Genomic DNA, 57387 nt, shown 5'->3' with positions numbered 1-57387 from the left:
CGGCTGGAAGGACACCGTCTTCGGGGTCAAGGAGTCGCTGATCAAGAAGTTCGAGCGGCAGGCCGCCGGGACGCCGACGCCGGACGGGCGAGCCGTCGACGGCACCTGGTCCACGGTGCGGTTCGACATCGTGCTCGCGCCCGCCGGGGTCTGAGACGTCCCTGGCGTGCTTCGGGCACAGGGGTGTTGCCCCGCGGCACGTCAGGGGCCCTCGGGGGCGCGATGGACGACATAGGTGAAGTCCTCGTGAACCAGGACGTTGCCGGTCGAGTCGACGATGGTGAGATGGTCGGTCACGCGGGAGTCCGGCGGATAGGCGTGGTGATAGATCGTCGCCTCGGTCCAGGTCCCGCCCTCGGGGATGACCGAGCCGTTCACGTCGAGCCCGCCCGGCCCGGCCGGATGGTCCAGGGTGATCCGGAGGGTGCCCCGCACCCAGCCGTCGGTGCCCTCGGGAGTCAGCACCGGCTCGTTGACGGTGAACCGGTCCCCGGCCCGGAACGGCCGGATCTCGGGCCGCACCTGCATCACCCGGGCCGCGCTCTTCCGGCCGCGCGTCGCCCGGATCGTCACGTCGAACGCCGGCAGCGACCCGGTCGACGGAGCCTTCGTCACGGCCCGGAACGACGCCGTACGCCGCCCGGCCACGATCGTGAGCGTGCCCGGCACGCTGACCCAGGACGAGCTCGAGGTGAGGCTCACCGCCAGCGAGGTCTTGGCGACGCAGTCGAGCGTCACCATGCCGGTGGCGGTCTGGCCGGCGTGGACGTACGCGGGCAGCGCCACGGAGGTCGGCACCGGCGTGGGGTAGCACGGCGTGACCGTGCGGACCAGTGTCGCGCGACGTACGACCTGCCGGTGGACCGCCTTGACCCGGCCGCTGCTGCGGACCGTCGTCGGTGAGGTCCGGACGGTGACCGTGGTCGTGCTCCGGCCGCGAGCGACATAGACGTACGCCGGGACCCGGATGCCGGTGCTGGCCCACAGCTGCACCGGGGTGCGCCTCGGGGCCCGGCAGGTCAGCCTGACCGTGGCGGTGGTCGAGGTGCCGCCGGCCACGGTGCCTCTCGCGAGCGTCAGCGACTGCAGCGCCGGCCGGCAGGCCGCCTCGGCCGACGGCACGGTCACCGAGGCAGGCACGGTGACGACCGCGGTGGCCAGGACCATGCCGAGGACGAGTCGGGCGAGACTGCGAGGCATTCTCGGAACGTAGCGAAACCGTCGGCACGTGCTGTTCGCTCGTGCCGACGGTCCCTCAGATCAGGTAGCCCTTCTGCGCTGCTACTCCTGGGCGGCCGTCTCGGCCGCGTCGAAGTCGACCTTCAGCGAGTCGAGGATCGAGGTGATGCTCTGCTCGGTCGCCTCCTTCTCGATGCCGGCGTCGTGCAGGATCCCGGCACCGTCCTCGTGCTCGAGGAGGGCGAGCAGGATGTGCTCGGTGCCGACGTAGGAGTGCTCCAGGCGGAGGGCCTCGCGGAAGGTCAGCTCGAGCACCTTCTTGGCATCGGCGGTGAACGGGATCATCTCGCCGACCTCGCCGTAGGGCTCCGGCGTGGCCGCGGTCGCCACCTCGCGGACCGCCTCCAGCGTCACACCCTGCGCCCGGATCGCGTGCCCCGCGACGCCCTCCGGCTCGGAGAGGAGACCGAGCACGAGGTGAGGTACGCCGGTCTCGGCGTTCGCGGCCTTCCGTGCCTCCGCCTGGGCCGCGACCACCACCGTGCGGGCACGCGGGGTGAACTTCGCGAACCCGGCGTTCGGGTCGAGCGGCTGGTCGCCGGCCTTGGGGACGTACTTCTTCTGCGCCGCCTGCTTCGTGACCCCCATCCGGGTCCCGATCTCGGTCCAGGACGCGCCGGAGCGGCGAGCCTGGTCGACGAAGTGCCCGATCAGGTGATCGGCCACCTCGCCCAGGTGCTCGCCGACCACCATCGCATCGGCCAGCTGGTCCAGAGGCTCGGACCGAGCCTTCTTGATCGAGTCGATCAGGGTGTCGAGGCGTACGGACTTGAGGGCAGGGTCTGCATCGCGGGGAGTCGTCATGCGTCAACTCTAGGTTGACGATCGGTGTTCGTCAACCAAAAGTTGACGCAGGGAGGGGCGATCCGAACTTCGGCCAGGAAATCTGTCTACTCTGTCGTGAGATGGACCTGGACGAGCTGATCTGAACTACCTGCTCGACATACACGGCGGGCCGGCCATCCGTGTGGATGACCGGCCCGCTGCGTACGCGCTTTGGTCAGGCGTTGGAGATCTGGATCATCTCGTCGCGCGGGACGACCTTGATCCGCTCGCGGCCCTGGGCCTCGCCGAGGGCGCGCTCGTGGTTGTCGAGCTTCTCCCAGCCCTCGATGGTGGTGAACTCGACGCCCTTGCCGGACAGGTGCTCGAGGACCGCGGCGGGCGAGCCGTGCTCGGCGGGCTTGAGCTTGTCGAGGTCGTGGAGGAGGTTGTCGATGGTCTCCTTCGCGTCGGACTTGGTGTGGCCGATGAGGCCGACCGGTCCGCGCTTGATCCACCCGGTGACGTACGTCCCGTTGATGTGCTCGCCGTTGAGGTCGAGGACCCGGCCGCCGTCGTTGGGGATGACGCCGTTCTCGCCGTCGAAGGGCACGTCGGGGAGCGCCTCGGAGAGGTAGCCGACGGCGCGGTAGACGGCCTGGACCGGGGTGTCGGTGAACTCGCCGGTGCCGGAGACGGTGCCGTCGCCGTTGTATTCGGTCTTCTCGGTGCGCAGCGCGACCACCTGACCGTCCTCGCCGAGGATCTCGACGGGGTTCTGCATCATGTGGATGACGATCTTGTGGGGCTTGCCGGCCGACGGGGCCTCCATGTACTTCAGGAGGATGTCGGCGACGAGCTTGGTCGCCTTGTGGCTCTGGATCGCCTTCTCGCCGGCCTCGTCGATCTCGAAGCCCTCCTCCTCGACGACGACCTCGACCGACGGGGAGTGGGAGAGCTCGCGCAGCTCCATCGGGCTGAACTTGATGTGGGCCGGGCCGCGGCGGGCGAAGACGTGGATCGTCTTGGCCGGGTTCTTCCTCAGGCCCTGGTAGACGTTGTCGGAGACCTCGGTGACCAGCTGCTCGTCGGCGGGCTTGGCCAGCATCCGGGCGACGTCGAGCGCGACGTTACCGGCGCCGAGGACGGCGACCTCCTCGGCCTCGAGCGGCCAGTCGCGGGAGACGTCGGGGTGTCCGGCGTACCAGCTGACGAAGTCGGCCGCGCCGTAGGACTGCGGCAGGTCGATCCCCGGGATGTCGAGCTCGCGGTCGGCCATAGCGCCGGTGGCGAAGATGACGGCGTCGTAGAACCGGTGCAGGTCGTCGAGCTTGAGGTCGGTGCCGAAGTCGACGTTGCCGATGAAGCGGATGGCGTCCTGGTTGAGCACGCGCTTCAGGGCCTTGATGATCTCCTTGATTCGCGGGTGGTCAGGAGCCACGCCGTAGCGAACCAGGCCGTAGGGAGCAGGCAGGCGCTCGATGACGTCGACGCGCGCACCAGGGTGCTCCTTGGTGAGGATGTCGGCAGCGTAGATGCCCGCCGGGCCAGCACCGACGATCGCAACGCGGATGTCACGCATAAGGGAGTTCAACCTTCCGTGGATGTACTAAGGCAAGCCTAAAGGGGGTCGGGTAACCCTCCGAATCCGTTCCACCAGGTGGTTAGGCACGGGGACGTGATCTCCGACACGTACGGCGCGTCGCGGACCTTTGGACACATCGGTGAGCCACAGCACATAAGCCGCTCACAGCCACACCGTACGACGACCACAGGCCGACGATCGAGCGTGGTCACCATGACCCAGCTCCTGGACCCACAGACAGCACGATCGGCGCCCGAGCCGACACCGACGACACGATGGCGCCCGACCCCCGAGCGCGCGTCCCTGATGATCCTGCTCGCCCTGACAGCAGTCGCGTACCTGTGGACGCTCGCCGAGTCGGGGTATGCCAACCAGTACTACTCCGCCGCCGCCCAGGCCGGCGGCGAGAGCTGGAAGGCGTGGTTCTTCGGGGCACTCGACGCGAGCAGCTCGATCACCGTCGACAAGCCGCCGGCTTCGCTGTGGGTGACGGGCCTGTCCGTACGCATCTTCGGGCTGTCCTCCTGGAGCATCCTGGTCCCGCAGGCGCTGATGGGCGTGGCGACGGTCGGGCTGGTCCACGGCCTCGTCAAGAAGGTCGCGCCGTGGCAGGCCGGGATCGCGGCAGGCGCGTTCACCGCGCTGACGCCGGCGGCGGCGCTGATGTTCCGGTTCAACAACCCCGACGCGCTGCTGCTCCTGCTGCTGGTCGGCGCCGGGTTCTCGACGTTGAAGGCGATCGAGACGGGGAAGGGCCGGTGGATGGTGCTGGCCGGTGTGCTGCTCGGCTTCGCGTTCCTGGCCAAGATGCTGCAGGCGTTCCTGATCATCCCGGCGATCGCGGTCGTCTACCTGATCGCGGGCAAGGGCTCGCTCGGGCGGAGGATGGCGCACGGCGTCGCCTGCTTCGTGGCGATGGTCGTCAGCGCCGGCTGGTACATCGCGATCGTCGAGCTCGTCCCCGAGTCCTGGCGGCCCTACATCGACGGCTCGACCGGCAACTCGCTCCTCGAGCTGACGCTCGGCTACAACGGCGTGGGCCGGCTCAACGGCGGTGACTACGGCGGGCTCGGCAACGCCGGCTTCTCCAGCGCGGCCGGTGCACTGCGTCTCTTCCAGGGCGTCTCCGGTGGCATGGTCTCCTGGCTGCTGCCCGCTGCCCTGCTCCTCCTCGTCACCGGACTGGTCGCGCTGCGCAAGACGCCGCGGACGGATCTGACGCGTGCCGCGCTGATGCTCAGCGGCACGACGATGCTCGTCACCGGCCTGGTCTTCTCCTTCATGGAGGGCATCTACCACGACTACTACGTGGTCGCGCTGGCTCCATGGATCGCGATCACCGTCGTCGTCGGCACCGTCATCCTGTTGCGCGACCGGGACAGCCTCCTCGCCCGGATCACCCTGACGGTCGCCATGGCCGGCAGCTCGGTGTGGGGCTGGATGCTGCTCGGGCAGTCGGGACAGCAGCCGTACGACGCGCTGCGCTGGCACGTCCTGATCATCGGTCTCGGGGTCGCCGCCGCGTTCGTCTTCGCGGACCGGTTCACCCGGCGGGCGTCGGCGGCGGTTCTCGCGGCGGCGGCAGTGGCCCTGGGCATCGGGCCTGCTGCGTACGCCCTCCAGACGATCGGCTCTCCTCACACCGGCTCGATCGTGACCGCCGGGCCGTACCAGAGCGGGATGGGCGGCCCGGGTGGTGGAGGCCGGGCCATGCCGGGCGGTGGGCCCGGCGGCCAGTTCAACGGGACTCCGCCGACCGGCACCCCGCCGAACGGCCAGCCGCAGCAGATGCCCGGCGGAGACGGCGGCATACGCGGCGGCGGCATGATGGGCGGCGGCCAGGTCGACGAGGAGCTGGCCGACGCCGTCAGCACCAACGCCGGCAACTACACCTGGGTGGCGGCGTCCATCGGCTCCCAGACCGCGGCCGGACTCCAGCTCGAGACCGGCGAGGCCGTGATGGCGATCGGCGGCTTCAACGGCACGTCGAACAGCATCGCGCTCGAGCAGTTCCAGGAGTACGTCGCCGAGGGCGAGATCCACTACTTCATCGCCGGCGGCGGGATGGGCGGCATGGGCGGCATGCGTGGCGGCGACGAGACCTCCAGTGCCTCCGAGATCACCGCCTGGGTGACGGAGAACTTCACCGAGACCACCATCGGCGACACCACCGTCTACGACCTGACGGAGGGCGCCTCGTGACGGCGGGAACGGCATTCTCCAACGGGTTGTGGGTGGTCGACGAGAAGAGGCTGCTGACCGCGATCGACCTGGTGATCCCGGTCCACAACGAAGAGAAGAGCCTGGAGGCGTCGGTCCGCCACCTCGACGGCTACCTGCGCACCCTGCCCTACTCGACGACGATCACGATCGCCGACAACGCGAGCACCGACGGCACCTGGGAGATCGCGGAGCGGCTCGCGACCGAGCTCACCCGGGTCCGGGCGATCCATCTGGACGAGAAGGGCCGGGGAAGAGCGCTCAAGGCTGCTTGGTCCACGTCGCGGGCAGAGGTGGTCGGCTACATGGACGTCGACCTCTCCACCGACCTGCGCGCCCTGGCCCCGCTGCTGGCGCCGCTGCTGTCGGGCCACTCCGACCTGGCGATCGGCACCCGTCTCGCCCACGGCAGCCGGATCCAGCGCGGCCCGAAGCGGGACATCCTGTCCAAGGGTTACAACCTGCTCCTGCACACGGTGCTGTCGGCGCAGTTCACCGACGCCCAGTGCGGCTTCAAGGCGATCCGCCGCGACGTCGCCGAGCAGCTGCTCCCGCTCGTCGAGGACGACAGCTGGTTCTTCGACACCGAGCTCCTCGTGCTCGCTTCCGAGGCCGGTCTGCGCATCCACGAGGTGCCGGTGGACTGGGTCGACGACCCGGACTCCAGGGTCGACATCGCGAAGACCGTCAAGGAGGACGTACGCGGCGTCGCTCGGCTCCTCGGGGGACTCGTCTCCGGGCGGATCGACCTGCGCGAGGTGGTCTCGACCGGCTCGCCGACGGCAGTGCCGGCGGCCCGGAAGAAGGGTCTGCCGGAGCAGCTGGTGACGTTCGCGGCGATCGGCGTGATGAGCACGCTCGCCTATCTGGTGCTCTATCTCCTGCTCCGCGTCTCGGTCGGCGCCCAGGTCGCCAACCTGGTCGCGCTGCTGGTCACCGCGGTCGCCAACACCGCCGCCAACCGCCGGCTCACCTTCGGGATCTCCAGACGCCAGGGCATGGTCAAGCACCACGCCGCCGGCCTGATCGCCTTCGGGCTCGGCCTCGGGCTGACCTCCGGTTCGCTCGCCGTCCTGCACGCGGCGGCGCCGGGCGCTGCTCACACGACCGAGCTGGTCGCCCTCTTCGTGGCCAACGCGACCGCCACGTTGCTGAGGTTCGTCATCCTGAGGTGGGTGATGCACATCCGCGGATAGGCACGATCAGCTGAACGCCTGGGTCCCGATGACGCCGAGCAGCTCGAGCTTCTCCGCGGCATCGGTGCCCTCAGCGGGGAAGTAGGCGAGCAGCTGGACCTCGTGACCCTCGGTCACGAGCACCTCGCAGCGGACCGTCACCGCGCCGACCCGAGGATGCAGGAACGTCTTCCGGTCGGCGCGGCGTACGCCCACCTCGTGCTGCTCCCAGAGCCCCCGGAACTCCTCGCTGGCGGCCAGCAGATCCTCGACGAGGGAGGTGACGTCGGAGTCGCCGGAGCGACGGGCGTACGTCGCGCGCAGGTCGCTCACGTGGGCCGCGGAGATGCGTGGCCAGTCCTCCTCCGGCATGGCGCGGAACGCCGGGTCGGTGAACCAGCGCCAGACCATGTTGCTCCCGCGCTCGCCCTCCCCGACCAGATGAGCCAGGAGCAGCTCGGCGAGCGGGTTGAAGAAGACGACCTCGCCGAGGTCGGTGCAGATCACGACAGGCAGGTCGGTCAGCCGGTTGGCGAGCGCGATCAGCCCGGGACGTACGTGGCCTCGACGCGGGGGCGGAGTCATCCCGGCCAGGTAGTAGAGGTGGTCGCGCTGGTCCTCGTCGCACTGCAGCGCGCGGGCGATCGCCTTCACCACCTGCGCCGACGGCGCCGAGCCCCGGGCCTGCTCGAGCCGGGTGTAGTGGTCGGTGGAGACGCCGGCGAGAAGGGCGACCTCCTCCCGCCGGAGGCCGGGCGTACGCCGCCGCACTCCGTCGGGCAGGCCGACATCGGCCGGGCGGACGAGCGCCCGGCGCCGGCGGAGGAAGTCGGCGAGGCCGTCGCGGTCGATCACATCTCCCAGTATCCGGGGGCGGTCGAGCCGCAACCAGGGAGAGTGCGTCCCTGGATGTGCCCGGCCTGCCGCCCGCCCCGATCCGCCCGCACGCTGGAGACATGACGACCTCCAACCTCATGTTCAGCAACAGACGGCTCGGCGCGACCGGGCCCATGGTGACCTCGCCCGCGCTCGGCGGGATGAGCCTGTCCGGTGCGTACGGTGCTGTGGACGACGCCGACGGCGTCGCCGTGATCCACGCCTATCTCGACGCCGGCGGCACCCTCATCGACACCGGCGACTTCTACGGTGCCGGTCACAACGAGATGCTCATCGGCCAGGCCCTGCGCGACCGGAACCGCGACGACGTCGTGCTCTCGGTCAAGTTCGGCGCGCTGCTCGATCCCGTCGGCGGGATGCCGGTGGGGTTCGACGGGCGGCCGGAGGCGGCCAAGTCGTTCGTGGCGTACTCGCTGCAGCGGCTGGGCACCGACCACATCGACATCTACCGCCCCGCGCGCGTGGACCCGCAGGTGCCGATCGAGGAGACCGTGGGTGCGGTCCAGGAGATGGTCGACGCCGGCTACGTACGCCACATCGGGCTCAGCGAGGTCAGCGCCGAGACCATCCGTCGGGCTGCCGCTGTGGCTCAGATCGCCGATCTGCAGATCGAGTACTCCCTGCTCAGCAGGGGGATCGAGACCAACGGAATCCTCGACACGTGTCGCGAGCTGGGGATCGGGATCACGGCGTACAGCGTCCTCGGGCGCGGGTTGATCGGTGGCAGCGGACGCATCGGCGGAGCGCAGGCGATCATGCCGCGTTTCCAGGGCGACAACCTCGACCACAACCGGGCGCTGGTCACGGCGCTGGAGCAGATCGCCGAGGACAAGGGCGTCACCCTGGCGCAGCTGGCGATCGCCTGGGTCGCGGCCCAGGGCGAGCACATCGTGCCGGTCATCGGCTCCCGTCGGGTGAGCCAGGTGGAGTCCATGGCCGGGGCGAACGCGGTCGAGCTCGACGAGGCCGACCTCGCCCGCATCGACGCGGCCGTCCCCGTCGGTGCCGCCCGTGGTGACCGCTATCCCACCCAGTTCATGGACCAGCTCGACAGCGAGCGGTCCGCGGGTTGATGCGCGGGTCAGGTGGTGGGATCCGTCGCGCGCCAGCGCAGCGGATCCTCCTCCGACTCCTCGACGACGTGGGCCGCGAGGCCGACCGTACGCCCCACCTGGAAGAAGACCTCGGCGGCGGTCTCGGGCAGCTCGCAGGTGAGGACGAGCGCCGCGAGCGCCCCGTCGACGTTGGGCCGGCGATCGGTCCGGGAGGCGATCTCGTCCAGGCGTGCCAGGGCCGGTGCGGAGCCGTTGACGAGGGCGAGCCGGGCGAGGATCGCGTCGGCCCGCGGGTCACCCTCGGGGTGGCGCCAGTGCCCGAACCCGGGCACCGGCCGGCTCGGGTCGGCCGGCGGGCCGTCCCGGAGCACGGCGAGCGCCGACGGCCCGATGGCACCGTGCAGCCGCCCGGAGAGCGCGGCGTATCCCGCGACCAGGCAGTCGTACGCCGAAGCCCGAGCCGAGGCCGCGACCCGGGCCGCGACCACCGAGGCGGCCAGGCCGTGGTCGAGGAGCGCGACCAGCGCGGTGTTGAGCGTGGCCACCTCCCGCGGGCTGCCCCGACGTCCGGCGACGGCGGCGAAGATCGTGTCGACGACAGGCTGGTCTGGTGCGGGTGCGGCGCCGCCGAGCGCGCGGGGCGCGGCGCCGAGCAGCCCCTTGGCGGCGCCGGCGGCGGCGCCGGGCTCGACCCAGTCACCGCGAGACCCCGCCCACAGCGCCAGCGCGGGAAGCCGGCGGACGAGCGGCAGCTCGGCCAGGTGGTCCGGCACCTCGACCGCCACCGCGGGAGCCGGTCCCAGGACCAGATCGACCACCTCGTCCAGCGGCTCGTCGGCCAGGTCGGCGAGGGGCACGCCGCGCAGGAACAGCTCTCCCTCGCGTACCTCGCTGACGTTCGAGCGGACCGAACGCATCGGCAGCACGCCGAGCGGGGAGCCGGGATGGTGGCGGGTGCTGGCCAGCGCGTCGATCTCGGCGCGGTCGAACAGGCTCTCGCCACCGCTGCGGCGCCGGGTGAGCAGGCTCCGGCTGACATAGGTGTAGAGCGTCGTGCGCTTCACCCCGAGGCGCTGCGCCGCCTCCCGGGTCGTGATCCACTCCGTCACGACGACACTCTCGCCCACCGACCGGCTCCGGCGCCATGTCGACTCGATCGACGTCGCGCGGCACGGTCCTGCGGCGGCACGGTGAGCTCCCGACCCGTCCGAGGAGGAGACGCCATGCTGCCGCTGAACGACCTGACCGACATCCGAGCGAGCTATCGGCTCCACGCCGTCGAGATGTCCACCTCGCCCTGCTACCACGCCTGGGCGAGCGCCGTCGCCGACGACGCGGAGGTGCTCCGGGTGCTGAGCGACCTGCCCACGCTGAAGCAGCAGGCCAACCTGGTCTTCGCCGCCGCCCGCTGGCACGGTCTGGAGCCCGGTCCCTACGACGGCCTGCGGGCCATGCTCCTCGGCCCCGAGTGGCCGGCGGTGCGCGCGACGATCCTGGCCCGGCGTACGCAGACCAACGAGGTCGCCCGGCTGACCGCGCTGGTCGCGGCCCTCGGGATGCTCGATGACAGGCCGCTCGCGCTCGTCGAGCTCGGTGCCAGCGCCGGGCTGTGCCTCTACCCGGACCGCTACGACTACCTCTGGGACGGCGCGGGCGAGCTCCGCGGCTCCGGCGGGCCTTCCCTGCGGATCCCGGCGCTCGGGCCGGTCCCTGTCCCCGCTGCGCGACCGCAGATCACCGCTCGCGTCGGGATCGACCTCAACCCGCTCGACGTCACCGACGAGGACGACATGGGCTGGCTGCTCACCTTGATCTGGCCCGGCCACGACGAGCGCCGTGACCGTCTGGCCGCGGCGATCGAGGTGACCCGGGCCGACCCGCCGCACCTCCTCGCCGGCGACATGCTCGATCGGCTGGACGAGGCGCTCGAGATCGCCGCCGCCTCGGGCGGGACGCCGGTGGTCCACCACAGCGCGTCCGCGGCCTACCTCGACGAGCATGATCGCGTCGAGCTCGAGCACCGCATGCGTACGCTCGTTACGGCCGGCCGCTGCCACTGGATCAGTCTCGAGGGCCCGCGGGTGATCCCGTCCCTCGCGACCGGGGCGTCGAACCCGCCCGACCCGGACCACCACTTCCGTCTCGCGGTCGACGGTCGAGGAGTCGGCTGGTTCCAGGGTCACGGCGCGGCACTCCGCTGGAGGTAGCCGTGAGACCGTGAGGCTGAGTCGTGAGGAAGGCCACAGGTCTTGGACCGATACAAACGGCCAACCCTGGTGTCCACCTGCTGATCTGCCCTACCGTTACCGGCCGGTAACCAGCACGGTGGGGTTCCGGTCCGGTGCCGGTCATCCCTTCGGTCACACGCAGATCGGCTGACCGGGATCCCGCCATGCTGGAGACTGAAGACACTGCGCAGCTAGACCCAAGGAGTCGAGGATGCTCATCGGAGTGACCCGAGAGACGAAGCCCGGGGAGACCCGGGTCGCGGCCACCCCCGCGACCGTCAAACAGCTGACCGGTCTGGGCTATGACGTCGTCATCGAGGGTGGCGCCGGGGAGGCGTCCAGCTTCAAGGACGAGGCGTACGCCGAGGCCGGCGCCCGCATCGGCACGGCCGCCGACGCGTGGGGCGCCGACCTGGTCTTCCGCGTCAACGCCCCCGCCATCGGCGAGGTCGAGCTGCTGAAGAGCGGCGCCACGCTGGTCGCCCCGCTGGCGCCCGCGCAGAACGGCGAGCTCCTCGACGCCTTGGCCGCCCGCAAGGTCGACGCGTTCGCGATGGACGCGGTGCCGCGTATCTCGCGGGCCCAGTCGATGGACATCCTCTCCAGCCAGGCCAACATCGCCGGCTACCGCGCCGTCGTCGAGGCCGCCCACCACTTCGGCCGCTTCTTCACCGGCCAGGTGACCGCGGCGGGCAAGGTGCCGCCGGCGAAGGTGCTCGTCGCCGGTGCCGGTGTGGCCGGCCTGGCCGCGATCGGCGCGGCGAGCTCGCTGGGCGCGATCGTGCGCGCCACTGACCCCCGACCGGAGGTCGCCGACCAGGTGAAGTCGCTCGGCGGTGAATACCTGAAGGTCGAGGTCGAGGTCGAGAAGTCGACCGACGGCTACGCCAAGGCGACCTCGGAGGCCTACGACCAGCGCGCCGCGGAGATCTACTCCGAGCAGGCGAAGGACGTCGACATCATCGTCACCACCGCGCTGATCCCGGGCCGCCCGGCGCCGAAGCTGATCACCGCCGCCGACGTGGCGAGCATGAAGCCCGGCTCGGTCATCGTCGACATGGCCGCCGCGATGGGCGGCAACGTCGAAGGCACCGTCAAGGACGAGGTCGTCACCACGCCCAACGGCGTCACGATCATCGGCTACACCGACCTGCCCGCGCGCCTGCCCGCGCAGTCCAGCCAGCTCTACGGCACCAACCTGGTGAACCTGATGAAGCTGGTGACGCCCGAGAAGGACGGCGTGCTCGCCCTCGATCTCGAGGACCAGGTCCAGCGCGGCCTGACCGTCGTGCACGACGGTGGTGTGCTCTGGCCGCCTCCGCCGGTGCAGGTCTCGGCGGCCCCTGCGACCGCCGCCCCGGCTGAGGTCGCCGTCAAGGAGGAGAAGAAGCCGCTCTCCGCGGGGGCGAAGCTCGCGCTCGTCGGCACCGGTGCGCTCGCGCTCTTCCTGCTCAACGCGGTCGCCCCGGCCGAGATCACCCGGCACTTCACGGTGCTGACGCTCTCGGTGGTGATCGGGTTCTACGTGATCGGCCACGTGCACCACGCGCTCCACACCCCGCTGATGTCGGTGACCAACGCGATCTCCGGCATCGTCGTGGTCGGTGCGCTGCTGCAGCTGACCGTCTCCGACAACGTGGTGCTGGTGCTCGCAGGTGTCGCCACGCTGCTGGCGAGCATCAACATCTTCGGTGGCTTCGCCGTGACCCGTCGCATGCTCTCGATGTTCCGGAAGGCCTGAGGGACGAAACCATGGATATCTTCTCGATCGCCGGTGCGGCGTACCTCGTCGCCGCCCTCCTCTTCATCCTGTCGCTGGCAGGTCTGTCCAAGCACGAGACCGCCTCGCAGGGCTGGCTCTACGGCGTCGCCGGCATGGCGCTGGCGCTCATCGCGACCGTCATCCAGGTCGCCGACTCCGGCACCACGACCGCGATCCTCGTCCTGGTCGGCGCGGTCGCCGTCGGCGCGGTCATCGGCCTGTGGCGCGCCAAGGTCGTCGAGATGACCGGCATGCCCGAGCTGATCGCGCTGCTCCACTCCTTCGTGGGTCTGGCCGCCGTCCTGATCGGCTGGAACGGCCACCTCGAGGCCGCTGCGGGTCACATCCACGGTGGCGCCATCCACTCCGCCGAGGTCTTCATCGGCGTCTTCATCGGTGCGGTGACCTTCACCGGATCGATCGTCGCGTTCCTCAAGCTCTCGGCGCGGATGAAGTCAGCGCCGCTGATGCTGCCCGGCAAGAACGTCATCAACATCGGCGCGCTGATCGTCTTCGTGATCCTCACGGTCGTGTACGTCATCAACCCGACGCTCCCCCTGCTGATCGCCGTCACGGTCGTGGCGCTGGCGCTCGGCTGGCACCTGGTCGCCTCCATCGGCGGCGGTGACATGCCGGTCGTGGTCTCGATGCTCAACAGCTACTCCGGCTGGGCCGCGGCCGCCTCGGGCTTCCTGCTCGGCAACGACCTGCTGATCGTCACCGGTGCCCTCGTCGGGTCGAGCGGTGCGTACCTCTCCTACATCATGTGCAAGGCGATGAACCGCTCGTTCATCTCGGTCATCGCCGGCGGGTTCGGCATCGAGGCCGGTCCGTCCGGTGACGTCGACTACGGCGAGCACCGCGAGATCAACGCCGAGGACACCGCCGAGCTGCTCGCCGGCGCCTCCTCCGTCGTGATCACCCCGGGCTACGGCATGGCCGTCGCCCAGGCGCAGTACCCGGTCGCCGAGCTCACCCGCATCCTGCGGGACAAGGGCGTCGACGTACGGTTCGGCATCCACCCGGTCGCCGGCCGCCTGCCCGGCCACATGAACGTCCTGCTGGCCGAGGCCAAGGTGCCCTACGACATCGTCCTGGAGATGGACGAGATCAACGACGACCTCGCCGAGACCGACGTCGTCCTGGTCATCGGTGCCAACGACACCGTGAACCCGGCCGCCGCCGAGGACCCCGGCTCGCCGATCGCCGGCATGCCCGTCCTGCGGGTCTGGGAGGCCAAGAACGTGATCGTCTTCAAGCGGTCGATGGCAGCGGGCTATGCCGGTGTGCAGAACCCGCTCTTCTTCCGCGAGAACTCGCAGATGCTCTTCGGCGACGCCAAGACCAAGGTCGACGAGATCGTCGGCGCCCTCGCCCGGGTGCCTGCCTGAGGAACCCGCGGCGAGACGTCGCTCAGGACGGCCGAGTGGTCACGATCGTGACTCCTCGGCCGTTCTGCGTGTGGCGGCGAGCGTGCCGAGCAGCCTGAGGGCGTCGGCGCTCTGCGTGGCCGGCTCGGCGTGGTAGACGATGAGCTCCTGGCCGGGCGACGACTTCACGTCGAAGGCGTTCATCCACAGAGTCATCTCGCCGACCTCGGGGTGGCGGAACCGCTTGGACTCCATCCGCTTGCGGCGGGCCTCGTGACGCTCCCACAGGCGGGCGAAGTCGGGGCTCCGGGCGAGCATCATGTCGACGACCTCGTTGATCCGCGGCTCGGTGGGATCCTCGCCGTGCGCCATCCGCAGCCCGGCCACCGTCCGACAGGCCAGCGGTGAGGCTGCCGGGAGTGGTGCAGATCTCGTCCTTCTGAATTCCCGGGGGCTCGGGCACGGCACTCAGAATGAATGTCGTGTCCGAGCCGTATGCAGACTCCCTCGAGTCGATTCGCGTCCCCCACACCGTGCTGGAGGACGCGCTCGGCTACGTGACCAGCATCGTGGTGACCTCCCTGGGCCTCTACCTGATCCAGTCGGTCGGCTCGGTGACCGGCGGCACCGCCGGCCTGAGCCTGCTGGTGAGCTACTGGACGGGCCTGCCGTTCGAGGTGCTCTTCGTGCTGGTCAACCTGCCGTTCTTCGGCCTCGCGCTCTCCAAGAAGGGCGTCTGGTTCACAGTCCGGTCGCTGGGCTGCGTCATCGCGGTCTCGGTGATGACCCGGGTCCACGCCGACCTGCTCCCGCTCGACGGCCTCGACACGATCTACGGCGTCATCGCCGGCAACCTGCTCGTCGGTCTCGGCCTCCTGGTGATCTTCCGGCACGGCGCCTCGCTGGGCGGGTTCAACGTGCTCGCCCTGGTCCTCCAGGAGCGGCTCGACCTGCGCGCCGGGTACGTCCAGATGGGCCTCGACCTCAGCGTCATCCTGCTCGCGCTCGCTGTCGTCTCTCCCGCGACCGTCCTGCTCTCGGCGCTCGGTGCCGTCATCCTCAACATCATCCTGGCCTTCAACCACCGCCCCGGCCGCTACCTCGCCTGACGCCCGCTGAGACAGTTTGTCGTCCAAGTCAGTAGACATTGCAGAATGGACGCATGACTGCCGCCAAGCGAGCCCCCCAGCCCGGCGCCGAGGATCTGACTGAGCACCTGCGTGACCGCTGGTCGGTGAGCGTCTTCGACCCCTCGCACGAACTCGCCGACGAGGAGATCAGGCTCCTCCTGGAGGCGGCCCGGTGGGCGCCGAGCGCGGGCAACAGCCAGCCGTGGTCGTTCCTGGTCGTGCCCCGCGGGTCGGCCGGGCACCAGACCTTCGTGTCCCACCTGTCCCGCGGCAACTCCGGCTGGGTGCCGCGAGCCTCGGCCGTCTTCGTCGCGATCGCGCAGGTCGGCGTCGGGCCCGACGGCAACGGCCCGAAGTGGTCGGACTACTCCCACTACGACCTCGGCCAGGCGGCCGCACACCTGACCGTCCAGGCCGCTTCCCTCGGCCTCTCCTCCCACCAGTTCGCCGGGTTCGACCACGACGCCGTGGCGGCGGCGTTCGGCGTACCGGACTGGTGGAAGGTCATGACCGGGATCGCGGTCGGGCGCCACGGCGACCCCTCCCAGGTCGACCCGCGCGACGCCGAGCGCGAGGAGCGCGAGCGCGTCCGGCGGCCGCTCGAGGAGATCGCGTACGCCGACAAGTGGGGCACGCCCTGGTCGTGACCGGCGCGCGTGGCCCGTCCGGTGAGCGGTCCAAAAAGGTCGTACCCAGCAGGGCATCGGTCTAAGGTTCCCGGGTGAAGAACGGTCAGGGAGCAGGTCGGCTCCGGCGTATGGCAGCAGGTCTGCTCGCGCTGGGGGTGCTGGGCGCTGGGCTGGCGACCACCGCCCCGGCAGCCGTCGCGGCGCCCAATGACGGCGTCGGCGAGTCCTCCCGCACGCGCTACGTGCTCGACGAGAAGGCCCGGACCGTCAAGGTGAAGGCCGAGGTCACGGTCACCAACCAGCAGCCGAGCACGGCCACGACCTACTACTTCCTGACCGGTCACGCGATCCCGATCCCGGCCGGCGCGACGAAGGTCAGGGCGACCAGCAACGGGGCGAAGCTGCCGGTGAGCACCGAGAAGGTCAAGGGCACCGGCCTCCAGGTGGTGACGGTGTCCTTCCCGAACCTCTACTACGGAAAGTCGCGCACGATCACCTGGACGTACGAGCTGAAGGGCGCTCCGATCCGGGCGAAGAAGAACCGCATCCGGATCGGTGACGGCTACGCCGTCTTCCCGGTGATCGGCCTCGGTGACGACGGGCAGGTGACCGTCGACGTCGTGCTGCCGAAGTCGATGACGTTCACGGCCTCCTCGGGCGACTTCACCAAGCGGACCAAGGGCACGACGACGACCTGGCACTCCGAAGGTGACTTCATCGACGCCGGCGTCTCCGCCCGCGACCCGAAGGCCTTCGACGAGAAGAAGATCAAGATCGGCGACACGAAGCTGTCGCTGCAGAGCTTCCCCGAGGACGAGAAGTGGCTCGACTTCGTCGAGAAGCGGGTCACCGAGGGCATGCCGGTGCTCGAGGAGCTGACCGGCAACGAGTGGCCCGGGGGCCTGGAGACGATCCGCGAGGACGGCTCCGCGGAGGCGGTCGGCTACGCGTGGTTCGACTCCGACGCCGACGAGATCGTCGTCTCCGAGGACCTGGACACCGCGATCCTCTACCACGAGATGACCCACGCCTGGATCAACCCCGACATCGTCGACGGCCGCTGGCTGAGCGAGGGCCTGACCGAGTTCGTCGCCCAGCATGCGACCGAGAAGGTCGGCGCCAAGGGGCAGAAGTACGACAAGGTCAAGCGTGGCGGCAAGGACGCGTTCCCCCTCCTCGCCTGGGACGCCGACGGGTGGAGTCAGGAGAAGGACGCGTACGGCTATCCGGCCGCCTACACCGCTGTCTCGGCCATGCTCGCCGACCTCTCGGACGAGCAGCTGACCCACGTGATCGACGACGTCTACGGCGGCCGCAGCGGCTACGACGCCGCCGGCGACGAGATCACCCGGGGCCCGGTCGACTGGCGCCTCTTCCTCGACATCGTGCAGAGGTACGACACCGACGCCTCCGCGGAGAAGCCGCTGAAGAACTGGGTGCTCACCCGCGCCGAGGCCAAGCAGCTGAAGCCCAGGGCCGACGCCCGCAAGACGTACGCCGAGATCGACCGCGTCAACGGCGAGTGGATGCCCCCGCAGGGGCTGCGTGAGGTCATGGCCGAGTGGACCTTCGCAGACGTGGACGACGTCGTGGGCCAGATCGGCGAGGCGAACGCCGACGCCGCCGCGGTCCAGGAAGCAGCGGAGAAGGCCGACCTGCCGGTGCCGGACGCGGCGCGGGAGGCCTACGAGGGGGCCAACGAGGAGGCCCTCTACCGTGACCTCGCCACCACGCTTCCCCGCACCGCCGAGGTGATCACCGAGGTCGGTGAGGCGTCGGCCGACGTCGAGGGGATGCAGAACCCGCTCACCGAGATCGGCGAGCTGGTCCTGTTCCTCGACGTGGGGGCGGCCAGCGCACGAGCCGACCTGGACAACGGCTATCTGGAGGACGCCTCGTCCACCGCGGCCGGCGTCCGCGCCCGGGCCGACTGGGCACTGGTCACCGGACTGCTCGCGCTGCTCGTGCTCGCGGGTGTGGCGTACGTGGTGTTCCGGGTGTTCTGGAACCCGCGGGCGCGGCGTCGGCGGGCAGAGCGCCGGGCCTTCCTCGCCCAGGCGAAGCAGACCAGGAAGGCCGGGGCTCCCTGGGAGAACCGCCAGGCCCTGCCCCCTCCGATGCCTCCGCAGATGCCTCCGCAGGCGCCGCCGCCGTCAGTCGGTGGCGAGCTCTTCGGCGTACAGCGCGGCCCCGACGGCCCCGGCGGTGTTGAGCAGTTTCGCCGGGATGATCTCGGTGTCCAGGTCGAGCAGCGGGAGGAACTCCGCCGCTTCCTTCGAGACCCCTCCGCCGACAAGGAATAGGTCGGGGGAGAAGAGCATCTCCAGGTGGCGGTAGTACTTCTGCAGCCGCTTGGCCCAGTGCTTCCAGGAGAGGTCCTCGCGCTTGCGGGCGACGTTGGAGGCGCGGGTCTCGGCGTCGTGGCCGTCGAGCTCGAGGTGGCCGAGCTCGGAGTTGGGCACGAGCACGCCGTCGTAGAGCAGCGCCGTGCCGATCCCGGTGCCGAGGGTGGTCATGATGACCAGCCCGCGGCGACCCTTGGCGGCTCCGAAGCGGACCTCGGCCAGCCCGGCCGCGTCCGCGTCGTTGACCACGTGCACGTCGCGGCCGGTGGCCTCGGTGAAGATCGCGTCCGCGTCGGCGCCGATCCACGACTTGTCGATGTTTGCCGCCGAGTGGACGACCCCGTGGCGTACGACGCCGGGGACGGTCACGCCGACCTTGCCGTCGTAGTCAGGGAAATGTGAGAGCAGCTCGACGAAGATCTCGGCGATGGCCGCCGGGGTGGAGCGCTCGGGGGTCGGGATGCGTACGCGTTCCTCGGCGAACTCGCCGGTCGCGAGGTCGATCGGGGCACCCTTGATGCCCGTGCCGCCGAAGTCGATGCCGAAGGGCAGGCTCGTCGTCATGCGACCCATCCTATTTACAAGCACCGACGTGACGTACGACACTTGACAGATCATCCTGATTTGTCAAGGGGGACGACGATGGAGATCGCCAACAGCACCGTGCCCGACGGCTCGACCGAGCAGTGGCGCGACAGGAAGCGCTACCTGTGGCTGCTGGGTCTGGTGGTCCCGATCCTCGGCTTCGTCGCGATCGGTGGCTGGCATCTCACCGACGTCGGCGCGTTCCTGTGGACCGGGCCGATCATCATCCTGATCGTCGTGCCGGCGATCGACCTGTTCGCCGGGCTCGACCAGTCGAACCCGCCCGACGACATGATCGAGGCGCTGGAGAACGACCGCTACTACCGCTGGATCGTCTACTCCTACCTCCCGCTGCAGTACGCCGTCTTCATCGGCGGCATGGCCATCGCCGCCCATGGCGCCCTCGACGGCCACACCCTGAGCATGCTCGACCGGATCGGGCTGGCCATCTCGGTCGGCTGCGTCGGCGGCATCGGCATCAACACCGCCCACGAGCTCGGCCACAAGCGTGAGGACGTGGAGCGCTGGCTGTCCAAGGTCGCCCTCGCGCAGAGCTTCTACGGCCACTTCTACATCGAGCACAACCGTGGCCACCACGTCCGCGTCGCGACCCCCGAGGACCCGGCCTCCGCGAAGGTCGGCGAGTCCTTCTACGCCTTCTGGCCACGCACGGTCTCGGGGTCGCTGAAGAGCGCGTGGCGGCTGGAGAAGAAGAGGTACGCCCGTCGCGACCAGCACCCGTTCCGGATCGGCAACGACGTGCTCAACGCCTGGCTGATGTCCGCGGTGCTCTGGGGCGGGCTGATCGTGTGGCTCGGGCCGGCGGTGATCCCGTTCCTGCTGATCCAGGCGTTGGTCGGGTTCTCCCTGCTCGAGGTGATCAACTACATGGAGCACTACGGGATGCTCCGGCAACGCGTCGGCCGCCGCTACGAGCGCGTCGACCCCAGCCACTCGTGGAACTCCAACAACATCGCCACCAACGTGCTGCTCTACCACCTGCAGCGCCACAGCGACCACCACGCCAACCCTGTACGCCGCTACCAGACCCTCCGCGACTACAAGGAGTCGCCGGTGCTGCCGACCGGCTACGCAGGGATGATCCTGCTCGCCATCCTGCCGCCGGTCTGGCGCCGGGTGATGGACCCCAAGGTGCTGGCGCACTTCGACGGTGACATGTCCCGGGCCAACATCCTGCCGCGCAAGCGGGAGAAGATCCTGGCGAAGTATCCGCCGCCCGCCGTCGACCGCGCCGAGGCCGGCGACGACACCGTCGCCCAGGTGATCGCCGCCGAGGTGCTGGCCGCGCGCTGCCCCGGCTGCGGCTACACCTACCGTGTCGAGGAGGGCAACGAGGCCGAGGGCTTCGCCGCCGGCACCGCCTGGGCGGACGTCCCCGACGACTGGTGCTGTCCGGACTGCGGCGTCCGGGAGAAGGTCGACTTCGTGCCGCTGGCCTCGGACTCGGTCGAGTCGTAGGCCGTGGGCGCACTAGACTCTCGCCCATGGCGGCCGGCGTACCTGAAACCACCCGTCAGCGGATCCTCGACGCAGCCGTCGAGATGACGACCGAGACCGGGTGGGCGAGCGTGACGATGTCGCGTATCGCGGAGCGGTGCGGCATCAGCCGGCAGACCGTCTACAACGACATCGGCGCCAAGCCGGCGCTGGCCAAGTCGCTGATCCTGCGCGAGCTGGAGCAGTTCCTCGCCGTGGTGAGCGCGGCCTTCGACCAGGAGGACGACTTCCTGCTGGCGATCCGCCAGGCGACGTACGCGGTCCTCGACCGTGCCCAGGACAACAAGCTGCTCCACGCGGTGGTGTCGGCGACCCACGGGGCCGACACCGAGCTGCTGCCCTATCTGACCAGCCACAGCGAGGGTCTGCTCGGCTACGCCACCGCGATCATCCACGAGCACATCGACCGCTTCGACCACGGGCTCAACGACCACCAGGCGGATGTCGCCATCGAGACGATCGTGCGCGTCGTGCTCAGCCACGTCATGCAGCCCACCAAGTCACCCGACGAGACCGCCGACGACATCTCCTGGCTGGTGTCCCGGGTCCTTGCCTGAGTTACCCGTGAGTTGGGTGCTCACCAACCCTCGCCTAACCTTCCTGCGGGGAGGTAGACGGATGCGACAGGTCTCGTTGAGAGCGACCGCGGCGATCGGGGCGGTGCTCGTGGTGACCCTGGCGGCCTGTGCCGGTGAGCCGTCGAAGCCGGCCTCCGCCCCGAGCGGCAGCCCGAGCGGCAGCCCGAGCGGCAGCCCGAGCGCCGGTGAGGCAGCGAAGGACGAGAGCCCCGTCGCAGACCCCTCCCACGCCGTGGAGATGCCCGGCAAGCGCGAGGGCACGCTGCACTCCACCGACCTGCTGATCCTCTCCGAGGACACTCTCTCCTCCGGCGACGTCAAGAAGATCCGTGGCCTCGACGGCGTCTCCGGCGTCGAGCAGATCTCGATGGCCGAGGTCAGCGTCGAGGGACGGCTGGTGAAGGTGGTGGCCGTCGACCCGTCGACCTACCGCAACTTCGCCCCCTTCCAGAGCGCCGACTCCGACGAGGTATGGCAGCGCGTCGCCGGCGGCGAGATGGCGATCGACCCCGAGCGTCAGGACGATCTCCCGGCCGACAAGGACGGTTTCGTGAGGCTGGGGTCCAAGAAGGACGCGGCGGCGGTCCACGTCGGTGCGTACGCTCCCCAGCCGCCGGGCCTCGCCGCCGCCGTCGTCAACCACAAGTGGGGCGAGGAGATGGGCATGGAGAAGGGCAACGCGCTCATCGTCTCCACCGCCGCCATCGCCCCCAACCGGGTCGTCCAGCCGATCCAGAAGGTCGTCGGCTCCGACGCCTCCGTCCAGCGCCTCGACGTCGTCGCCCGCGCCGGCCTCGACCCCAACGCTCCCCAGAAGGCGTACGTCGTCGGCACCGTCGCCGAGGCCGTCGGCAACTACACCTACCGAGCCAACGGCGACGGCACCATCACCCCCGCCGCGAGCTGGGTGAGCTCCCACATCGTGACCGCCCAGGTGCCGATCCTCGGCTCGGTGACCTGCAACAAGGTGATGATCCCGCAGCTGCGCGCCGCGCTGCAGGAGGTCGTCGACCGCGGCCTGGCCCGGAAGATCGACCCGTCGCAGTACGCCGGCTGCTACTACCCCCGCTTCATCGCCAACACCACCCAGCTCTCCAACCACGCCTTCGGCACCGCCGTCGACCTCAACACCGCCGGCAACCAGCGCGGCACCGTCGGCGAGATGGACCGCACCGTCGTCTCCATCTTCGAGCGCTGGGGCTTCACCTGGGGCGGCAACTGGAAGTGGACCGACCCGATGCACTTCGAGATGAACCGGATCGTCAAACCTGGCTGATCCCGGGGTTGTTGCTCGGCCGCTTGGGGGGTCCGCTCTACGCTGGGGGCTGTGACGATCCTTGATGACGCCCGCCCGGGCATGGACGACAGCATCCGGCCGCAGGACGACCTGTTCGGGTTCGTCAACGGCACCTGGCTCCGGGAGGTCGAGATCCCGGCCGACCGGTCGAGCTGGGGGCCGTTCGTGATGCTGGCGGACCAGGCCGAGAAGGACGTACGCGCGATCATCGAGGAGCTCGCGGCGTCCGGTGGCGAGCCGGGCAGCGACGCCCAGAAGATCGGCGACCTCTTCGCGAGCTTCATGGACGAGGAGGCGGTGGCTGCCCGCGGCGTACGGCCTCTGGACGGTCTGCGGGCCGCCGTGGACGGGCTGCGCGACGCGGACGACCTGGCGGCGTTCCTGGGCGAGGTCGAGCGGATCGGCGGCCACGGGCTGTTCGGGTCCTACGTCGACAACGACGACAAGCAGTCCGATCGCTACATCTTCAACCTGCTCCAGGGCGGCCTCGGCCTGCCCGACAAGGACTACTACTTCGACGAGAAGTTCGCCGAGGTCCTGGGGAAGTACCAGGGCTACCTCGAGCGGCTCTACGCGCTCGCCGAGCACCCCGACCCGCGTGCGGCCGCGGAGACGATCATCCGGATCGACACGCGCCTGGCCGAGGGCCACTGGGCGCGCGAGGAGACCCGCGACAAGCAGAAGACCTACAACCTGCTCACCCTCGCCGAGCTGCGCGAGCTGGCCCCCAACTTCAACTGGGACGCCTACATCCGCAACCTCTCCGGCTCGAAGCTGACCACCGAGGCGGTGCTCGGTGAGGTGGTCGTGCGGCAGCCGTCCTATTTCGCCCACCTCTCCACCGTGCTCGGCGAGGTCGACATCGACGACTGGAAGCTGTGGCTCTACTTCCACGTGCTCCGCTGGGCCGCGCCCTACCTCACCGACGACTTCGTCCAGACCAACTTCGACTTCTACGGGCGCACCCTCAACGGCACGCCTGAGCTGCGGGAACGCTGGAAGCGCGGGGTCGCGCTGGTCGAGGGCGCGATCGGCGAGGCGGTCGGCAAGGAGTACGCCGCGCGCCACTTCCCGCCGGAGGCGAAGGCCCAGATGGACGAGCTCGTCCACAACCTCCTCGAGGCCTACCGCAAGTCGATCTCCGAGCTCGACTGGATGGGTGAGGAGACCAAGGAGAAGGCGTACGAGAAGCTCGACAAGTTCACGCCGAAGATCGGCTACCCGAACAAGTGGCGTGACTACTCGGCGCTGCAGATCAGCAAGGACGATCTGATCGGCAACGTCTCCGCGGCGTCGATCTTCGAGACCGATCGGCAGCTCGGCAAGCTCGGTGGGCCGGTGGACCGCGACGAGTGGTTCATGCTCCCGCAGACGGTCAACGCCTACTACAACCCCGGCACCAACGAGATCTGCTTCCCCGCCGGCATCCTGCAGCGCCCCTTCTTCGACAAGGACGCCCACCCGGCGGAGAACTACGGCGGCATCGGCGCGGTGATCGGCCACGAGGTCGGCCACGGGTTCGACGACCAGGGCGCGCAGTTCGACGGCGACGGCAACATGCAGGACTGGTGGTCGCCGGAGGACAAGGCGGCCTTCGAGGTGAAGACCAAGGCGCTGATCGAGCAGTACTCCAAGCTCTCACCGCGCGACCTGCCGGGCGAGTTCGTCAACGGTGCGCTGACCGTCGGCGAGAACATCGGCGACCTCGGCGGCCTGACCATCGCGCACACCGCCTACATGCTCGCGACCGACGGCACGGCGAGCATCGGCGACCGGCAGCGGCTCTTCCTCAACTGGGCCTACGTGTGGCGTACGGTGCGGCGCAAGGAGCAGGCGCAGCAGTACCTCACGATCGACCCGCACAGTCCGCCGGAGTTCCGTGCCAACATCGCCCGCAACCTCGACGAGTTCCACGAGGTCTTCGGCACCGCTCCGGGTGACGGTCTCTGGCTCGACCCGGAGGAGCGCGTACGGATCTGGTGATCCGTGCGGGTAGGGGTATTGGTTAATATTCGATAACAACGTAAAGGAGTTACGCGGGGAAGGTTCTTCATAAAGCCGCATTGCAAGAACTTGTTTCAACGCGGCCTCGATTCTGGTGCAAGGATTCCGTCAATCCTGGTCCCCACAATCGAGGAGAACCCCACGATGCGTATCGCCCGAGTAGCGGGAGCGGCAACCGCAGCCGCTGTTGCAGGAACTGCCTTCATCGCCTCCTTCGGAAGCCCGGCCGGCGCCACGCCCGCCACCGGCTCTGCCTCCAGCATCACGCCAGTCACTCTCGCTGCCCAGAAGATCGTCGACGACGAGTCGATCGCGGACGACGCCATCAAGGCGCTGACGAGCAGGCCGTCGACCTGGAAGGTCGGCGCGGGCCAGGAGCTCGAGCCGGTGGTGACGCTGAAGGACGCCAACGGGGCCACCCACGTACGGATGAACCGGACCTACCAGGGCCTCGAGGTCGTCGGCGGCGACCTGGTCGCCCACCGGAGCAAGGCCGGTGCCCTGACCTCCGTCTCGCAGGGGCTGACCGAGGTGCTCGACCTCTCGGTGAAGCCGACCGTCACCGAGGCGGCGGCGACCAAGGCCGCGCTGACCCTCGACGCTGTCACCAAGAAGATCAGCGGTCTCGAGACCGACAAGAAGTACGCCCCCGAGCTCGTCGTCGACGCGGTCGACGGCTCCCCGACGCTGGCGTGGCGGGTGACCACCAAGGGCAAGCAGGCCGACGGCACGCCGTCCCGCCTCGCGACCTATGTCGACGCGGCCACCGGCAAGGTGCTGCGCCGGGTCGAGGGCATCCACACCATCGACGGCGAGGGCAACACCCTCTACTCCGGGACCGTCCCGCTGCAGGTGAAGCAGAACGGCTCGACGTACGAGCTGCGTGACGAGACCCGTGGCGGCACCTACACGACGGACATGAACAACGCCGAGGACAGCCTGCTGTGCCAGCTGTTCGGGTTCGGCTGTTCGGCTGGCACCGTGGTCACCAGCCCGACCACGACCTTCGGCAACGGCTCCAACACCGACCGGGACACCGCAGCCGCCGACGCCCAGTACGGCACCAACGTCACCTGGGACTACTTCAAGAACGTCCACGGCCGCGACGGCATCTTCGGCGACGGCTCGGGCTCGTTCAACCGCGTCCACTACGGCAAGAACTACGTCAACGCCTTCTGGGACGGCCAGAAGATGACGTACGGCGACGGCGACGGTGTCGGCTACGGACCGCTCGTCTCGCTCGACGTCGCGGGCCACGAGATGACCCACGGCGTCACCGAGAACACCTCGGGCCTGGAGTACTCCGGTGAGTCCGGCGGCCTCAACGAGTCGACCTCGGACATCTTCGGGACGGCGGTCGAGTTCTACGCGAACAACGCCGAGGACAAGGGCGACTACCTGATCGGCGAGTCCTTCATCCTCGACGGCGGCGACCCGCTGCGCCGGATGGACAACCCCTCCGCTGACGGCAACTCGGTCAACTGCTGGTCGTCCTCGACCGGTGGCCTCGACGTCCACTACTCCAGCGGCGTCGGCAACCACTTCTTCTACCTGCTCTCCGAGGGCTCGGGCACGAAGACGATCGGTGGCGTCACGCACTCGAGCACGACCTGCGACGGCTCGACGATCACCGGCATCGGTCGCGACAAGGCCGAGAAGATCTGGTTCCGCGCGAACTCGACCTACTTCACCTCGACCACCGACTACGCCGGCGCGCGCGACGCGACGGTGAAGGCGGCCTCCGACCTCTACGGCGCCGCCAGCGCCGAGGTCAAGGCCGTCGAGGCGGCATGGACCGCGGTGTCCGTGAACTGACCTGACGCAATGCCGGAATCGGCGGCGCCGTCCTTCCAAAGGCGGCGCCGTCGACCGCATTTGGTAACTAAAGTACGAATTCGGGCGTGTGGTTATGCCGGTGCGGCGATTGGACGCATACTGGAGACGCCGGGCCGGTTCTGCGGGTCCCCGTGGGGGAGGACCAACAGCGCCGGCTCGGCGTCGTTTTCGCGCTAGGTGAATAACGGTTCGCGTGGGCGGTTCCGCTCCGCTTATCCTGGAGTCATGCACCTCGGAATCGCTTCCATGCGCCTGCGCTCCGTCGCCTGACGGCGGCGCTTCGAGGCATACTCCCGCCGCTGTCCGGCCATAGCCGGGTAGCTGCTCTCGCTCTCCCGGCTCCCGTACGCGAGCTGGAAGTTCATTTTCGTGTCTGTACAGACCCACCACACCTCTGCCCACCTGCGCGCCGAGGACATCTCGGTCACCCGTAGCGGCCGTCCCGTCCTGCGCAACGTCTCCGTGACCGTCTCCGCCGTCAACCGGTCCCGCGTGGCCATCGTCGGCGAGAACGGCCGCGGCAAGACCACACTCCTCCATGTCCTGGCCGGCCTCCTCGTCCCCGACTCCGGCCGTGTTCAGCGGCACGGCAGCCTCGGGATCGCGCAGCAGGCCCTGGACGTACGTCCAGGGGACACCGTCGGCACCCTCACCTCCGCCGCCCTGGCCGAGTCGCACGACGCCCTCCGCGCGCTCGACGAGGCGGCCCAGGCGCTGTCGGAGGACCCGAACGACTCCGCCGGGACGTACGCCGCGGCGCTGGAGCAGGCGACCACGCTGGATGCCTGGGACGCCGACCGCAGGGTGCAGATCGCCCTCGAGGCGCTCGGCGCGTGCACCGATCACACCCGGGAGCTGGCGACGCTGTCGGTCGGCCAGCGCTACCGGGTTCGGCTGGCCTGTCTGCTCGGGGCGCACCACGACCTCCTCGTGCTCGACGAGCCGACCAACCACCTCGATGCCACGGGGCTGGCGTTCCTGACCGAGCGGATCCGCTCGCACGCCGGCGGGGTCGTCGTGGTGTCCCACGACCGCCGGCTGCTCCGCGACGTCGGCGTCGAGTTCCTCGACCTGGATCCGAGCGAGGACGGCCGGGCCCGGACGTACGCGGGCGGCTATCAGGGCTGGCAGGAGGGCAAGCGTCGCGACCGCGAGCGCTGGGAGCAGGACTTCGCGGCGCAGCAGGAGGAGCACCGCCGGCTCCAGGACTCGGTCTCGGCGGCCCAGGACCGGCTCAGCACCGGCTGGCGGCCGCCCAAGGGGACCGGGAAGCACCAGCGGCAGACCCGGGCGCCCGGCCTGGTGCGCTCCTTCAACCGTGACCTCGCGGCGCTCGAGGCGCACCGCATCACCGTGCCCGAGCCGCCGATGACGCTGCGGTTCCCGGCGCTGCCGGCCGATGTCGGAGGCACGCTGCTGCGGTGTCAGGACGTCGGTGTTCCCGGCCGCCTGCCGGGGCCGGTGTCGTTGGGGATCGATGCCGGTGACCGGCTGCTGGTCACCGGTCCCAACGGGGCGGGCAAGTCGACCCTGCTGCAGGTGCTCGGCGGCGGGCTCGCTCCGTCGACGGGATCGGTGTGGGTCTCGCCCGGGGCGCGGGTCGCGCTCGTCGGGCAGGAGGAGCCGGCCTGGGAGCCGGGGCTGACCGCGGCCGAGATCTATGCGCAGCACTGTGGCCGGCTGGTCGCCGACGGGGTGGTGCCGGAACGGGCGGCCTCGTCGCTTCGATCGACCGGGCTGATGGACGCCGAGGCGCGGCGTACGCCCGCGGAGCGGTTGTCCCAGGGACAGCAGCGGCGGCTCGAGCTGGCGCTGCGGCTGGCTTCGCGGCCGCACCTGCTGATCCTGGACGAGCCGACCAACCATCTGTCCGCCGGGTTGGTCGACGAGCTGACCGTCGCGTTGCGTACGACATCTGCGGCTGTGGTGGTGGCGACTCACGATCGGCAGATGCTGGCCGACCTCTCGGACTGGCCGCGGTTGGCGCTGGGCCACTCTGTCGGAGGTGCCTGATAGACAGGTGGTCATGACTGATCCCGCTGGCGTCGTACGCTCTCGTGCCGAGGCGCATCTGCGCGCCCTGGTGGGGCGCCCGGATGCGGCTCTGCGCGAGGACCAGTGGTCGGCGATCTCGGCCCTGGCGGTCGAGCGCCGCCGGGCGCTGGTGGTGCAGAAGACCGGGTGGGGGAAGTCGGCGGTCTACTTCGTCGCGACGCTGCTGCTCCGCGAGGCCGGGCTCGGGCCGACGGTGATCGTCTCGCCGCTGCTCGCGCTGATGCGCAACCAGATCGCTGCCGCGCAGCGCGCCGGGATCCGGGCGGTGACGATCAACTCGACCAACCCCGAGGACTGGGTCTCGATCGAGGAGGCCATCCATGCGGGTGAGGTCGACGTCCTGCTGGTCTCCCCCGAGCGGCTCAACAACCCGAAGTTCCGTGACGCGGTGCTGCCGCGGCTGGCCGCCGAGTGCGGCCTGCTGGTGGTCGACGAGGCCCACTGCATCTCCGACTGGGGGCATGACTTCCGACCCGACTACCGCCGGATCCGTACGCTCCTGGCCGACCTCCCCGACGGGATCCCGGTGCTCGCGACGACCGCCACCGCCAACTCCCGGGTGACCGCGGACGTCGCCGAGCAGATGGGGTCGGGGGTTCTGGTGCTGCGGGGATCGCTGGACCGGGAGTCGCTGCGGCTCGCGGTGGTCTCGCTGAAGACCCCCGAGCAGCGGCTGGCGTGGCTCTCCGACCACCTCTCCGAGCAGCCCGGGTCGGGCATCGTCTACTGCCTGACCGTCGCCGCGACCGAGGAGATCGCCGACTACCTCCGCTCCCGAGGCCACGACGTCGCTGCCTACTCCGGACGCACCGAGGCGGCCGAGCGGGCCGAGCTCGAGGAGTCGCTGGCCGCCGGGAAGATCAAGGCGCTGGTGGCCACCTCGGCGCTCGGGATGGGCTTCGACGCGACGCTCGGGTTCGTGGTCAACATGGGTGCCCCCTCCTCGCCGGTCTCCTACTACCAGCAGGTCGGCCGCGCCGGCCGTGGCACCTCAGACGCCTCCGTCGTGCTGCTCCCCGGTGTCGAGGACCGCGACATCTGGGCCTACTTCGCGTCGCTGGCGTTCCCGCGCGAGGAGCAGGTGCGCCAGACCCTGGGCGTCCTGTCCGAGGCGGGGCGTGCGCTGTCGACGCAGGCGCTGGAGACGTACGTCGACCTGTCCCGCTCACGCCTGGAGCAGATGCTCAAGGTCCTCGATGTCGACGGCGCCGCCCGCCGGGTCGGCGGCGGCTGGGAGGCGACCGGAGTCCCGTGGGACTACGACGCGGAGCGCTATGCCCGGGTCGCCGAGGCGCGCCGTCGCGAGCAGGACGCGATGCTCGCCTACATCTCGACCGACCAGTGCCGGATGCGGTTCCTGCGCGAGCAGCTCGACGACCCCGGCGCCGTCGACTGCGGGCGGTGCGACAACTGCGGCGGCTTCGCGGTGACCTCGACGGTGTCCGAGGGGGCGGTCGAGGAGGCGTCAGCCCGGCTGGCTCGACCCGGGGTGGTCGTGGAGCCGAAGAAGATGTGGCCCACCGGTCTCGACCGGCTCGGCATCTCACTCAAGGGCAAGATCAAGGAGGGGCCGCTCGAAGGCCGCGCGGTCGCCAGGCTGACCGACCTCGGTTACGGCCAGGCGCTGCGCGAGCTCTTCCGCGAGCCCGCCCAGGACGGTCCGGTCCCGGTGCCGCTGGTGAAGGCGGTCGTCGAGGTCCTCGGCGACTGGAAGCCCCGGGTGGCCGGCATCGTCTACGTCGAGTCGGCGACCCGCCCGACCCTGACCCGCGACTTCGCCGACGGTCTCTCGCGCTACCTCCGCGTCCCCGTGCTCGGCTCGTGGGCCATCGTCGACCCCGACGTCGGCCCGGGCCAGGGCGCCTCCAACTCGGCCCAGCGCGTCGCCGCCGTCGGTCGCCGCTTCTCGCTCCACGCCGAGGTGCCACCGGGTGCCGACGTACTGCTCGTCGATGATCGCGTCGCGACCGGCTGGACCGTCACCCTCGCCGCCCGCGCCCTGCTCGACGCCGGCGCCGGGTCGGTGAGCCCGCTGGTGCTGGCGACGACGACGTAGAACACGCCCTCAGGTCGCCGGCCGGACGATCCCGTGGTCGTACGCGAAGACGATGGCGGCCGCGCGGTCGCGGAGGTCGAGCTTGGCGAAGATGCGGCCGATGTGGGACTTCACGGTCAGCTCGGAGATGACGAGCCGCTCGGCGATCTCGGAGTTGGTCCAGCCGGAGGCGAGGCCACGGAGCACCTCGAGCTCGCGGTCGGTCAGCTCGGAGACCTCGACCGCCCTCGACGCCGGTGGCACGACGGCGGAGCGGTAGGTGGCCAGGACCCGGCCGGTGATCGCCGGGTCGAGCCAGGCGTCGCCGAGGGCGACGGAGCGTACGGCCATGACCAGCTCCTCGGCGGGCGAGTCCTTGAGTATGAAGCCGGCGGCCCCGGCGCGCAGAGCCCCGGAGACGAGCTCGTCCTCGTCGAAGGTGGTCAGCACGAGCACCGGCGGAGCCTCCGGCAGCGCCCGCAGCAGCCGGGTGGCGGCGATCCCGTCGACCTGCCGCATCCGAAGGTCCATGACGACGACGTCGGCCGGGTTGGCCTCGAGAGCTGCGACCACCTCCGACCCGTCGGCGCACTCGGCGACGATCTCCATCCCGTCGCGCCGTCGCAGGATGCGGCGGAGGCCGCTGCGTACGAGCTCCTGGTCGTCCACGACGATGACCCGGATCGGCGAGGAGCCGTTGACCGGCGTCATGCGAGGGCCTTGCGTACGAGACAGTGTGGCGGGATCACCAGGTCAACCTTCCACATCGACTCCTCGGCCCCCGCCGACAACCGGCCGCGGAGCTGTTCGGCGCGGGCGGCCATGCCGGCCAGCCCGGTTCCCTCGCCGACCCCGCGCCGGGTGCCGACGAGCGGGTTCTGCACGGAGAGACGTACGCCGTCCGCGACCGCCAACGAGACCGAGACGGGTGCGCCGGGGGCATGCCGGATGGCGTTGGCGAGGGACTCCTGCAGGATCCGGTAGATGCCCAGGCCGACGCCGGCGTCGATGCGGGAGAGGTCGCCGGAGGACGAGAACGTGATCGTCTGCCCGGCACTGCGGCCCTCCTCGACGAGCCGGACCACGTCCGAGGCCCCGGGCAGCGGTGCCGTCCCGGCGCCGGAGCTCGACAGTCCCCCGATCGTACGGCGGATCTCGGCCATCGCCCGGCGCCCGACGGCCTCGGCCTCGGTGAGTGCGGAGACCGCCTCGTCGGGGTCGTCCCCCTCGGCGACGGCGCGCCGCGCCGCGGTCAGGTGGAGCAGGGTGATCGAGAGCGAGTGCCCGACGAGGTCGTGGATCTCGCGGGCGATCCGGGTGCGCTCGGCCTCGGTCGCGCGGGCGTGCTCCTGCGCGCGGGCGAGCCGTTCGGCGCGGAGCGCCCGCATCTGGGCGAGCATCATCAGCCCGCACACCCAGCCGACGAAGAGCAGCAGGAAGTGGACACCGATGCCGCTGGGCGTGTCCGTGGCGAAGACCCACATCACCACCCCCGAGGCGATCCCGTAGAGGGTTTCCTGTGCGGAGGCCCTCGCGGATGACCATCTCGAGGGTGAGCGGGACCAGCACCGCCGGGGCGAAGTCGTGCTGCGGCCAGAACGCGGTCGCCGGCTCCGACATCAGCCACGAGGACCCGGCGAGCGTCGGCACCAGGTCGACGACCCACATGTTGTGCTTGAGCCAGTCGCGGGACGTCGGGACGAAGAAGATGCTCAGCGAGGGCACGACGATCACCAGCCCCGCCAGGACCATCTGTCCCGTGGCCTCCCGCTGGAGCACCGCGACGGTGACCACCCCGAGGAGCGCGGCGGCCGACAGCAGCGGCGCCCACCAGGGGATGTCGAGGTCCTTGCTGCGTACGCGCCTGTCCAGGTAATCACGCACGTCGCGAGCGAGACTCCGGACACTCATGCCGTCCAGTCTAGGAACGCGTGACCCGGGTCGCATCCGACCGTGGCAGGCGGCCGATCTCCTACCAGGGTAGGAACGCAGGTGCCTGCCAGCGTGCGATGTGCCCGGGTGCCACCGATCACTAGCGTCGAACCATCATCCCAACGACAACGAAGACGGTGAGGACGATGACGTGGAACCAGACCCATGAGCGCTACCGGCTGCTGAACGAGGCAGAGGCGGAGCTGCGCGCCGGCGGCGCGCGCAGGCTGCCGTGGTCGCCGGCCTATGCGGACGCGTTCGGCACCCCGGAGCGCCTGGCGCAGGCCCTTCGTCATCGGTGGCGGATCCGGTTCCAGGCGCAGCTCGACCCGGCCCTGTCGCAGGAGGACTACGAGGCGGCCTTCGCCGAGCTGCTCGCCGACCTGGCGCCGCTGATGGGCCGGATCGGCACCCACGAGTTCCGCGAGGAGCTGGCCGATGCCTCGGCCTGAGCTGTCGCCGATCGAGGGGGCGAGGTCGTACGCGCGATGGGCCCTCTCCCAAGGCATCAACCGCGCGGTCCTCAGCTTCGCGTCGAGGCGCGGCGACCCGCTCGCCGAGCTGATGTGGTCGCGTGAGGTCCCGGACTATGGCCGGCTGCGGGCGCGCGGGCCGATCCACACCAATCCGTTCATGGCCGGCACCGTCTCGTACGCCGCCGCCGATGAGATCCTGCGCAGCAGCGACTTCGGCGTCGGCGACGGCCAGGGTGAGCTGCCGGTACCGCTGCGCTGGCTGCTCGGCAAGGTGAGCGCCCCCGACGCCCTGGGTCCGGTCGACCCGCCGTCGATGCTCGCGGTCGACCCGCCGCTGCACACCCGCTACCGCAAGCACGTCTCGAAGGCGTTCACCGCCCGCCGGATCGGCTCGATGGCCGAGATGGTCACCGCGGTCGCCGGCGACCTCCTCGACCAGATCGACCCGCGCGAGGGGCCGGTCGACATCATCGAGGAGTACGCCGCGAAGCTCCCGATCACCGTCATCGCCGAACTGCTCGGAGTGCCGGCCGCGGACCGCGCCGACATCCTGCGCTGGGGCGACCAGGCCGCCGCGATCCTCGACCCGGGGCTGTCCTGGCGGGACTACTCCCAGGTCGAGACCGCGATGAGGTCCCTGCACCACTGGTTCGAGGACCACGTACGCCGCCTCCGCTCCGACCCCGGCGACGACCTCCTCAGCGCCCTGGTGATCGCCGGCGACCTCGACGACATCGAGCTCCACGCCCTCGGGCTGTTGGTGCTGGCGGCCGGCTTCGAGACCACCGTCAACCTGCTCGGCAACGCCGTCGCGGCTCTCGACGCCCACCCGTCCCAGCGGTCTCTGCTTCTCGCCGATCCCTCCCTGGTCGACGGTGTCGTCGAGGAGACCCTGCGCTGGGACCCGCCCGTGATGGCCACCGTCCGCGAGGCCTACGCCGCCACGAACGTGGCGGGCGTGGACGTCTCCCGAGGCACCGCTGTCGCCGTGGTCATCGGCGGAGCCAACCGCGACCCGTCGGTGTTCGAGGACCCCGACACGTACGACATCAGCCGGGCCAACGCCGACCAGCACCTCTCCTTCTCCGCCGGCGCCCACTTCTGCCTAGGCGCCAGCCTCGCCCGCCTCGAGGCCCGCGTAGGCCTCCGCATGCTCTTCGAGCGCTTCCCGTCTCTGCGGGTCTCCGGCGAAGCCGTACGCCGCCCCACCCGCATCCTCCGCGGCTACGCATCCCTGCCCGTCGCCCTGTGACCCGTGGTGTACTACTCCTACTGAGGCACCCGCCGGGGGTGCGTACGGAAGCCTCGGGAGGCGGACCATGGGTAACGGCGACGAGCTCACCGTTGACTACGACAATCTGAACAAGGTCCATAGAGACCTCGAGGAGCAGAAGGGGCTGGTCCAGAGCCTCAACCTCGGGCACGCCCCCGCGGTAAGTGCGTTCGGGGGCTCCGCCAAGGGGGAGTGGCTCGCCAACGCGGTGATCAAAGGTCACGAGAACATCGGCAAGGCGAAGAAAGAGACCGTAGAGGGCCTGGAGAAGTACGCCAGCGCCGTCAACGATGCCATCCACGACATTGCTGCGACCGACGAGGGCGCAGCCATCGTTGCGAAGAAGATGGCCGAGGCTCTCGCCGTGATGAGCAACCCGCTCGTGATCTTCAGGAAGGAACTCGGCGGAAAGATCCCGATGATCTGATTGGTCTCAGTCTGCTCAAAGAACCTGGTACGTCGGCATGATCTGACCGATCAGTGCCTCGGCGCCTTTGCGGTCAATGTCCGCCTTGGTGAATCGCCATGTGACTGCGACTCGATGCTCGCCAGCAGGTACAACCGTCCCGTAGTGGTCCTCCCACTCGCGTCCGTTGTCGCCCTGAAAGTGGTAGAAGATGGACCCGTTGATCGTCTCATTCGGAAGACGCTTCAGATCTTGAACATCGTTGGCCAACGTCTTCTCTTCAAGAGTCGCCAGTGCGTCAACTGCTGCTTCGTCGTCCCCGTTGCCGGAATGGACGCCCCCTTGGAACGTTGCAGCGCCAGGTGAGATGCCGATGGCGTCCTCGGGCGCGCGTGCCGTCAACGAAAGGTCACCACTGGAGCTAAGCCTCCATGTAGGCGGAACCTGCAGTTGCGCGACTTCAACCGATGCGACTTGCCAGTTGGCCGGAACGTCGGGTGCGCTCGATTCCGATGACTCAGTTCCATTCGGCCCCGAGGCGGAGGCGCTGGCAGTCGGGTCTGCGGTGGGTGCGTCGTCACCGCACCCAGCGAGCGCAGTTACGGTGATCAGGGCCAGTGCGGCGATCGCGATCGTCCGAGACATAAGACGGACTATCTGCTTTCCTCTGAGTCCGGACAATTCTGAAGCACCTTCCGGTGATCAGAGGACCTTGTACGTTGGCATGATCTGAGCGATCAACGTCTCGGCACCCTTGCGGTCGATGTCAGTTTGATTAAAGTGCCACGTAATGGTGACCCGATCGTCGCCGTTAGGTGTGACAGTCCCGTAGTGGTCCTGCCAAAAGCCCTCGCCCTCGCCCTGGAAGTGGTAGAAGACGGAACCGTTGATCGTCTCATTGGGTAGGCGCTTGAGGTTTTGAACGTCGTCGGCCAGCGTCTTCTCGCTGAGCTTGGCCCACTCTTCGACAGCGCTCTCGCCCTCGCCACCACCGGCATTTGGGCCTGCCTGAATGTTGCCGGACCCAGGAGATAGACCGATGGAGTCCTTTGGTGCGCGCATCGTCTGCTGCTGATCGGCCATCGAGTCCAGCGTCCAGTCCGGCGGAACCTGCAACTGGACAGGTCCTGCGGACGCCACCTGCCAATCGGAGGGAACTTCCGAACCGCCCGCGCTGGGGTCCGCTGACGACGGTGTACTAGAGGCCGCAGGTTTCGTCGGGTCAGCCTCCGGTTCGTCCGAACCGCAACCTGACATGGTCAATGCCAGGCTTGTTGCTAGGGCGCCGAGTTTGATCGTCCGATCCGTCCACATGGTTCGGAACTCTAGAGGAGTTCTGCCACAGGGTGACCTGAGCAGTCGTCGTGTTGTCTAATCTTTGGGTAGCGGGGGCATCCGGTCCCCCAGGAACAGTACTTTCGGGGAGGATCGGGATGACCGTACGCGGACCGTGGATGCAAAGACTCGGTGACTATGTCAAAACCGCAGATCCAGGTGCGATTGACCTTCTCATCACCAAGTGGCAGACGAGCGAGCGTCTGTTCCGAGACGCCGGCGAGGCATTGCAGCGCAGCGGGAAAGCCGCGGAAGATGGGTTCTCCGCGGCGTCGATGTCAGGTCCGGCGGCCCGTCGCAGTATGGAGTCGTCGGGTACCAAGACGGCCGACAAGAGCGACGTGATCAAAGCCGCTGTCGCAGCACTACAAGACGTACGAGGCAGGATCACCACCGCGATGCGTGAGCATGCCAGGCTCGAAGCGACCCTGCCCGCGTCCCACGGTGCCGCACCGAATCCCTCCGACCCGAAGTACGCCCAGTCCGGAACAGGCGTTGACGGAGCGCAGGCAGCAGAGAACCAGAAGGCGCTCCAGGCCGACCGAGCCGCCCACGCAGCCCGAGAGGCCGCGATTGCTGAGGCCGAGCGAATCGCCGCCCAGCACGTGCAGGACGTCGACACGTCCGTCGACGAGGCCGAGCCGAAGGTTCGCGCCCTCTATGACGACGGCAGCAGTTCGGACCCAGTCCCTGCCGGCAGCTCGGGCTCGCCGGGTTCCGCGAGCCAGGTCGCGGCCGCGCAGGCGCGCATGGCGAAGTACAACTCCGGCACGCTCTACCCCGAGGGCTGGGGCCACGAGCTGATCGCCCAGGAGAAGGCGAACATCGAGGCGGCGAAGGCTGAGAACACGCCCGAATGGGACGGCACCCAGTGGATCAACGCCGACGGCACCCCTGCACCGGCGACGTCGTACGCGATGGTCGAGACGGCTGACGGGCTCGCGCCGCTCGCGGGCGGCACGGGTGGCATGTCGGCCCTCGCACTCGCCGGCGGTGGCGCCCTTCTGGGCGCTGGTGTCGCCAAGGCGGTGGCCAGCAAGTTCGCCGCAGGTGCCTCCGCGAAGGCAGGGTCCGCGGGAGCGACCTCCAGGTCGGCCGCGGCCAGGTCTGCAGCTGCCAGAGCCGGCGCCGCAAGCGCTCGCGCGGGAGCCGGCGCTGCTGGCGCTGGAGCCCGCGGGGCGGGTGCTCGTGCTGCCGGAGCGGGCGCACGGGCCACCGGAGCTGGTGCCCGTGCCACCGGTGCGGGCGCACGAGGCGCCGGAGCCGGTGCGGGACGTGGCGCCGCCGCGCGGGGTGCCGCAGCCGGACGCGGTGGGATGGGTGCCGCCGCCGGCCGTGGAGGTAAGAAGCGGGACCAGAACGGCAGCCAGAGCCAAGAGTGGGAAGCCGACTACACCGAAGACTGGACCGAGACCGCCAGCGACGTCCTGGACCCCAACGCCTCCCGCGGCTGGGTCCCTGATGCCACGGAGGCCAACGACAAGAGCGAGGACAAGAACCGTCGCGGATAACACGCATCGTTCAGCGCCGATCGTGATCAAGTCGATGCTCGTCCGCCGCGCTAACTGTCGAAACGCAGAGGTCATATGTGGCGCCCCTGGAACGTTTCCTAGCTCTGCGCCTCACTATCACGAACCGAGGACCTCCGCAGCTAACCCGTAGCGCCTGTCCACAGTTCGGAGACGAGACAAAATAAGTGAAGTCAATGGAAGTTCTTGACATGCTGTGCGGCCTCGCTTACGTTAAATTTTGCCCTAGACCAATGCAACTGATTCCCGGGTGGAGTTGGGGCGAGGAGTAATGCATGTCCATGCGCGACGCGGTACGCCGAACGATTAGTGCCGACTTTGTTGGTGAGGTTACGGCGAGTGCAACAGATCGTTTCGATGAAGTGAGCTTATCCCTTGGCGTCAGGGGCGAAGTGACGAATATCAGTGTCTTGCAGTTGACGCCGCGAATCAAGTCGCTGGATGGCTTTGTTGACGCAATATTTGACGCCGCTAATCGGGCTGAAACGGCGCGAGTGATTAGCGAGATAGCGCTATCCGGGGATCTTCCGTCTGGAGATTCGCCAACGACTCGACCGGAACTCCCTGGTCCAACGGCTCCTGGGCTAGCAATTCTCTCTCCCGGTGAGCAGGCCAACCAGTTGCAGCGATATATCGACCAGGGCGGTCTGGACTATGTGGACGGTCCGAGGAGTCGCAGGGGGGGCTCTCGAAACGGCTACCTAACGCTAACTCTGAATGACCGAGGTCAGTTGGTTTCTGTGGATGCGGACCAGCAATGGCTGTGGAGTGCAACTCTAGAACGGATCAATGCCGCGTTGAAGGAGGCCTTGGAGTCGTGAGTGGTCCTACCAATAGCATTTATGTTGAAGCTCAGGCACTTTACAACTGTGCATATGCCTGGCGCGAGGATGCTTGCGGGAAAATAAAGGAAGCGCGCAACAAGGCATCTCAAGGCGAGGGCCAGGGTCACCTATTTGGCGTCCTTCTCGCGTCGCTGCAAGAGCCCCACGACCACTTTGTTGCCTCGGCAGCGGATGTTCTCACGACCGCGGCGTCTACCGTAGAGGGGGTCGGCGACGCCGTGGAACGGGCGGCGAAAGATTTTGAAGAGACTGACGCAAATACTGCTGAGATGCTCAAGAAGGCGGAGGCTGGAATCTGATGAGCGACCGGATGCCAGGGCTCCCGGCCTACAAAGTTCCCCCGTTAAAGGGACAGCTTTCTGACCTTATCCTTTTCGGTACCCCGGACATGTGGTTCAACCGAATCGCGGAACTCAACGCCCAGTTGGTGAAAGCGATTGAGGACTGGGGAAAGGACATTCGGGCCAAGATTGATGGCCTGAGCACTTCTCAGGCGGCCATTATCGGGGGGTCAATTGGGGTGGTCGGCGGAGGTCCGCTCGGAAGCATAGTAGGTGGCCTTGCTGGCGCGGCTCTGGTGGATGTTATCAAAGACTGGCTCGACGGAAAACTTGGCGACCTACTTGAGCAATTGTGGGCAGCTCACAAGAAGCTCGTGGAAGCCATGCAGGCATGCATCGATGGAATCTTTGGAAACCCTGAAAAGCTAATGAGCCTGGGTGCCGGTTATCAGGCCGGTCAAAGCGCACTGGGTGACGCCGGGTTTGACGTTGCGCAGAAGACCGACTCCTTGGAGATCTATTGGGAGGGCCGAGCCTTCACTGCTTACAAAGGGGTCGCGCGTCAACAGGGTGACGCAATGAAGGTGATGGCATCAAAGATGGGGTCAGCGGCGCACTTGATGGCTGACGCAGCAGAGATGATTCAGCAGTGCTGGTCTGACGTGATTCAGGCACTGGTTGCCTTGGTTGCTGATGTTGCGGACACGCTTGTTGGTGATATTGAAATTACAAAGCTTCCGACCGCCGCGGTGACGGCCCCCGTTGGTGTGATTGTTGATGGGGTCAATTTCCTCAACGCCGTCGTCACTGCGATGCGTGAGGTGAGTATCCAGGGCCGTAATTCCGGATTCATGGCGTGGACCGAGCTCACGGGCGGAGACGTTGCGCTCGACCAATCCAAGTGGCCGGAACCCGACGGTCTTGCTTCCAGTGTCTATAAGAATGACGATAACTGGAGGATCACTGATCGATGAGATCGATGACGACTCGATGGATCGCGACGTGGTCGATTGCTGCCTCTGTGCTGGCCGGGCTAGTGCTCACCTCGTGCTCCTCAAGCCCGGATGATTCTGGTCAAGGAGTGGGTGAAGGTCAGGTCGAAGAGGTGTCGCCGGAGCAGATCAGCGGTGGCCGTGAAGCTCAGGTGGGTCTCCCGACCGGGGTATTGACGTTGAAGGTGAGCCCTGCGATAGGCAGCGTGGTCACCGACTCGGGTGACCTGAGGCCCCGGGCCGGGACGAAGATGGTTGGCATAGCTTGGAAACTTCAGCCCCATTCGAGTTCAGAGGGCCGGGACGTACTCCTAGAAGATCAGACCCTGGAGTCACTCCCTGAGCCTTCCTTCTCGCTCCTTGATGGTGAAGAGGAAATTGCGCTTCCGTCAGAGGTGCCGTCGCAGTGGTATCAGGGATTGGTCGTGGGTGCGAAGGATCCGTCGGTCCTGCAGGTGGAGTATGACGGTGTGACGCAACGTGTCGAGCTCGACACCGGTGTGGTCGAGGGCAACCAGGGTGAGCAGTTGAAAGACCTTGCGGCAGCGTCGACGACATTCGACAGGCGATGCCCTGCCAAAGCGTTCGAGCCGAAGGAAGCAGCCCTTACGCACGAGTGCGGCGTGCGGGCCGTGCATGTTCTGCCGTACATCACTTCGTTGGGCTGGGCGCCGGATGGTCAGACGTGGGTCGTGGTCGACGCTGATATCGATGGCGGGGCGACCGTACGTATCGGACAGAAGGTCGGACGTGAGCTGGCGAGTCCGTCAGGCGGAGTGCGCAGGCTCGTGTTTGTTGCTCCGAACATGCCAAGCGAGGTGACCTTCGACTTCGGGTCAGGGATATCACCGATCGCGGTTAGTTTGTCATCGAATTAGCTACGTCGTTGAGGTCTGCTTCAGCCCCGAGGATCATGGCCGCGCGGGCGGGAGGGCACTAACTGGCTAGGAAGACCGTTCCGAGGATGACCAGCGTGGACACGGCCCGAGGCCACCGATGATGGCGAAGACCGGGCCGATCACCATGGTAGCCGGCATTTTCTCCTTGAGCCCCAGCGAGTTGGCGGCTCTCCGGATGAGTCTGCGTCCTTCTGCGGAGTTGAACGTGTAGTCCGTGATCTGGCTGAACTCGCCGCTCTCTCTGATCCCCCAAGACTTCTTGAACCCGACCTCGGTCAGTCGCCCCTGGACGCGTTCGTAGCGGAACCCCGTGGGAACGCCAGCACGACACTGGAAGGTGATCTCGTCGTTGAGGATTCGATAGGTCTCGGCGCGACAGCGACGTGGTGGACGTACGACGATCTCAGGCCGGCCTTGTTGAAGGTGGCAAACCACTTGGCGTTCACGAGGTCGAGCGCCAGATCGAACCCTGCTGTGTCGGGGTGAGGACGTGCGGAGTCCCGGTCAGCTCCTGGCGTACGGCTTCGTAGAACTTCGCCGTCTGTGGAAGTGCGGTCACGTTGCCACCTTAGGAGGAGGTGTTGCCCTGGCTGGGTGCGGAGGCTTGCGAGTTCAGTTCCGGGTCTCGAGGTTGGGGCAACTAGCCGATGTGACGCGTGATGCGTCAGCAGGCCTCATAGACGTACGCCGCATCGTCCTGCCCCACGAGATCACGGTCGCGGAGGATGGTGAGCGGGGCGTGGTGGGGGTCGGCGCAGACGTCGGCGAAGGAGTGGCCGGCTTCGGCGAGGGAGTCGGGGTACTCGATCTGGAGCACGTGCGGGCCGTAGACGTCGGTGTAGGCGGCGCACTCGGAGTAGGCGCCGCACTCCTCAACGACGGCGAAGTCGAAGCCGAGGTCGTCGTGGGCGGTGCGGGCGGCCTCGGCTGCGTTCTTCTGGGCGATCGCCAGGCCGAGGTCGTGAGCGGCGGTCACATAGGCGGAGGCCAGGGCGAAGGCGCCGTCGCGCGAGATCGAGTCGAAGCGGGTCCAGGTGTCGAGGTTGTCGATCTCGACGGCGTCGAAGCCCGACTGGGCGCAGCTCTCGATGGCCGGACCGACCATCTCGAGGATCGACGAACGGGCAGTGGCGGTGGAGGGGTCGAGGACGATCTCGTCGGGCCAGTCGGGGTCGCGTACGGGATTGCCGGAGGCGTCGCGGAGCAGCGCCGCCGGATGGTCGGACCAGTCGGCGCCGGGCTGGGTCTGGAAGCCGTTGACGTAGCAGACGTTGTAGGCGCCCTCGAGGGGTTGGGCGGTGGCGTCGCGGACGACCACGTCGATCGGGGTGCCGTCGGTCAGCCGGTCGGCAAGCCCACCCAGCTGGTAGTCGAAGACGCCGTCGGTCGGGGGCAGGGCGACCGACGGCGAGCCGCAACCCGCCAAGGCGAACAATCCGACAAGTGCGACGAGGGCCGGGCTGCCAACGGCAGCCCGGCCCTGCGTACGTGCGCGTGCGCGGATCAGTGGAGGACCGTCGGAGCGGCGGCTCCGTGCTCGGCCTTGCTCTTGGGCAGGAACCACGCAGGGATGAGCGTGGCGAGCACCAGGATCGCAGCGATCACGAAGGTGGTGGAGAAGGCCTCGGCCATCTCGACCGGGATCGCCTTGAAGACCTCCGGCAGCTTGGCCGGGTCGAGACCCAGAGAAGCAGCGGCCTCACCGACCTTCTGCTGGTTGGCCGGGTCGGACATGAACTTCTCCAGACCGGCCGCCGGGACCCCGAGCTTGTCGGCGAGGTCGTCCGCAGCGGAGATCGACTCCTTGCCGGACAGGGCGTTGGTGAGCAGCACCGAGAAGAGCGCGGTGCCGGCGGAGGCGGCGACCTGCTGGACGATGTTCACCAGGGTCGTACCGCGGGCGATGGTGTGCTCGCGCAGCGTCGCCTGGGCGGCGGCGAAGGTCGGCATCATCGTCGCGCCCATGCCGAGTCCCATGATGAACAGGGACACGAGGAGGTACCAGTAGGGCGTGGTGTCGTCGAGCCGCGAGAACATGAACATGCCCACCGCGATCGTGGTGAGACCGCCGAGGACGATCTTGCCGGGGCCGGTGCGGTCGGCGAGCATGCCGGCGAGCGGCATCGTGACCATCGCGCCCAGACCCTGCGGAGCCAGCAGCAGGCCGGCGTGGAGGGCGTCCTCGCCGCGTACCTGCTGGTAGTAGAGCGGGAAGAGCAGCGAGGCGCCGAAGAACGCCATCGCGAAGATCGACAGGGTGATCACCGCAACGGTGAGCTCCTTGTTGCCGAAGAGGCGTACGTCGATCAGCGGGTGGTCGTTGCGCGGCGACAGCGCCCACGGGACGAACGCGGCGATCAGCACCAGGCCGGCGACCATGAAGGCGAGCACCTTGGTGTCGAGGATCGTGCCGGCCTCGGGGATCGAGGAGACGCCGTAGAGGAACAGCGCCAGACCCGGCGACAGCAGCACCATGCCGAGGAAGTCGAAGGACTGCGACGGCTCGACGTGGTCCTTGGGCAGCGCGCGCCAGGCGTACACGAGGGCGACGACGCCGATCGGGATGTTGATCAGGAAGATCCAGTGCCAGGAGGCGGAGTCGATCAGCGCGCCACCGATGATGGGCCCGAGGATGGGGCCGAGAAGCATCGGTACGCCGAGGATCGCCATCACGCGGCCGACCCGCTCGGGTCCGGCGGCGCGGGTCAGGATCGTCATGCCGAGCGGCATCAGCATGCCGCCGCCGAGGCCCTGGATCACCCGGAAGGCGACCAGCATCGGCAGCGAGGTGGCCAGCGCACACAGCGCCGACCCGAGCGCGAACAGCACGATCGCGGTCATGTAGAGGCGTTTGGTGCCGAACCGGTCGGCTGCCCATCCGGTCAGCGGGATCACCGTCGCCAGGGCGAGGGTGTAGCCGGTCATCGTCCAGGCGACCTCGGCAGAGGTGGCGTCGAACTCGCGCTGGAACGTCTCCAGTGCGACGGAGACAACGGTGATGTCGAGGATCGACATGATCGATCCGAGCACGACGACGCCTGCGACGATGAGCACGCTCTTGTCGAGGTGATCGTCCGGCGCCTTCTCAGGCTTGGCAGAAATGTCTGTCACGGGTTGACAGCCTACGTGTGGGTTGATAGGCGCCCTAGCCATTATTTGCATTTGAATGGTGACCTGCCTCACCACGGCGCACGGCCGCGGAGAGCAGGAACGACTTGATCACCCGGTAGATCGGCCGGATCAGCCGGCCGGGCACCGTGCCGTGGCGCTCCTCCTCCCAGACCCGCGCCCGCGGGTGGGACTCGAGCAGCCGGTCGAGCAGCGCCTGTGGTCCGGCCGCCGGCGGGCCGGCGTGCACGTCGATGCGGCAGACGTGCTTGATGTTGGCGTACCCGTACTGTGCCGGGTTGACCAGCCGCAGCGGTGCGCCGTGAGCGCCGTCCAGCGGCCGGCCGCCGAGCCGGTCGGCGAGCAGGACGTCGTCGGCCAGGAGATCGTCCAGCTGGGCGACGAAGTGCTCGCCGTCGAGGCCGCGGACCGTCACGTGAGTGACGGTCGTGCCCGCGGGTACGGCCGGTGCGACGTACCGCCGGTAGACGTCGGCGAAGGCGGCGCCCTCCCAGTGCAGGCCGGTCACCGACCAGCCGGCGACGCAGTGGAAGTCGGCGTCGAGATCGCGACGACCGGTGTCGACGAGCTCGTCGACGGCGATCTCGATCGGCGTCGGGAGCACTCCGCCGAAGATCACCGTCGGCTGGGCGGGCACGGTCGGTGGCGGCTGGTCGAGGCGGCGGCCGAAGCGCGGGAAGAAGTCGATGAGCTGCTGTCCCGGCGGGAGGGTTGTGCCTGCGTGGGTCTTGGTCATGTCAGCCACGGTGGCAGGGCTCGGGCGGGGTGCGCGTCAACCTTCAGGGGCGGGCGTCTCATCCTCGAGGATGAGAAACCCTGTCGGTGGTGGCGGCTACGGTCGTGTCCATGTCCTTCGTACCCGTGACCGGCCGCGCCGTCTTCCGGCCCGCGCAGCCGCCGCGGGACTCGGCCGTCGAGTTCGTGGACTCCCGCCGCTCGGTGTCGTTGCCGATGCGGGCCGCGCTGCCGGTCCTCAAGAAGGCGTACGCCGCCTCCGACCTGCATCCCTCGGTCGCTCTGGTCGCATCGGCTGCTCATCTCGGGCTCCGGTTCGTGGCCGCGGGACAGCTGGAGCCCGCGGGTGGTTCGTGGGCGGTCCGCTACACGCCCGAGGACGACGAGCGAGTGCGCCTGCTGGCCGAGTCACGGGCCTACGAGGACCTGGACGGCGATGCGGCCGAGGTGCTGGTGCGGGAGGTCGTGGCTGCGGTGGCCGACGCGGTGCCCACCTCGGCACCGAAGGCGGCCGGGTCGGGTGCGTTCCGGGAGTCGCTGCAGGCCCGGCTGGCGCGCTATCGGACCGACGAGGGCCCGGTGACGGCCGCGCTGCCGTCGTTGGTGCGGCTCTCGTTCCGCGTCGAGGCGCCGGAGGAGGACCTGCTCGCGGGGTCGCTGACGCTGGTGCCGCAGGTGCACGACGAGGCCGACCCGCTGCACGTCGCGGACGCCGCGAGGCTGTGGGACGAGGGCGACGATCACGGGTTCGGCCCGCGGGCGCGTACGCATGCGCAGGTCGCCCTCCGCGGGGCGGCGGAGGCCTGGCCGGTGCTCGACCGGCTGCTCGACCTGCCGGTCCCGGAGTCGCTGACCCTGGAGAGCGACGAGGTCGTCGGGCTGCTCGAGGACGGGGCGGAATGGCTCAAGGAGCGGGGTGTCGACGTGCTCTGGCCGCGCTCGCTGTCCCGTGACCTGACCACGTCGGTCGCGGTCGATCGGACGCCGTCGACGTCCACCCGCGCCCGCGAGGACCTGATGCGCGAGTCGCCGCTCGGCGAGAAAGGCCTGTTCGCCTTCCAGTGGCAGGTGGCGCTCGGCGGCGAGCCGCTCGATGCCGCCGAGATGGACGCCCTGGCGGCCGCCGCCGGCCCGATCCTGCGGCTCCGAGGTGCGTGGGCGGTCGTGCATCCCTCGGTGCTCCGTCGTGCGCGCAAGCGGCTGCTCAAACGGATCAGCGGGGGCGAGGCGCTGGCGGTGGCCCTCACCGGTCAGGTGCCCGCGGAGGTCGCCGAGGCCGCTCCCGGCGAGAAGGTGATCATCGGGGCGTCGATCGCGAGACTCCGCGACGAGGTGATCGAGGCGACCTCGGGGCCTGCTGTCGAGGTGCCCGTGGAACTGCAGGCCACCTTGCGCGGCTATCAGGTCGAGGGGCTGACCTGGCTGGCCGGGATCACCTCGCTCGGCCTGGGCGGCTGCCTGGCCGATGACATGGGCCTCGGCAAGACCCTGATGACGATCGCGCTCCATCTCCACCGCCAGAAGGAGCACGCCGGGCCGACCCTGGTCGTGTGCCCGGCCAGCCTGCTGGGCAACTGGGAGGCCGAGCTCGCCCGGTTCGCGCCCGAGGTGGAGGTGCGGCGCCATCACGGCGCCGAGCGCGACCCTTCGACAGGCTCAGGACACCGCGTCGAGGGTGCGAGCGGCGTGGTGCTGACGACGTACGGGACGATGCGGCGCGACGTCGAGCTGCTCTCCGCGGTGTCGTGGGGGCTGGTCGTCGCCGACGAGGCTCAGCACGTGAAGAACGCCGCCTCCGCGACCGCGAAGGCGCTGCGCGAGATCCCGTCGCACGCCCGGGTGGCGCTGACCGGCACCCCGGTGGAGAACAACCTGACCGAGCTGTGGGCCCTGCTCGACTGGTGCGTCCCGGGGCTGCTGGGCAGCCGATTGGCCTTCCGGCGCGCCTGGGCGAGCCAGATCGAGGCCGGTGCGGACGTCGGGAAGGCGAAGGAGTTCGCCTCGCTGGTCGGCCCGTTCCTGCTGCGGCGCCGCAAGTCGGACCCCGGGGTCGCGCCCGAACTGCCGCCCAAGACCGAGACCGACCACCTGCTGTCCCTCACCCGGGAGCAGGCGGTGCTCTACGAGGCCTACGTGCGCGACGCGATGGCGCGGATCGAACGGCTCGACGCCGACGACCCGCAGCGACGTGGGCTCGTCCTCAGCCTGCTCACCGGCCTCAAGCAGATCTGCAACCACCCGGCGCAGTTCCTCAAGCAGGAGGGCGGTCGGATCACGGGGCGGTCGCAGAAGATCGAGCTCCTCGACGAGCTGGTCTCGACGGTTCTCGCGGAGTCGGGGGCGGTGCTCGTCTTCACCCAGTACGTCGCGATGGCCCGTCTCCTCGAGGGCCACTGGGCCGCGTCCGGTGTGGCGCACCAGTTCCTCCACGGCGGCACCCCGGTGGCGGAGCGCTCGCGCATGGTCGAGCGCTTCCAGGACGGCGAGGTGCCCGTTTTCCTGCTCTCGCTCAAGGCAGGTGGGGTCGGCCTCAACCTGACCCGGGCCGACCACGTGATCCATGTCGACCGGTGGTGGAACCCGGCGGTCGAGGATCAGGCGACCGACCGAGCTCACCGCATCGGCCAGACGCGTACGGTCCAGGTGCACCGGCTCATCACCCAGGGCACCGTCGAGGAGCGCGTCGCGGAGCTGCTGCAGCGCAAGCGGGTGCTCGCAGATGCGGTGCTCGGCGCCGGCGAGGCCGCCGCCTTCACCGAGCTGTCCAACGCCGAGCTCCGCGAGCTGGTCAAGCTCGGTCCCCAGAAGCGCCGGAAACGTCGCCGGATCGCGTCATGAGCTCGGTGCTGACCTTCGCCCGCGAGCCGCACCGGCGCGGGATGGTGAAGGTCGAGTCCTGGTGGGGACGGGCGTTCCTGCGGGCGATCGAGGAGCTGGCCTACGACGACAACCAGCTCTCCGGCGCCCGGACTCTTGCCCGCTCGGGACGGATCGGCGGCCTGGTCGTCGAGGCGGGCCGGTTCGCCGCCGGGGTCGAGGACGAGCGCGGGCTGTGGACGGTGATCGGCACGGTTCCGGTGCTCGACGGAGATTCCGTCGCCGCGCTCGAGGAGGTCCTCGGTGCCTCGGCCGCGCGGGTCGAGGCGCTTCTCGTCGGCGAGCTGCCGCTGGACGTGGCCGAGCATGCCGAGGAGGCGGGGGTCGAGCTGGTCCCCTACGGCGAGGAGCTCGGGGTGACCTGCACGTGCGGTCACTGGCACCCGGTCTGCGGCCATGCGCTCGCCGTGCTGCACCAGCTCTGCTGGACGGTCGACCGCGATGCCTCCGTGCTGCTCCACCTGCGTGGGGCCGAGCGTCATGCGCTGCTGAGGAACAAGGGGCCGGAGACCGGCCGGGCCGCCCCAGCCGGCGAGGCGACGCGCGATCAGGTCGACGACGTCGAGATCGCGCTCGACGCCGTGCTCCGGGCGCGTCACATGCTGGAGGAGTGACTCGAAGGAGTGAACAGGGGCTAACCTGACGGAATGACATCGGCTCCGACGAAGACCCGGCGCGAGCAGATCCTGGACACCGCGGCCGAGCTCTTCGCGGCCCGCGGCTTCCACGGCGTCTCCGTCTCCGAGCTCGGCGCTGCCTGCGGAATCTCCGGTCCGGCGCTCTACAAGCACTTCCCGAGCAAGGACGCGATGCTCGCCGAGATGCTCGTCTCGATCTCCCAGGAGCTGCTCCGGGAGGGGCGTGCCCGGGTGAAGGCCGCCTCCGGCACCGCGGCGGCGATCGAGGCGCTGATCGACTGGCACGTCGACTTCGCGCTGCGCGACCGGGCACTGATCGTCGTCCAGGAGCGCGACTGGCAGTCGCTCCCGCACGAGGCGCGCGAGCAGGTGCGCACGCTGCAGCGGAAGTACGTCGACCTCTGGGCCGCCCAGCTCCGCGACCGCAACCCGGCCCTGGCCCTCGACACCGCCCGTGCGATGGCCCACGGAGTCTTCGGTCTGATCAACTCGACGCCTCACAACCGGGTCCTCCCCGAGGAGTCCACCCGCGCGGTGCTCACCAAGATGGCCCGAGCCGCCCTCGCCGAATAGTCACCGTCCCCGTCGACACCGGACGTGGGACTTGTCACACGAGGTTAATGAACGTTAACCTCGTGCCATGGCGTCCAATCTGCGCGAGTTGACCCTCGAGCTGCGAGAGCGGCTCGAGCGCGTCCGGCAAGGAGGGAGCGAACGCTCCCGGCAACGGCACACCGACCGCGGGAAGCTGCTCCCGCGAGACCGGGTGGACGGTCTCCTCGACCCCGGGTCACCGTTCCTGGAGGTGGCTCCGCTGGCGGCGTACGGGATGTACGACGATGGCGACGAGTGGGCGGTCCCGTCGGCGGGGGTGATCGCCGGCATCGGGCTGGTCGCGGGCCGCAAGTGCATGGTCGTCGCGAACGACGCGACCGTGAAGGGCGGCACCTACTACCCGATGACGGTCAAGAAGCACCTGCGGGCGCAGACGATCGCGGCGGAGAACAACCTGCCGTGCATCTACCTCGTCGACTCGGGCGGCGCGTTCCTGCCGAAGCAGGACGAGGTCTTCCCCGACCGTGAGCACTTCGGCCGGATCTTCTTCAACCAGGCCAACATGTCCGCGAAGGGCATCCCGCAGATCGCCTCGGTGATGGGCTCGTGCACCGCCGGTGGTGCGTACGTGCCGGCGATGAGCGACGAGACGGTGATCGTGCGCGACCAGGGCACGATCTTCCTCGGCGGCCCGCCGCTGGTGAAAGCGGCCACGGGCGAGGAGGTCACCGCCGAGGAGCTCGGTGGCGGGCTCGTCCACGCCACCAAGTCGGGCGTCGTCGACCACCTCGCCGACGACGACAAGCACGCCCTCGAGATCGTCCGCGGCATCGTCTCGACGCTCCCGGAGCAGGAGACGCGGACGACGACGTACGACGAGCCCGTCGACTCCCCCGAGACGCTCGCCGACGTGGTGCCCGCCGACACCAGGACCCCCTATGACGTACGCGAGGTGATCCGCCGCATCGTCGACGGGTCCCGGCTGCAGGAGTTCAAGCAGCTCTACGGGGAGACGCTGGTCTGCGGGTTCGCGCAGATCGAGGGGCAGCAGGTCGGCATCGTCGCCAACAACGGCATCCTCTTCTCCGAGTCGGCGCTCAAGGGCGCCCACTTCGTGGAGCTGTGCAACCAGCGCGGCATCCCGCTGGTGTTCCTGCAGAACATCACCGGGTTCATGGTCGGCAAGGAGTACGAGAACAAGGGCATCGCCCGCGACGGCGCCAAGCTCGTCACCGCCGTCGCCTGCTCGGTGGTCCCGAAGTTCACCGTCGTCATCGGCGGCTCCTACGGCGCCGGCAACTACGGCATGTGCGGCCGCGCCTACGACCCGCGGTTCCTGTGGATGTGGCCCAACGCGCGGATCTCGGTCATGGGCGGCGAGCAGGCCGCCTCGGTGCTCGCGACGGTCGCCGGCAAGCCGGACGACGAGGAGTTCAAGGCGCCGATCCGGGACCAGTACGAGACCCAGGGCTCGCCCTACTACGCCACCGCCCGGCTGTGGGACGACGGCATCATCGACCCCGCCGACACCCGGCGGGTGCTGGCCATGGGGCTCGCGGTGGCGGCGAACGCGCCCACGCCCGAGCCCAACTACGGAATCTTCAGGATGTGATGGCCGTGTTCGAGAGTGTTCTGGTCGCCAACCGGGGCGAGATCGCGCGCCGCGTCTTCCGGACGTGCCGCGAGCTCGGCATCCGGACGATCGCGATCTACACCGCGCTCGACGCGGACGCACCCCACGTCCGCGACGCCGACGAGGCCGTCGAGGTGGCGTCCTACCTGGACGCCGACGCCGTGGTCGCAGCGGCTGTCGACGCCGGTGCCGAGGCCGTCCACCCGGGTTACGGCTTCCTCTCCGAGCGGGCCGAGTTCGCCCGGGCGGTCGCGAAGGCCGGGCTGACCTGGGTCGGCCCGACCCCGGAGGTCATCGAGCAGATGGGTCGCAAGGACGCGGCCCGGGAGATCGCGGTCGCCGCCGGCGTACCCGTGGTCCCGCGGGGCGAGGACAGCCCCTACCCGCTGCTGGTCAAGGCCGCGGCCGGCGGTGGCGGCAAGGGCATGCGCATCGTCCGTTCGCCGGAGGAGCTCGACGAGGCCCGTGGCGCCGCCGCTCGCGAGGCGCTGAACGCCTTCGGCGACGAGACCCTCCTGATCGAGAAGTACGTCGAGCGTGGCCGTCACATCGAGGTGCAAGTCTTCGGTGACACCCACGGCAACGTCATCCACCTCTTCGAGCGCGACTGCTCGACCCAGCGTCGTCACCAGAAGGTGATCGAGGAGGCCCCGGCCCCGACGCTCACCGATCAGCAGCGCAACCTGGTCCTGACCAGCGCCGTTGCTCTCGCGAAGCAGGTCGGCTACACCGGCGCCGGGACGGTCGAGTTCCTGCTCGACGACGCCACCGGTGACGCCTACTTCCTGGAGATGAACACCCGCCTCCAGGTGGAGCACCCCGTGACCGAGGAGATCACCGGGGTCGACCTCGTCGCCCTCCAGCTCCGGGTCGCCGCCGGCGAGCCGCTGGGCATGACCCAGGACGACGTACGCGTCGACGGCCACGCGATCGAGGTACGGGTCTACGCGGAGGACGCCTTCGAGGGCTTCCTGCCGCAGGCCGGCCGGACGAGCATCGTTCGCTGGCCCGAAGGCGCGCGCGTCGAGCACGCCCTGGAGAGCGAGCAGGTCGTCAGCACCGCCTACGACCCGATGCTCGCCAAGATCATCGTCCACGGTGCCGACCGCGAAGAGGCTCGCGCGGCGATGGTCAAGGCACTGGACGCGACCGCCGTCCTCGGCCTGACCACCAACACCGGCTTCCTCCGCGTGCTGGCCGCCTCCGACGCCTTCCGCGACGCCGAGATCGACACCGCCTGGCTCGACCGCAACGAGGTCCCCGCGCCCGACCCCGACGTCGCGCGGACGCTCGTCGCGTGGGTGAGCGCCATGCTCTCCGCGGTCTCGGACACCACCACCCCGTTCCGTGCCGACGGCTGGCGCCTCGCCGGCTCCCCGGCACCGACCATCGTCGACCTCGACCGCAGCGTCACCGTCGACCGCCCCGCCAGCCGCGTCGAGGACCACGTGGTCAGGCAGATCAGCGCGGCCGACCACGTCCTCGTGGCCGTCGTCGACGGCGTACGCCACCGGGCTGTCGCCAACGTCCAGCCTGGTCTCGCCGAGATCGTCCACCAGGGACACCGCTTCGACTTCTCCCCGCCCGACCGCGTCGCCGGCGCCGCCTCCCACCACAGCGACGGCGCCGTCGAGGCCAAGATGCCCGGCACCGTCATCGAGGTACGTGTCGCCGTCGGTGACACCGTCGAGGATGGCCAGGTCCTCGGTGTCATGGAGGCGATGAAGATGGAGGTCTCTCTCAAGGCCCCGTTCGCCGGCACGGTGACCGTCGTCGGTGCCGGCGCCGGATCCCAGGTGCCGCTCGGTGCTGAGCTCTTCGTCGTGGAGGCGACCGATGACTGACCTCCCCGCCGTCGTACGCCACGACGACCTGCCCAGCAGGATCACGATCTACGAGGTCGGTGCGCGTGACGGCCTCCAGAACGAGAAGACGGCGATCGACACCGGCGTCAAGGCAGAGCTGATCACCCGCCTGCTCGACGCCGGGCTGAGCCCGGTGGAGGCGACGAGTTTCGTGCACCCGAAGTGGGTGCCGCAGCTGGCCGACGCGAAACAGCTCATGGAAGAGCTGGTCGACCGGCTCGGCGACCGGGCGCGGGAGCTCCCGGTGCTGGTCCCGAACGAGAAGGGGCTCGACCGGGCGCTGGAGCTCGGGCTCAGCCACATCGCGATCTTCGGCAGCGCGACGGAGACGTTCGCCAACAAGAACCTCAACCAGACCTTCGACGGCCAGTGGGCGATGTTCGAGCCGACGATGAACCGGGCCAAGGACGCGAACATGACGGTCCGCGGCTACCTCAGCATGTGCTTCGGCGACCCTTGGGAGGGGCAGGTCGAGATCGCGAAGGTGGTCGAGGCGGGCAAGCGGCTGCTCGACCTCGGCGCGGACCAGCTCAGCCTCGGGGACACCATCGGGGTCGCCACCGCCGGCCACGTGAAGGCGCTGATCCGTGCGTTCGAGGAAGCAGGTGTCACGACCGACCGGCTCGCGCTGCACTTCCACGACACGTACGGCCAGGCGCTGGCCAACACGCTCGCCGGGCTCCAGTGCGGGGTGACCACCTATGACGCCAGCGCCGGCGGTCTGGGCGGCTGCCCGTACGCCAAGAGTGCGACCGGCAACCTGGCCACCGAGGACCTGATCTGGATGCTCGACGGCCTGGGGATCGAGCACGGCGTCGACCTCGACAAGGTCGCCGACACGAGCCAGTGGCTCGCCGGTCACCTCGGCCGGCCGAGTCCCTCGGCCGTCGTACGTGCCCTGCGCTCCTAGATTGATGGTGCGCCCTAGACTGCACCCAAGAGTGACGGCCGGGTGACAAAAGACGGACCGCCGCGACAATCTCTACTAACTTGGTGCAGAATAGCGGGACCATGGCGCGCAAAGTCTTTCTCCACGTCGGCGCTCCGAAGACGGGCACGACGTACCTCCAGGACAGGTTGTTCCACAACCGGGTGTCCCTGGAGAAGCATGGCGTCTTCTACCCGGTCGGAGGGCAGCCCGACTTCTTCCGGCCGGCGCTCGACCTGATCGACCGCCCGTGGGGCGGGATGCGGAAGACCGTCCATGGTGAGTGGGACGCGCTGGTGAAACGCGTACGCCGCGACGAGTCCGAGACGATCCTGATCAGCCACCACCTCCTCGCCGGGGCGCGCCCCGACCGGGTCGAGAAGGCGATGACAGACCTCGGTGAGGGCGGCCGCACCGAGGTGCACATCGTCTACACCGCCCGTGACATCGCCCGGGTCGTGGCGGCGGAGTGGCAGGACCAGGTGCAGCGCGAGCGCAAGGTCACCTTCGCGCGCTACCTCGAGCGGATGCAGACCGCGAAGCAGTCCCGCTCGGCCGCCTGGTTCTGGCGTACGCACGGCCTGCCCGACGTGCTCAGCCGGTGGGGTCGCAACCTGCCGCCGGAGCGGGTGCACCTGGTCACCGTCCCTCACGACGGGGCGCCGAGCGAGGTGCTCTGGCGCCGGTTCTGCGATGTCATCGGGATCGAGGAGGCCTGGTCCCCGGTCGACAGCGACCGCCACAACCAGTCCCTCGGCCGCGCCGAGGCGACGCTGCTGCGCCGGCTCAACGCGCGGCTCGAGTCGCAGGAGCTCCCCCGCGAGGACTATCGCCACCTGGTCACCGAGGTGATCGCCAAGCGCACCCTCGCCCACCGCGACGGACGCGAGCGGGTCACCATGCCGCCGCACGCGTTCGACTGGGCCGACCAGGTCGCCGAGCTGTGGATCGAGTGGGCCGAGCTGGCCAAGGTCGACATCGCCGGTGATCTCGACGACCTGCGCCCGCAGCGGCCGGAGGCCGACGTGGAGTGGGTCGACCCGGATGCGCCACGCACCAAGGACGTCGCCGACGCCGCGATCGATGCCCTGGTCGCGGTCGTCGTCGAGGCCGCCCGCACCGACCCGCCCCAACGTCCGGTCGTCTCCCGTGCCGCCCGGGTCATGCGCCGGGTCCGGGGGCGACGCTCCTGATGCCAACCACGCCGACACCCACGAGGGGTTGGGGTTGGGCCGCGCACCTGCGCGAGGGTGGAACCACGCCGTGGGCCTCCTGGTCCGAGCCCGCGGTGCCCTTCACGACCGACCACCTGCCGGGTGCCGAGATGCTCGAGCTGCTGCGCCGGCTCAACGAGACCGGCCCGTCGGAGCACTCGCGGGTCGATGCTCTGCTGCGTACGAGCCCACCCGGCCGTGGCCGCCGGGACCTGCCGCTGCTCGGTGACACCGAGACCAGGACGTACGGTCCGCCGCCGGTGGATCCGGAGACGCTGTCGCCGCGTGAGCTGCTGCGAGCGGCGAGCGTACGCCTGGCCGAGGACCTGCTCGACACCGTGGAGCCCACACCCGCGCCGCGCCGGCGCCGGTGGCCGCGTCGGCGCAGGAAAGCGGAGCCTGGCCAGCAGCGTTACCCCTACCGGCTGGTGGGCTCCCCGTGGCTCACCCTGCCCATCCGCGAGGAGCTGGAGCGGCAGGGGAGGCTGCCCGGTGGCGATGGCTTCACCGTCTACGTCCTCGGCGGCCCGCTCGACGAGATCGCCGCCGCCGCGTGGCGGTTCCGCACCTTCACCAACCGGGTGAACCCGTGGCACATCTGGATGCGCGACGCCCAGTGGAGAGGCTGGTTCGGCCCGCGCGCCGACCTGCCCCGCATCGCCCGCTGGTGGGCCGCGCGGGTCGGCAAGGACCGCGTCGAGATCGTCACCGACCCCGCCCTGCTGCCCGGCCTGCTCGGCGTCGACAGCGTGCCCGGCCCCTGGTCGATCTCGGCCGAGGGCCACGAGGTCGCCCGCGTGATCGGGCAGGTTCTCAGCGTACGCACCGATCTGGAGACCCAGCGCACGCTGCTGGTCGACCGCCTGCGACCGCGGCTGGAGAAGCTCGAACCCCTCCATCCGGGCGCCCGGGAGGTCGGCGTCCCCGCGGAAAGTTTGGATTGGGTCGAAACACAGGCGCGGGCCCAACGTGATGCTTTGGTGGAAGCCGGATACGCTCTCCACGGAGACCCTGACCTGCTGCTCCCCTCGGGGAAGGCGACACAGGGTCCCGATGAGCGCCGGGCGCTGGCGCTCGCGTTGTCATTGCTGGCGGGGCGTTCCTAGAGGAGTAGAACGTTGGAGACTGGGCGGCGCGTGCTGCTTCATGTCGGCACCCCGAAGACGGGCACTTCCTATCTTCAAGACGTCCTCTTCCACAATCGGGAGTCCCTCGCCGAGCAGGGGGTTCACTACTTCGCCGACCGCTTCGACGCCCACTTCCTGGCGGCCCTCGACCTGATGGACCTGCCCTGGGGCGGCATCGAGGAGGAGGCCACCGGCGCCTGGGACGCGCTCGCCGCGAAGGTGCGCGAGGTCGAGAACGGCACCGTGATCATCTCCCACGAGATCCTGGCCAGCGCCTCCTGGCAGCAGGCCAAGCACGCGCTGGACTCGCTCGGTGACTCCGAGATCCACATCATGCTCTCCGCGCGCGACCTGGCCCGGCAGATCCCGGCCGAGTGGCAGGAGAATGTCAAGCACCGCTCGGTCGTGACCTACGCCGAGTTCCTCGACGAGATCCGTGACCCGGCCCGGGAAGGGCGCATCGGGTCGTGGTTCTGGGGTGTCCAGGAGCTGCCCGACATCCTCGATCGCTGGACCCAGGGCATCCCGCCCGAGCGTGTCCACCTGATCACCGTCCCGCCGCCGGGATCGCCGTCGACGCTGCTGTGGGAGCGGTTCTCCACCGCCTTCGGCCTCGACGACCTGACCATCGACTTCGAGGGCATCGACCGTGGCAACCCGTCCCTCGGCGTGCCCGAGGCGGCCCTGCTCCGTGAGATCAACCTGGCGGTCGTGCCGGTGCTCGAGCCGGCCGACTACCGGCCTTTCGTACGCGAGTTCCTGGCCCACCGCACGCTGGCCAAGCGCCGCGACTCCGCGCGTCTGGCGCTCGCCCCCTCGATCCTGCCGTGGGTCGAGTCGCTCTCCGAGGAGTGGGTCAAGGCGCTGTCGGGACGCGGCTACGACGTGGTCGGCGGGCTGGACGAGCTGCTGGTGCCGGCCGGCTTGGCGGACAAGCCGTTCGTCGATCCTGACACCGTCCCCGCGCGCGAGGTCCTCGACGCCGGCGTCGCCACCATCGACGCGCTGCTCCAAGAGGCCATCCGGCTGCGGAAGTCGGAGGCCCGGCTGGAGGCGGAGGTCGCCGAGCTCCGTGCCGACCTGGAGCACACCCGGTCGCTGGTGCCGAAGCAGCGGGCGCGCGAGGGTCTCGAGCGGCGCTGGTGGGGCCGGGCGGTGCTGAAGGTCTACCGCCTCGTCCGGCGCTGAGTCCTCAGAGGAGCGTCGCGAGCCGCTCCCCGGCGCGGGCGCGGTCGACGACGTGCACCCGATCCCAGGACCCGTCGGCGTCGCCGAACGTCGCCGCGGTCAGGAGCCGCGGCTGGTCGTCGAGCCACCGGTGCCAGTGACGGTCGAAGGACCCGGAGCTGACCAGCCGCCCGCGCTCGTGCTGGCCGTCGATCGCCGCGACGCGCGGCACGTCGATCATGACCAGCGACGTACGCCACCCACGGGCGTGGGCGATCCGGCCGAGCAGCTCCCGCCGACCGGGCCGGGTGGCCGGGTCGTGGACGAGGAGCGTGCGGTGCCCCACCGTCGGGCCGACCAGGACGAGCACCAGGGTCGCGATCGTGTGCCACAGGTGCACCAGCGGCCGGTAGAGGCGGTAGGGCACCTCCGGCAGCCGCGTCGCGAGCCAGCGGGTCACGGTCTCCGGGTCGAGGGTGCGTACGTCGGGGTGCCGGTCGGCCACCTGACGGATCAGGGTGCTCTTGCCGGCGCCGGGGACGCCGCCGAGGAGGAGCAGGTGAGGCCGGGTGTCGACTCCTGCAGCGTGGGCGGGGCTGACCGCGGCGAGTGTGGGGTCGAGGGTCATCTGCGGCTCCTCCCAGGCGGACACCAACAGTGTGGAGTCCTGTGCTCGGAGGAACGTCTGACGGACCTGTGAAGTTCCTGTGAGAGCGGGCGTCAGCGGTTGTCGCCGTGACGCGGCAGCAGCTCGCGCGAGGCGTAGCGACCGATCTGGTAGGTCATCCAGCCGTCCGTCCCGGCGCCGACCACACCGCCGACCAGCGGGACGCGCTTGGCCACCATCGAGACGACGCGCTTGCCGGCGACGCGGCCGATGAGCTCCTGGGCGACCTCGGCGGCGACCAGGTCGTCGACCGCGCGATCGTAGGCCGGAGCCGTCGCGACCGCCATCGGCGGAGCAGGGATCTTGCGCTCCTTGATCTGCTTGCTCACCTTCTCCTCGCTGAGCAGGGTGAGCAGGATGGCGTTGCGTACGCGAGGATCGGTCAGGTCGTAGCCGCGCAGGTGCGCGATCGAGGCCACCATCCGGCACTGGATGATCGCCATCCCGGTGATGTTGGCCGGGAGGGTGAGCGCCTGGGTGACCAGGCCGCCGATGTTGGTCGCGAAGCCGCCCACGCCGGCCAGCCGCACGTGGTTGTCGATGACGTGCTTCACCGCGAGCTCGACGTCGCCGTCGTGG

The 57387-nt window shown here is 69.3% G+C and carries 50 protein-coding genes (2 of these 50 running past the window's edge); 34 read left to right on the top strand and 16 right to left on the bottom strand.

Annotation, left to right across the window (positions count from 1 at the left end):
* Positions 1-154: the 3' end of a dioxygenase family protein gene (locus G5C66_RS06490; protein WP_165110145.1), read on the top strand. It extends 740 nt beyond the left edge of the window; 154 of the gene's 894 nt are visible here — the last part of the coding sequence; the start codon falls outside the window, past its left edge; it ends in the stop codon at positions 152-154.
* Positions 155-201: 47 nt separating this feature from the next.
* On the opposite strand, the gene G5C66_RS06485 is transcribed toward G5C66_RS06490, so the two are convergent.
* The 3 genes from G5C66_RS06485 to G5C66_RS06475 form a co-directional block, all read right to left on the bottom strand.
* Complete coding sequence (locus G5C66_RS06485) at positions 202-1200, bottom strand: hypothetical protein (protein WP_165110144.1); 999 nt, start codon at positions 1198-1200, stop codon at positions 202-204.
* Positions 1201-1281: 81 nt separating this feature from the next.
* Positions 1282-2043 (bottom strand): Clp protease N-terminal domain-containing protein, encoded by a 762-nt coding sequence (locus G5C66_RS06480; protein WP_165110143.1) that lies wholly within the window; start codon positions 2041-2043, stop codon positions 1282-1284.
* A 196-nt stretch (positions 2044-2239) separates the two neighbouring features.
* On the bottom strand, positions 2240-3583 hold the full coding sequence (locus G5C66_RS06475) for an FAD-dependent oxidoreductase (protein WP_165110142.1): 1344 nt from the start codon (positions 3581-3583) through the stop codon (positions 2240-2242).
* A 216-nt stretch (positions 3584-3799) separates the two neighbouring features.
* Between G5C66_RS06475 and G5C66_RS26400 the strand changes: the two genes are divergently transcribed.
* Positions 3800-5788 (top strand): ArnT family glycosyltransferase, encoded by a 1989-nt coding sequence (locus G5C66_RS26400; protein WP_165110141.1) that lies wholly within the window; start codon positions 3800-3802, stop codon positions 5786-5788.
* On the top strand, positions 5785-7002 hold the full coding sequence (locus G5C66_RS06465) for a glycosyltransferase (RefSeq protein WP_338144087.1): 1218 nt from the start codon (positions 5785-5787) through the stop codon (positions 7000-7002). Before G5C66_RS26400 ends, G5C66_RS06465 begins: the two co-directional genes overlap by 4 nt.
* Before the next feature lie 6 nt (positions 7003-7008).
* Here the strand turns inward: G5C66_RS06465 and G5C66_RS06460 are convergent, their stop codons facing one another.
* On the bottom strand, positions 7009-7836 hold the full coding sequence (locus tag G5C66_RS06460; RefSeq protein WP_165110140.1) for an MmyB family transcriptional regulator: 828 nt from the start codon (positions 7834-7836) through the stop codon (positions 7009-7011).
* A gap of 101 nt (positions 7837-7937) precedes the next feature.
* On the opposite strand from G5C66_RS06460, the gene G5C66_RS06455 reads away from it, so the two are divergent.
* Positions 7938-8951, top strand: a complete 1014-nt coding sequence (locus G5C66_RS06455) for an aldo/keto reductase (RefSeq protein ID WP_206443785.1) — start codon at positions 7938-7940, stop codon at positions 8949-8951.
* 8 nt (positions 8952-8959) lie between these two features.
* Here G5C66_RS06455 and G5C66_RS06450 read toward each other — a convergent pair whose 3' ends face one another.
* Complete coding sequence (locus tag G5C66_RS06450; protein ID WP_165110139.1) at positions 8960-10042, bottom strand: citrate/2-methylcitrate synthase; 1083 nt, start codon at positions 10040-10042, stop codon at positions 8960-8962.
* 114 nt (positions 10043-10156) lie between these two features.
* Here G5C66_RS06450 and G5C66_RS06445 point away from each other — a divergent pair, with 114 nt between their 5' ends.
* The 3 genes from G5C66_RS06445 (at position 10157) to pntB (ending at position 14314) form a co-directional block, all read left to right on the top strand.
* The gene (locus tag G5C66_RS06445; protein WP_165110138.1) at positions 10157-11140 is read left to right on the top strand and encodes a DUF2332 family protein; all 984 of its coding nucleotides are present in this window, start codon (positions 10157-10159) and stop codon (positions 11138-11140) included.
* 232 nt (positions 11141-11372) lie between these two features.
* Entirely contained in the window at positions 11373-12902 is a 1530-nt protein-coding gene (locus G5C66_RS06440; protein ID WP_165110137.1) for a Re/Si-specific NAD(P)(+) transhydrogenase subunit alpha, read from the top strand.
* Positions 12903-12913: 11 nt separating this feature from the next.
* The gene (gene pntB, locus G5C66_RS06435) at positions 12914-14314 is read left to right on the top strand and encodes a Re/Si-specific NAD(P)(+) transhydrogenase subunit beta (RefSeq protein WP_165110136.1); all 1401 of its coding nucleotides are present in this window, start codon (positions 12914-12916) and stop codon (positions 14312-14314) included.
* Positions 14315-14353: 39 nt separating this feature from the next.
* Here the strand turns inward: pntB and G5C66_RS06430 are convergent, their stop codons facing one another.
* Entirely contained in the window at positions 14354-14761 is a 408-nt protein-coding gene (locus G5C66_RS06430; RefSeq protein WP_338144086.1) for an MmyB family transcriptional regulator, read from the bottom strand.
* A gap of 5 nt (positions 14762-14766) precedes the next feature.
* Here G5C66_RS06430 and G5C66_RS06425 point away from each other — a divergent pair, with 5 nt between their 5' ends.
* Both G5C66_RS06425 and G5C66_RS06420 read left to right on the top strand, forming a co-directional pair.
* Entirely contained in the window at positions 14767-15402 is a 636-nt protein-coding gene (locus G5C66_RS06425) for a YitT family protein (protein WP_165110135.1), read from the top strand.
* Positions 15403-15455: 53 nt separating this feature from the next.
* Positions 15456-16070 (top strand): nitroreductase family protein, encoded by a 615-nt coding sequence (locus G5C66_RS06420; RefSeq protein WP_165110134.1) that lies wholly within the window; start codon positions 15456-15458, stop codon positions 16068-16070.
* 2135 nt (positions 16071-18205) lie between these two features.
* On the opposite strand, the gene ppgK is transcribed toward G5C66_RS06420, so the two are convergent.
* Complete coding sequence (ppgK, locus tag G5C66_RS06415) at positions 18206-18961, bottom strand: polyphosphate--glucose phosphotransferase (protein ID WP_165110133.1); 756 nt, start codon at positions 18959-18961, stop codon at positions 18206-18208.
* Between the two features lie 78 nt (positions 18962-19039).
* Between ppgK and G5C66_RS26395 the strand changes: the two genes are divergently transcribed.
* From G5C66_RS26395 to G5C66_RS06380, 7 genes are all read left to right on the top strand, one after another.
* Entirely contained in the window at positions 19040-20461 is a 1422-nt protein-coding gene (locus G5C66_RS26395; protein ID WP_165110132.1) for a fatty acid desaturase, read from the top strand.
* A gap of 26 nt (positions 20462-20487) precedes the next feature.
* Positions 20488-21057, top strand: a complete 570-nt coding sequence (locus tag G5C66_RS06405) for a TetR/AcrR family transcriptional regulator (protein ID WP_165110131.1) — start codon at positions 20488-20490, stop codon at positions 21055-21057.
* 61 nt (positions 21058-21118) lie between these two features.
* A complete protein-coding gene (locus G5C66_RS06400) occupies positions 21119-22354 on the top strand; it encodes a M15 family metallopeptidase (RefSeq protein ID WP_165110130.1) in 1236 nt (411 codons plus the stop codon).
* Positions 22355-22405: 51 nt separating this feature from the next.
* On the top strand, positions 22406-24358 hold the full coding sequence (locus tag G5C66_RS06395) for a M13-type metalloendopeptidase (protein WP_165110129.1): 1953 nt from the start codon (positions 22406-22408) through the stop codon (positions 24356-24358).
* Between the two features lie 165 nt (positions 24359-24523).
* Positions 24524-26194 (top strand): M4 family metallopeptidase, encoded by a 1671-nt coding sequence (locus tag G5C66_RS06390; protein WP_165110128.1) that lies wholly within the window; start codon positions 24524-24526, stop codon positions 26192-26194.
* A gap of 390 nt (positions 26195-26584) precedes the next feature.
* Positions 26585-28228: an ATP-binding cassette domain-containing protein gene (locus G5C66_RS06385; protein ID WP_165110127.1), complete on the top strand. Its 1644-nt coding sequence runs from the start codon at positions 26585-26587 to the stop codon at positions 28226-28228.
* A gap of 13 nt (positions 28229-28241) precedes the next feature.
* On the top strand, positions 28242-30326 hold the full coding sequence (locus G5C66_RS06380; protein ID WP_165110126.1) for a RecQ family ATP-dependent DNA helicase: 2085 nt from the start codon (positions 28242-28244) through the stop codon (positions 30324-30326).
* A gap of 9 nt (positions 30327-30335) precedes the next feature.
* Here G5C66_RS06380 and G5C66_RS06375 read toward each other — a convergent pair whose 3' ends face one another.
* Positions 30336-31016: a response regulator transcription factor gene (locus G5C66_RS06375; RefSeq protein ID WP_165110125.1), complete on the bottom strand. Its 681-nt coding sequence runs from the start codon at positions 31014-31016 to the stop codon at positions 30336-30338.
* On the bottom strand, positions 31013-31789 hold the full coding sequence (locus G5C66_RS06370) for a sensor histidine kinase (protein ID WP_165110124.1): 777 nt from the start codon (positions 31787-31789) through the stop codon (positions 31013-31015). The genes G5C66_RS06375 and G5C66_RS06370 overlap by 4 nt, the downstream gene beginning before the upstream one ends.
* Before the next feature lie 68 nt (positions 31790-31857).
* Between G5C66_RS06370 and G5C66_RS06365 the strand changes: the two genes are divergently transcribed.
* The 4 genes from G5C66_RS06365 (at position 31858) to G5C66_RS06350 (ending at position 34413) form a co-directional block, all read left to right on the top strand.
* Positions 31858-32181 (top strand): hypothetical protein, encoded by a 324-nt coding sequence (locus tag G5C66_RS06365; RefSeq protein WP_165110123.1) that lies wholly within the window; start codon positions 31858-31860, stop codon positions 32179-32181.
* 202 nt (positions 32182-32383) lie between these two features.
* A complete protein-coding gene (locus G5C66_RS06360; RefSeq protein ID WP_165110122.1) occupies positions 32384-32689 on the top strand; it encodes a hypothetical protein in 306 nt (101 codons plus the stop codon).
* On the top strand, positions 32676-33965 hold the full coding sequence (locus tag G5C66_RS06355) for a cytochrome P450 (protein WP_165110121.1): 1290 nt from the start codon (positions 32676-32678) through the stop codon (positions 33963-33965). The genes G5C66_RS06360 and G5C66_RS06355 overlap by 14 nt, the downstream gene beginning before the upstream one ends.
* A gap of 67 nt (positions 33966-34032) precedes the next feature.
* Positions 34033-34413, top strand: a complete 381-nt coding sequence (locus tag G5C66_RS06350) for a hypothetical protein (protein ID WP_165110120.1) — start codon at positions 34033-34035, stop codon at positions 34411-34413.
* Positions 34414-34428: 15 nt separating this feature from the next.
* Here the strand turns inward: G5C66_RS06350 and G5C66_RS06345 are convergent, their stop codons facing one another.
* A complete protein-coding gene (locus G5C66_RS06345) occupies positions 34429-35037 on the bottom strand; it encodes a hypothetical protein (protein ID WP_165110119.1) in 609 nt (202 codons plus the stop codon).
* 57 nt (positions 35038-35094) lie between these two features.
* On the bottom strand, positions 35095-35475 hold the full coding sequence (locus G5C66_RS06340; protein ID WP_165110118.1) for a hypothetical protein: 381 nt from the start codon (positions 35473-35475) through the stop codon (positions 35095-35097).
* 554 nt (positions 35476-36029) lie between these two features.
* Here G5C66_RS06340 and G5C66_RS06335 point away from each other — a divergent pair.
* The 5 genes from G5C66_RS06335 to G5C66_RS06315 all read left to right on the top strand — a co-directional run bounded on the left by G5C66_RS06335 (position 36030) and on the right by G5C66_RS06315 (position 40252).
* Positions 36030-37238 (top strand): hypothetical protein, encoded by a 1209-nt coding sequence (locus G5C66_RS06335; RefSeq protein WP_165110117.1) that lies wholly within the window; start codon positions 36030-36032, stop codon positions 37236-37238.
* Positions 37239-37531: 293 nt separating this feature from the next.
* Positions 37532-38077, top strand: a complete 546-nt coding sequence (locus G5C66_RS06330; RefSeq protein WP_165110116.1) for a hypothetical protein — start codon at positions 37532-37534, stop codon at positions 38075-38077.
* Complete coding sequence (locus G5C66_RS06325) at positions 38074-38400, top strand: hypothetical protein (RefSeq protein WP_165110115.1); 327 nt, start codon at positions 38074-38076, stop codon at positions 38398-38400. The genes G5C66_RS06330 and G5C66_RS06325 overlap by 4 nt, the downstream gene beginning before the upstream one ends.
* Positions 38400-39356: a WXG100 family type VII secretion target gene (locus G5C66_RS06320; protein WP_165110114.1), complete on the top strand. Its 957-nt coding sequence runs from the start codon at positions 38400-38402 to the stop codon at positions 39354-39356. Before G5C66_RS06325 ends, G5C66_RS06320 begins: the two co-directional genes overlap by 1 nt.
* Positions 39353-40252 (top strand): hypothetical protein, encoded by a 900-nt coding sequence (locus G5C66_RS06315; RefSeq protein WP_165110113.1) that lies wholly within the window; start codon positions 39353-39355, stop codon positions 40250-40252. The genes G5C66_RS06320 and G5C66_RS06315 overlap by 4 nt, the downstream gene beginning before the upstream one ends.
* 685 nt (positions 40253-40937) lie before the next feature.
* Here G5C66_RS06315 and G5C66_RS06310 read toward each other — a convergent pair.
* From G5C66_RS06310 to G5C66_RS06300, 3 genes are all read right to left on the bottom strand, one after another.
* Positions 40938-41708, bottom strand: a complete 771-nt coding sequence (locus tag G5C66_RS06310) for an endo alpha-1,4 polygalactosaminidase (RefSeq protein ID WP_165110112.1) — start codon at positions 41706-41708, stop codon at positions 40938-40940.
* 68 nt (positions 41709-41776) lie between these two features.
* Positions 41777-43384, bottom strand: coding sequence for a DHA2 family efflux MFS transporter permease subunit (locus G5C66_RS06305; protein WP_165110111.1), 1608 nt, complete (start codon positions 43382-43384; stop codon positions 41777-41779).
* Between the two features lie 34 nt (positions 43385-43418).
* Positions 43419-44138, bottom strand: coding sequence for a molybdopterin-dependent oxidoreductase (locus tag G5C66_RS06300; protein WP_165110110.1), 720 nt, complete (start codon positions 44136-44138; stop codon positions 43419-43421).
* A gap of 110 nt (positions 44139-44248) precedes the next feature.
* Here G5C66_RS06300 and G5C66_RS06295 point away from each other — a divergent pair, with 110 nt between their 5' ends.
* The 9 genes from G5C66_RS06295 (at position 44249) to G5C66_RS06255 (ending at position 56162) form a co-directional block, all read left to right on the top strand.
* On the top strand, positions 44249-46975 hold the full coding sequence (locus G5C66_RS06295; protein WP_165110109.1) for a DEAD/DEAH box helicase: 2727 nt from the start codon (positions 44249-44251) through the stop codon (positions 46973-46975).
* Positions 46972-47628 carry an SWIM zinc finger family protein gene (locus G5C66_RS06290; protein ID WP_165110108.1) on the top strand — a complete coding sequence of 219 codons (657 nt, stop codon included), beginning with the start codon at positions 46972-46974 and terminating at the stop codon, positions 47626-47628. Before G5C66_RS06295 ends, G5C66_RS06290 begins: the two co-directional genes overlap by 4 nt.
* 33 nt (positions 47629-47661) lie before the next feature.
* Positions 47662-48225, top strand: a complete 564-nt coding sequence (locus tag G5C66_RS06285; protein WP_165110107.1) for an SACE_7040 family transcriptional regulator — start codon at positions 47662-47664, stop codon at positions 48223-48225.
* 67 nt (positions 48226-48292) lie between these two features.
* A complete protein-coding gene (locus G5C66_RS06280; protein ID WP_165110106.1) occupies positions 48293-49819 on the top strand; it encodes a carboxyl transferase domain-containing protein in 1527 nt (508 codons plus the stop codon).
* A complete protein-coding gene (locus G5C66_RS06275) occupies positions 49819-51684 on the top strand; it encodes an acetyl/propionyl/methylcrotonyl-CoA carboxylase subunit alpha (RefSeq protein WP_165110105.1) in 1866 nt (621 codons plus the stop codon). Before G5C66_RS06280 ends, G5C66_RS06275 begins: the two co-directional genes overlap by 1 nt.
* Positions 51677-52615: a hydroxymethylglutaryl-CoA lyase gene (locus G5C66_RS06270; RefSeq protein WP_165110104.1), complete on the top strand. Its 939-nt coding sequence runs from the start codon at positions 51677-51679 to the stop codon at positions 52613-52615. Before G5C66_RS06275 ends, G5C66_RS06270 begins: the two co-directional genes overlap by 8 nt.
* Positions 52616-52716: 101 nt before the next feature.
* On the top strand, positions 52717-53826 hold the full coding sequence (locus tag G5C66_RS06265; RefSeq protein WP_165110103.1) for a hypothetical protein: 1110 nt from the start codon (positions 52717-52719) through the stop codon (positions 53824-53826).
* A gap of 95 nt (positions 53827-53921) precedes the next feature.
* Complete coding sequence (locus tag G5C66_RS06260; protein WP_165110102.1) at positions 53922-54953, top strand: hypothetical protein; 1032 nt, start codon at positions 53922-53924, stop codon at positions 54951-54953.
* 12 nt (positions 54954-54965) lie between these two features.
* The gene (locus tag G5C66_RS06255; RefSeq protein ID WP_206443782.1) at positions 54966-56162 is read left to right on the top strand and encodes a hypothetical protein; all 1197 of its coding nucleotides are present in this window, start codon (positions 54966-54968) and stop codon (positions 56160-56162) included.
* A gap of 4 nt (positions 56163-56166) precedes the next feature.
* Here the strand turns inward: G5C66_RS06255 and G5C66_RS06250 are convergent, their stop codons facing one another.
* Together G5C66_RS06250 and G5C66_RS06245 are read right to left on the bottom strand one after the other, a co-directional pair.
* Positions 56167-56769 (bottom strand): AAA family ATPase, encoded by a 603-nt coding sequence (locus tag G5C66_RS06250; protein WP_165110101.1) that lies wholly within the window; start codon positions 56767-56769, stop codon positions 56167-56169.
* A gap of 92 nt (positions 56770-56861) precedes the next feature.
* Positions 56862-57387, bottom strand: partial view of an EcsC family protein gene (locus tag G5C66_RS06245; RefSeq protein WP_206443781.1) — the 3' portion only. The gene runs 173 nt beyond the window's last position; 526 of the gene's 699 nt are visible here — the last part of the coding sequence; the start codon falls outside the window, past its right edge; its stop codon occupies positions 56862-56864.

The organism is Nocardioides turkmenicus (assembly GCF_011045035.1).
Lineage (GTDB): Bacteria > Actinomycetota > Actinomycetes > Propionibacteriales > Nocardioidaceae > Nocardioides > Nocardioides turkmenicus.
Note: the sequence above shows the minus strand (reverse complement) of the source record. Positions and strands in the feature narration are given on the sequence as shown.

What these genes read in the sequence shown, in the direction of transcription:
- G5C66_RS06485 (WP_165110144.1), bottom strand. Translation starts at nt 1,200, where the DNA reads ATGCCTCGCAGTCTCGCCCGACTCGTCCTCGGCATGGTCCTGGCCACC.
- G5C66_RS06480 (WP_165110143.1), bottom strand. Translation starts at nt 2,043, where the DNA reads ATGACGACTCCCCGCGATGCAGACCCTGCCCTCAAGTCCGTACGCCTC.
- G5C66_RS06475 (WP_165110142.1), bottom strand. Translation starts at nt 3,583, where the DNA reads ATGCGTGACATCCGCGTTGCGATCGTCGGTGCTGGCCCGGCGGGCATC.
- G5C66_RS26400 (WP_165110141.1), top strand. Translation starts at nt 3,800, where the DNA reads ATGACCCAGCTCCTGGACCCACAGACAGCACGATCGGCGCCCGAGCCG.
- G5C66_RS06455 (WP_206443785.1), top strand. Translation starts at nt 7,938, where the DNA reads ATGACGACCTCCAACCTCATGTTCAGCAACAGACGGCTCGGCGCGACC.
- G5C66_RS06445 (WP_165110138.1), top strand. Translation starts at nt 10,157, where the DNA reads ATGCTGCCGCTGAACGACCTGACCGACATCCGAGCGAGCTATCGGCTC.
- G5C66_RS06440 (WP_165110137.1), top strand. Translation starts at nt 11,373, where the DNA reads ATGCTCATCGGAGTGACCCGAGAGACGAAGCCCGGGGAGACCCGGGTC.
- pntB (WP_165110136.1), top strand. Translation starts at nt 12,914, where the DNA reads ATGGATATCTTCTCGATCGCCGGTGCGGCGTACCTCGTCGCCGCCCTC.
- G5C66_RS06425 (WP_165110135.1), top strand. Translation starts at nt 14,767, where the DNA reads ATGAATGTCGTGTCCGAGCCGTATGCAGACTCCCTCGAGTCGATTCGC.
- G5C66_RS06420 (WP_165110134.1), top strand. Translation starts at nt 15,456, where the DNA reads ATGACTGCCGCCAAGCGAGCCCCCCAGCCCGGCGCCGAGGATCTGACT.
- ppgK (WP_165110133.1), bottom strand. Translation starts at nt 18,961, where the DNA reads ATGACGACGAGCCTGCCCTTCGGCATCGACTTCGGCGGCACGGGCATC.
- G5C66_RS26395 (WP_165110132.1), top strand. Translation starts at nt 19,040, where the DNA reads ATGGAGATCGCCAACAGCACCGTGCCCGACGGCTCGACCGAGCAGTGG.
- G5C66_RS06405 (WP_165110131.1), top strand. Translation starts at nt 20,488, where the DNA reads ATGGCGGCCGGCGTACCTGAAACCACCCGTCAGCGGATCCTCGACGCA.
- G5C66_RS06400 (WP_165110130.1), top strand. Translation starts at nt 21,119, where the DNA reads ATGCGACAGGTCTCGTTGAGAGCGACCGCGGCGATCGGGGCGGTGCTC.
- G5C66_RS06390 (WP_165110128.1), top strand. Translation starts at nt 24,524, where the DNA reads ATGCGTATCGCCCGAGTAGCGGGAGCGGCAACCGCAGCCGCTGTTGCA.
- G5C66_RS06380 (WP_165110126.1), top strand. Translation starts at nt 28,242, where the DNA reads ATGACTGATCCCGCTGGCGTCGTACGCTCTCGTGCCGAGGCGCATCTG.
- G5C66_RS06375 (WP_165110125.1), bottom strand. Translation starts at nt 31,016, where the DNA reads ATGACGCCGGTCAACGGCTCCTCGCCGATCCGGGTCATCGTCGTGGAC.
- G5C66_RS06370 (WP_165110124.1), bottom strand. Translation starts at nt 31,789, where the DNA reads ATGTGGGTCTTCGCCACGGACACGCCCAGCGGCATCGGTGTCCACTTC.
- G5C66_RS06360 (WP_165110122.1), top strand. Translation starts at nt 32,384, where the DNA reads ATGACGTGGAACCAGACCCATGAGCGCTACCGGCTGCTGAACGAGGCA.
- G5C66_RS06355 (WP_165110121.1), top strand. Translation starts at nt 32,676, where the DNA reads ATGCCTCGGCCTGAGCTGTCGCCGATCGAGGGGGCGAGGTCGTACGCG.
- G5C66_RS06350 (WP_165110120.1), top strand. Translation starts at nt 34,033, where the DNA reads ATGGGTAACGGCGACGAGCTCACCGTTGACTACGACAATCTGAACAAG.
- G5C66_RS06345 (WP_165110119.1), bottom strand. Translation starts at nt 35,037, where the DNA reads ATGTCTCGGACGATCGCGATCGCCGCACTGGCCCTGATCACCGTAACT.
- G5C66_RS06340 (WP_165110118.1), bottom strand. Translation starts at nt 35,475, where the DNA reads ATGGCCGATCAGCAGCAGACGATGCGCGCACCAAAGGACTCCATCGGT.
- G5C66_RS06335 (WP_165110117.1), top strand. Translation starts at nt 36,030, where the DNA reads ATGGAGTCGTCGGGTACCAAGACGGCCGACAAGAGCGACGTGATCAAA.
- G5C66_RS06330 (WP_165110116.1), top strand. Translation starts at nt 37,532, where the DNA reads ATGTCCATGCGCGACGCGGTACGCCGAACGATTAGTGCCGACTTTGTT.
- G5C66_RS06320 (WP_165110114.1), top strand. Translation starts at nt 38,400, where the DNA reads ATGAGCGACCGGATGCCAGGGCTCCCGGCCTACAAAGTTCCCCCGTTA.
- G5C66_RS06315 (WP_165110113.1), top strand. Translation starts at nt 39,353, where the DNA reads ATGAGATCGATGACGACTCGATGGATCGCGACGTGGTCGATTGCTGCC.
- G5C66_RS06300 (WP_165110110.1), bottom strand. Translation starts at nt 44,138, where the DNA reads ATGACCAAGACCCACGCAGGCACAACCCTCCCGCCGGGACAGCAGCTC.
- G5C66_RS06295 (WP_165110109.1), top strand. Translation starts at nt 44,249, where the DNA reads ATGTCCTTCGTACCCGTGACCGGCCGCGCCGTCTTCCGGCCCGCGCAG.
- G5C66_RS06290 (WP_165110108.1), top strand. Translation starts at nt 46,972, where the DNA reads ATGAGCTCGGTGCTGACCTTCGCCCGCGAGCCGCACCGGCGCGGGATG.
- G5C66_RS06285 (WP_165110107.1), top strand. Translation starts at nt 47,662, where the DNA reads ATGACATCGGCTCCGACGAAGACCCGGCGCGAGCAGATCCTGGACACC.
- G5C66_RS06280 (WP_165110106.1), top strand. Translation starts at nt 48,293, where the DNA reads ATGGCGTCCAATCTGCGCGAGTTGACCCTCGAGCTGCGAGAGCGGCTC.
- G5C66_RS06275 (WP_165110105.1), top strand. Translation starts at nt 49,819, where the DNA reads ATGGCCGTGTTCGAGAGTGTTCTGGTCGCCAACCGGGGCGAGATCGCG.
- G5C66_RS06270 (WP_165110104.1), top strand. Translation starts at nt 51,677, where the DNA reads ATGACTGACCTCCCCGCCGTCGTACGCCACGACGACCTGCCCAGCAGG.
- G5C66_RS06265 (WP_165110103.1), top strand. Translation starts at nt 52,717, where the DNA reads ATGGCGCGCAAAGTCTTTCTCCACGTCGGCGCTCCGAAGACGGGCACG.
- G5C66_RS06250 (WP_165110101.1), bottom strand. Translation starts at nt 56,769, where the DNA reads ATGACCCTCGACCCCACACTCGCCGCGGTCAGCCCCGCCCACGCTGCA.